The organism is Pseudooceanicola endophyticus (assembly GCF_018760365.1).
Lineage (GTDB): Bacteria > Pseudomonadota > Alphaproteobacteria > Rhodobacterales > Rhodobacteraceae > Pseudooceanicola > Pseudooceanicola endophyticus.
The window spans coordinates 472,322-527,102 of record NZ_JAHIAB010000001.1; the positions used below are offsets into that span (position 1 = coordinate 472,322).

The 54,781-nt window shown below is 67.9% G+C and carries 55 protein-coding genes (2 of these 55 cut by a window edge); 19 read left to right on the forward strand and 36 right to left on the reverse strand.

Going from position 1 to position 54,781, the window contains the following annotated elements; genetic code table 11:
* A protein-coding gene (locus tag KM176_RS02255; protein ID WP_160892272.1) for an FAD-binding oxidoreductase crosses the window boundary here: on the forward strand, positions 1-416 show its end. Its footprint begins 1,000 nt before the window's first position; the window shows 416 of its 1,416 coding nt (coding positions 1,001-1,416); the start codon falls outside the window, past its left edge; its stop codon occupies positions 414-416.
* Between the two features lie 160 nt (positions 417-576).
* On the opposite strand, the gene KM176_RS02260 is transcribed toward KM176_RS02255, so the two are convergent.
* Together KM176_RS02260 and KM176_RS02265 are read right to left on the reverse strand one after the other, a co-directional pair.
* A complete protein-coding gene (locus KM176_RS02260; protein WP_160892274.1) occupies positions 577-1,107 on the reverse strand; it encodes an adenine phosphoribosyltransferase in 531 nt (176 codons plus the stop codon).
* A 70-nt stretch (positions 1,108-1,177) separates the two neighbouring features.
* Positions 1,178-2,050: an S-methyl-5'-thioadenosine phosphorylase gene (locus KM176_RS02265; protein WP_160892276.1), complete on the reverse strand. Its 873-nt coding sequence runs from the start codon at positions 2,048-2,050 to the stop codon at positions 1,178-1,180.
* A gap of 185 nt (positions 2,051-2,235) precedes the next feature.
* On the opposite strand from KM176_RS02265, the gene KM176_RS02270 reads away from it, so the two are divergent.
* Positions 2,236-3,840, forward strand: coding sequence for a SulP family inorganic anion transporter (locus tag KM176_RS02270; RefSeq protein WP_160892278.1), 1,605 nt, complete (start codon positions 2,236-2,238; stop codon positions 3,838-3,840).
* A gap of 48 nt (positions 3,841-3,888) precedes the next feature.
* Here KM176_RS02270 and KM176_RS02275 read toward each other — a convergent pair whose 3' ends face one another.
* A complete protein-coding gene (locus KM176_RS02275) occupies positions 3,889-4,494 on the reverse strand; it encodes a flavin reductase family protein (protein WP_160892280.1) in 606 nt (201 codons plus the stop codon).
* An 80-nt stretch (positions 4,495-4,574) separates the two neighbouring features.
* Here KM176_RS02275 and KM176_RS02280 point away from each other — a divergent pair, with 80 nt between their 5' ends.
* Both KM176_RS02280 and KM176_RS02285 read left to right on the forward strand, forming a co-directional pair.
* The gene (locus KM176_RS02280) at positions 4,575-5,060 is read left to right on the forward strand and encodes a GNAT family N-acetyltransferase (protein WP_160892282.1); all 486 of its coding nucleotides are present in this window, start codon (positions 4,575-4,577) and stop codon (positions 5,058-5,060) included.
* A 105-nt stretch (positions 5,061-5,165) separates the two neighbouring features.
* A complete protein-coding gene (locus KM176_RS02285; RefSeq protein WP_160892284.1) occupies positions 5,166-5,963 on the forward strand; it encodes an EcsC family protein in 798 nt (265 codons plus the stop codon).
* An 81-nt stretch (positions 5,964-6,044) separates the two neighbouring features.
* Here KM176_RS02285 and KM176_RS02290 read toward each other — a convergent pair whose 3' ends face one another.
* From KM176_RS02290 to coxB, 10 genes are all read right to left on the reverse strand, one after another.
* The gene (locus KM176_RS02290) at positions 6,045-6,872 is read right to left on the reverse strand and encodes an MBL fold metallo-hydrolase (protein ID WP_160892286.1); all 828 of its coding nucleotides are present in this window, start codon (positions 6,870-6,872) and stop codon (positions 6,045-6,047) included.
* A 113-nt stretch (positions 6,873-6,985) separates the two neighbouring features.
* A complete protein-coding gene (locus KM176_RS02295) occupies positions 6,986-7,576 on the reverse strand; it encodes a GNAT family N-acetyltransferase (RefSeq protein WP_160892288.1) in 591 nt (196 codons plus the stop codon).
* Positions 7,576-8,838 (reverse strand): M16 family metallopeptidase, encoded by a 1,263-nt coding sequence (locus KM176_RS02300; RefSeq protein ID WP_160892290.1) that lies wholly within the window; start codon positions 8,836-8,838, stop codon positions 7,576-7,578. The genes KM176_RS02295 and KM176_RS02300 overlap by 1 nt, the downstream gene beginning before the upstream one ends.
* The gene (gene thrC, locus KM176_RS02305) at positions 8,835-10,223 is read right to left on the reverse strand and encodes a threonine synthase (protein ID WP_160892292.1); all 1,389 of its coding nucleotides are present in this window, start codon (positions 10,221-10,223) and stop codon (positions 8,835-8,837) included. Before thrC ends, KM176_RS02300 begins: the two co-directional genes overlap by 4 nt.
* Positions 10,220-10,894, reverse strand: coding sequence for an SURF1 family protein (locus KM176_RS02310; RefSeq protein WP_160892294.1), 675 nt, complete (start codon positions 10,892-10,894; stop codon positions 10,220-10,222). Before KM176_RS02310 ends, thrC begins: the two co-directional genes overlap by 4 nt.
* A gap of 114 nt (positions 10,895-11,008) precedes the next feature.
* On the reverse strand, positions 11,009-11,809 hold the full coding sequence (locus tag KM176_RS02315; protein WP_160892296.1) for a cytochrome c oxidase subunit 3: 801 nt from the start codon (positions 11,807-11,809) through the stop codon (positions 11,009-11,011).
* 25 nt (positions 11,810-11,834) lie between these two features.
* Positions 11,835-12,401, reverse strand: coding sequence for a cytochrome c oxidase assembly protein (locus KM176_RS02320; protein ID WP_160892298.1), 567 nt, complete (start codon positions 12,399-12,401; stop codon positions 11,835-11,837).
* Position 12,402: 1 nt separating this feature from the next.
* Positions 12,403-12,576: a hypothetical protein gene (locus KM176_RS02325; protein ID WP_202397714.1), complete on the reverse strand. Its 174-nt coding sequence runs from the start codon at positions 12,574-12,576 to the stop codon at positions 12,403-12,405.
* Complete coding sequence (cyoE, locus tag KM176_RS02330) at positions 12,577-13,515, reverse strand: heme o synthase (RefSeq protein WP_160892300.1); 939 nt, start codon at positions 13,513-13,515, stop codon at positions 12,577-12,579.
* Positions 13,516-13,597: 82 nt separating this feature from the next.
* Positions 13,598-14,440 carry a cytochrome c oxidase subunit II gene (gene coxB, locus KM176_RS02335; RefSeq protein WP_160892302.1) on the reverse strand — a complete coding sequence of 281 codons (843 nt, stop codon included), beginning with the start codon at positions 14,438-14,440 and terminating at the stop codon, positions 13,598-13,600.
* A gap of 222 nt (positions 14,441-14,662) precedes the next feature.
* Between coxB and tldD the strand changes: the two genes are divergently transcribed.
* The 5 genes from tldD (at position 14,663) to KM176_RS02360 (ending at position 21,603) form a co-directional block, all read left to right on the forward strand.
* Positions 14,663-16,096 carry a metalloprotease TldD gene (gene tldD / locus KM176_RS02340; protein ID WP_160892304.1) on the forward strand — a complete coding sequence of 478 codons (1,434 nt, stop codon included), beginning with the start codon at positions 14,663-14,665 and terminating at the stop codon, positions 16,094-16,096.
* Positions 16,097-16,226: 130 nt separating this feature from the next.
* Positions 16,227-17,369, forward strand: a complete 1,143-nt coding sequence (gene dprA / locus KM176_RS02345) for a DNA-processing protein DprA (RefSeq protein WP_160892550.1) — start codon at positions 16,227-16,229, stop codon at positions 17,367-17,369.
* Positions 17,370-17,506: 137 nt separating this feature from the next.
* Positions 17,507-20,131, forward strand: a complete 2,625-nt coding sequence (gene topA, locus KM176_RS02350; RefSeq protein ID WP_160892306.1) for a type I DNA topoisomerase — start codon at positions 17,507-17,509, stop codon at positions 20,129-20,131.
* Between the two features lie 144 nt (positions 20,132-20,275).
* Positions 20,276-20,980 (forward strand): CoA transferase subunit A, encoded by a 705-nt coding sequence (locus KM176_RS02355; RefSeq protein WP_160892308.1) that lies wholly within the window; start codon positions 20,276-20,278, stop codon positions 20,978-20,980.
* Entirely contained in the window at positions 20,980-21,603 is a 624-nt protein-coding gene (locus KM176_RS02360; RefSeq protein ID WP_160892310.1) for a 3-oxoacid CoA-transferase subunit B, read from the forward strand. The genes KM176_RS02355 and KM176_RS02360 overlap by 1 nt, the downstream gene beginning before the upstream one ends.
* Before the next feature lie 69 nt (positions 21,604-21,672).
* On the opposite strand, the gene KM176_RS02365 is transcribed toward KM176_RS02360, so the two are convergent.
* Positions 21,673-23,229 (reverse strand): MDR family MFS transporter, encoded by a 1,557-nt coding sequence (locus KM176_RS02365; RefSeq protein ID WP_236045131.1) that lies wholly within the window; start codon positions 23,227-23,229, stop codon positions 21,673-21,675.
* 155 nt (positions 23,230-23,384) lie between these two features.
* Between KM176_RS02365 and KM176_RS02370 the strand changes: the two genes are divergently transcribed.
* The 3 genes from KM176_RS02370 to pdeM are packed head-to-tail and all read left to right on the forward strand — an operon-like array spanning position 23,385 to position 27,106.
* Complete coding sequence (locus KM176_RS02370; RefSeq protein WP_160892312.1) at positions 23,385-23,981, forward strand: MarR family winged helix-turn-helix transcriptional regulator; 597 nt, start codon at positions 23,385-23,387, stop codon at positions 23,979-23,981.
* Positions 23,982-24,018: 37 nt separating this feature from the next.
* Positions 24,019-26,415 (forward strand): ligase-associated DNA damage response DEXH box helicase, encoded by a 2,397-nt coding sequence (locus tag KM176_RS02375; RefSeq protein ID WP_160892314.1) that lies wholly within the window; start codon positions 24,019-24,021, stop codon positions 26,413-26,415.
* Positions 26,416-26,455: 40 nt separating this feature from the next.
* Positions 26,456-27,106, forward strand: a complete 651-nt coding sequence (pdeM, locus tag KM176_RS02380) for a ligase-associated DNA damage response endonuclease PdeM (RefSeq protein ID WP_160892554.1) — start codon at positions 26,456-26,458, stop codon at positions 27,104-27,106.
* A gap of 324 nt (positions 27,107-27,430) precedes the next feature.
* On the opposite strand, the gene KM176_RS02385 is transcribed toward pdeM, so the two are convergent.
* The 14 genes from KM176_RS02385 to ruvC form a co-directional block, all read right to left on the reverse strand.
* Positions 27,431-28,021 carry an MOSC domain-containing protein gene (locus KM176_RS02385; RefSeq protein ID WP_160892316.1) on the reverse strand — a complete coding sequence of 197 codons (591 nt, stop codon included), beginning with the start codon at positions 28,019-28,021 and terminating at the stop codon, positions 27,431-27,433.
* A gap of 138 nt (positions 28,022-28,159) precedes the next feature.
* Positions 28,160-30,073: an ATP-dependent zinc metalloprotease FtsH gene (ftsH, locus tag KM176_RS02390; RefSeq protein ID WP_160892318.1), complete on the reverse strand. Its 1,914-nt coding sequence runs from the start codon at positions 30,071-30,073 to the stop codon at positions 28,160-28,162.
* A gap of 80 nt (positions 30,074-30,153) precedes the next feature.
* Positions 30,154-31,416, reverse strand: coding sequence for a tRNA lysidine(34) synthetase TilS (gene tilS, locus KM176_RS02395; RefSeq protein ID WP_311136136.1), 1,263 nt, complete (start codon positions 31,414-31,416; stop codon positions 30,154-30,156).
* The gene (gene ybgF, locus KM176_RS02400; protein WP_160892320.1) at positions 31,413-32,306 is read right to left on the reverse strand and encodes a tol-pal system protein YbgF; all 894 of its coding nucleotides are present in this window, start codon (positions 32,304-32,306) and stop codon (positions 31,413-31,415) included. The genes tilS and ybgF overlap by 4 nt, the downstream gene beginning before the upstream one ends.
* A gap of 61 nt (positions 32,307-32,367) precedes the next feature.
* Positions 32,368-32,910 carry a peptidoglycan-associated lipoprotein Pal gene (gene pal, locus KM176_RS02405; RefSeq protein WP_160892322.1) on the reverse strand — a complete coding sequence of 181 codons (543 nt, stop codon included), beginning with the start codon at positions 32,908-32,910 and terminating at the stop codon, positions 32,368-32,370.
* Positions 32,911-33,015: 105 nt separating this feature from the next.
* A complete protein-coding gene (tolB, locus tag KM176_RS02410; protein ID WP_375372114.1) occupies positions 33,016-34,362 on the reverse strand; it encodes a Tol-Pal system beta propeller repeat protein TolB in 1,347 nt (448 codons plus the stop codon).
* Positions 34,359-35,759, reverse strand: coding sequence for a hypothetical protein (locus tag KM176_RS02415; RefSeq protein WP_160892324.1), 1,401 nt, complete (start codon positions 35,757-35,759; stop codon positions 34,359-34,361). Before KM176_RS02415 ends, tolB begins: the two co-directional genes overlap by 4 nt.
* Before the next feature lie 7 nt (positions 35,760-35,766).
* Complete coding sequence (tolR, locus tag KM176_RS02420; RefSeq protein ID WP_160892326.1) at positions 35,767-36,249, reverse strand: protein TolR; 483 nt, start codon at positions 36,247-36,249, stop codon at positions 35,767-35,769.
* A 1-nt stretch (position 36,250) separates the two neighbouring features.
* Positions 36,251-36,946, reverse strand: a complete 696-nt coding sequence (gene tolQ / locus KM176_RS02425; protein ID WP_160892328.1) for a protein TolQ — start codon at positions 36,944-36,946, stop codon at positions 36,251-36,253.
* Positions 36,947-37,071: 125 nt separating this feature from the next.
* Entirely contained in the window at positions 37,072-37,461 is a 390-nt protein-coding gene (gene ybgC / locus KM176_RS02430; protein ID WP_160892330.1) for a tol-pal system-associated acyl-CoA thioesterase, read from the reverse strand.
* A 179-nt stretch (positions 37,462-37,640) separates the two neighbouring features.
* Complete coding sequence (locus tag KM176_RS02435) at positions 37,641-38,288, reverse strand: hypothetical protein (RefSeq protein ID WP_160892332.1); 648 nt, start codon at positions 38,286-38,288, stop codon at positions 37,641-37,643.
* A gap of 103 nt (positions 38,289-38,391) precedes the next feature.
* Positions 38,392-39,435, reverse strand: a complete 1,044-nt coding sequence (gene ruvB, locus KM176_RS02440; RefSeq protein WP_160892334.1) for a Holliday junction branch migration DNA helicase RuvB — start codon at positions 39,433-39,435, stop codon at positions 38,392-38,394.
* A 46-nt stretch (positions 39,436-39,481) separates the two neighbouring features.
* Positions 39,482-40,168 carry a Holliday junction branch migration protein RuvA gene (gene ruvA / locus KM176_RS02445; protein WP_160892336.1) on the reverse strand — a complete coding sequence of 229 codons (687 nt, stop codon included), beginning with the start codon at positions 40,166-40,168 and terminating at the stop codon, positions 39,482-39,484.
* The gene (gene ruvC, locus KM176_RS02450; RefSeq protein ID WP_160892338.1) at positions 40,165-40,662 is read right to left on the reverse strand and encodes a crossover junction endodeoxyribonuclease RuvC; all 498 of its coding nucleotides are present in this window, start codon (positions 40,660-40,662) and stop codon (positions 40,165-40,167) included. Before ruvC ends, ruvA begins: the two co-directional genes overlap by 4 nt.
* A gap of 330 nt (positions 40,663-40,992) precedes the next feature.
* Between ruvC and KM176_RS02455 the strand changes: the two genes are divergently transcribed.
* Positions 40,993-41,190 carry a DUF1127 domain-containing protein gene (locus KM176_RS02455; protein ID WP_160892340.1) on the forward strand — a complete coding sequence of 66 codons (198 nt, stop codon included), beginning with the start codon at positions 40,993-40,995 and terminating at the stop codon, positions 41,188-41,190.
* 175 nt (positions 41,191-41,365) lie between these two features.
* On the opposite strand, the gene KM176_RS02460 is transcribed toward KM176_RS02455, so the two are convergent.
* From KM176_RS02460 to KM176_RS02470, 3 genes are all read right to left on the reverse strand, one after another.
* The gene (locus KM176_RS02460) at positions 41,366-42,241 is read right to left on the reverse strand and encodes a 50S ribosomal protein L11 methyltransferase (protein ID WP_160892342.1); all 876 of its coding nucleotides are present in this window, start codon (positions 42,239-42,241) and stop codon (positions 41,366-41,368) included.
* A gap of 100 nt (positions 42,242-42,341) precedes the next feature.
* On the reverse strand, positions 42,342-42,620 hold the full coding sequence (locus KM176_RS02465) for a putative quinol monooxygenase (RefSeq protein ID WP_160892344.1): 279 nt from the start codon (positions 42,618-42,620) through the stop codon (positions 42,342-42,344).
* Positions 42,621-42,630: 10 nt separating this feature from the next.
* Complete coding sequence (locus tag KM176_RS02470; RefSeq protein ID WP_202397716.1) at positions 42,631-44,829, reverse strand: primosomal protein N'; 2,199 nt, start codon at positions 44,827-44,829, stop codon at positions 42,631-42,633.
* Positions 44,830-44,926: 97 nt separating this feature from the next.
* On the opposite strand from KM176_RS02470, the gene fsa reads away from it, so the two are divergent.
* From fsa to KM176_RS02490, 4 genes are all read left to right on the forward strand, one after another.
* Positions 44,927-45,580, forward strand: a complete 654-nt coding sequence (fsa, locus tag KM176_RS02475) for a fructose-6-phosphate aldolase (RefSeq protein WP_160892346.1) — start codon at positions 44,927-44,929, stop codon at positions 45,578-45,580.
* Positions 45,581-45,719: 139 nt separating this feature from the next.
* Complete coding sequence (locus tag KM176_RS02480) at positions 45,720-46,421, forward strand: DUF484 family protein (RefSeq protein ID WP_160892348.1); 702 nt, start codon at positions 45,720-45,722, stop codon at positions 46,419-46,421.
* Entirely contained in the window at positions 46,418-47,341 is a 924-nt protein-coding gene (locus KM176_RS02485; protein WP_160892350.1) for a tyrosine recombinase XerC, read from the forward strand. Before KM176_RS02480 ends, KM176_RS02485 begins: the two co-directional genes overlap by 4 nt.
* A 49-nt stretch (positions 47,342-47,390) precedes the next feature.
* Complete coding sequence (locus KM176_RS02490; protein ID WP_160892352.1) at positions 47,391-48,098, forward strand: CDP-alcohol phosphatidyltransferase family protein; 708 nt, start codon at positions 47,391-47,393, stop codon at positions 48,096-48,098.
* A gap of 66 nt (positions 48,099-48,164) precedes the next feature.
* On the opposite strand, the gene KM176_RS02495 is transcribed toward KM176_RS02490, so the two are convergent.
* Entirely contained in the window at positions 48,165-48,920 is a 756-nt protein-coding gene (locus tag KM176_RS02495; protein WP_160892354.1) for an alpha/beta hydrolase, read from the reverse strand.
* 58 nt (positions 48,921-48,978) lie between these two features.
* On the reverse strand, positions 48,979-50,262 hold the full coding sequence (locus tag KM176_RS02500; RefSeq protein WP_160892356.1) for an MFS transporter: 1,284 nt from the start codon (positions 50,260-50,262) through the stop codon (positions 48,979-48,981).
* Between the two features lie 103 nt (positions 50,263-50,365).
* On the opposite strand from KM176_RS02500, the gene thrS reads away from it, so the two are divergent.
* Together thrS and KM176_RS02510 are read left to right on the forward strand one after the other, a co-directional pair.
* Positions 50,366-52,312, forward strand: a complete 1,947-nt coding sequence (thrS, locus tag KM176_RS02505; protein WP_160892358.1) for a threonine--tRNA ligase — start codon at positions 50,366-50,368, stop codon at positions 52,310-52,312.
* A 58-nt stretch (positions 52,313-52,370) separates the two neighbouring features.
* Positions 52,371-53,234: a DUF429 domain-containing protein gene (locus KM176_RS02510; protein ID WP_236045132.1), complete on the forward strand. Its 864-nt coding sequence runs from the start codon at positions 52,371-52,373 to the stop codon at positions 53,232-53,234.
* On the opposite strand, the gene KM176_RS02515 is transcribed toward KM176_RS02510, so the two are convergent.
* From KM176_RS02515 to KM176_RS02525, 3 genes are all read right to left on the reverse strand, one after another.
* Complete coding sequence (locus tag KM176_RS02515) at positions 53,231-53,665, reverse strand: EamA family transporter (protein WP_160892362.1); 435 nt, start codon at positions 53,663-53,665, stop codon at positions 53,231-53,233. The genes KM176_RS02510 and KM176_RS02515 overlap by 4 nt on opposite strands.
* 93 nt (positions 53,666-53,758) lie before the next feature.
* Positions 53,759-54,409, reverse strand: coding sequence for an NrsF family protein (locus KM176_RS02520; RefSeq protein WP_236045133.1), 651 nt, complete (start codon positions 54,407-54,409; stop codon positions 53,759-53,761).
* Positions 54,402-54,781 carry the 3' portion of a sigma-70 family RNA polymerase sigma factor gene (locus KM176_RS02525; protein WP_160892364.1) on the reverse strand. It continues 184 nt past the right edge of the window, so 380 of the gene's 564 nt are visible here — the last part of the coding sequence; the start codon falls outside the window, past its right edge — the gene reads right to left on this strand; the stop codon is at positions 54,402-54,404. Before KM176_RS02525 ends, KM176_RS02520 begins: the two co-directional genes overlap by 8 nt.

Genomic DNA, 54,781 nt, shown 5'->3' on the forward strand with positions numbered 1-54,781 from the left:
AAACGATCCCGGAGGGAAACCGCCTGACCGGCGCGATCTCCTCCCACGATGTCTCGCTGCCGCTCTCGGAGATCCCCGCCTTCATCGAGGAGGGCCGCGCAAAGCTTGCCGAACTCGGGCCGTTCCGGCTGAACTGCTTCGGCCACCTGGGCGATGGCAACCTGCATTACAACGTCTTCCCGCCCCGGGGCGAGAAGCGCGATGCCTACATGCCCCGCAAGGCCGAGTTCATGCGCCTGATCCACGACCTGGTCCAGGCCCATGGCGGCGCCTTCAGCGCCGAACACGGCGTCGGTCGCCTGAAGGTCGATGACCTCGCCCGCTACGCGGATCCGCTGAAGCTGGAGATGATGCGCGGCATCAAGGCGCTTTTCGATCCGCGGGGCATCCTCAACCCCGGCGCCCTGATGGACTGAAATCGCGGCAAGGGGGCGCTGCCCCCGTCTCCTTCGGAGACTCCCCCGGGATATTTTCGGCCAGATGACAGGAAGCGCGTGGCTCTTTCATCTGGCCGAAAATATCCCCGCCGGAGGCCGTGGCCGCCGCCTCCGCAGGGGGCGGCGGCCACGTCATTGCTCAGGCGCCTTCGAAGGCGCAGAGGGCGTGGACGTTCATGCCCATGTCCGCCAGGCGCTTGCGGCCACCGAGCTCTGGCAGGTCGATGACGAAGGCGCAGCCGGCGATTTCGCCCCCCAGACGCCGCACCAGCTTGATGCCGGCCTCTGCCGTGCCGCCGGTGGCCAGAAGGTCATCGACGATCAGCACGCGCTCGCCCGGGGCGATGGCATCGTCGTGGATCTCGACCTCGGCGGCGCCATATTCCAGCGTGTAGCTCTCACCGATCACCGCACCCGGCAGCTTGCCCTTCTTGCGCACCGGCACGAATCCGATGGACAGCTGGTGCGCGATCGCGCCGCCCAGGATGAAGCCGCGCGCCTCAAGTCCCACCACCTTGTCGATGCGCTGCCCGACGAAGGGATCGAGCAGCTGGTCGATGGCCAGCCGCAGCCCGCGCGGATCGGCGAACAGGGTCGTCACGTCACGGAACTGGATCCCCGCATGCGGGAAATCCGGAATGGTGCGAATGTAGTCCTTGACGGTCTTCATGAGACGCTCCTTGAGGCAAAACCCGGCCCTGATGCCGCAAGCGCGGCGTCAAGGCAAGCGCACCCCCGGGTCAGCGCAGAACCCGCCCCGCCACCGCGTCGAGCCGGGCCAGAAGCGCGGGGTCGCGCCGCTCGGGGGCCGTCATGATCGCGTGATCAAGCGCATGGTCGCAGCCCGCCTTGCAGGCCCCTGCCCGGGGCAGCAGCCTGGCCAGATTGGCGACCGTGGTGCGGGCATGATCGCCGTTCGCGCGCAGCACCTGGCCGATCACCTTGATGTCCACTGCCCCGTGGTCGGGATGCCAGCTGTCGTAATCAGTGACCATGGCGACGGTGGCATAGTGCAGCTCGGCCTCACGGGCGAGCTTGGCCTCGGGCATGTTGGTCATGCCGATCACGTCCGCCCCCCAGCTTTCGCGGTACATCCGGCTTTCCGCGAGGCTGGAGAACTGCGGCCCCTCCATCGCCAGATAGGTGCCGCCCTCGTGCACGGTGACGCCCGCCTGCCGCGCCGCCTGCGCCGCCAGCACCGCCAGCACGTCGCAGACCGGATGCGCCATCGAGACATGCGCCACGCAGCCCGAGGAGAAGAAGCTTTTCTCACGGTTCACGGTGCGGTCGATGAACTGGTCGACAAGGACGAAATCCCCCGGCGCCATCTCTTCCCGGAATGATCCGCAGGCCGAGAGCGAGACCACATGCGTCGCCCCCAGCCGTTTCAGCGCGTCGATATTGGCGCGGTAGGGGATGTCGGTCGGGGCATGGACATGGCCGCGACCATGGCGCGGCAGGAAGGCGATGGGTCGCCCCTCGAAGCGCCCTGTCAGCACCGCATCCGAGGGCGCGCCCCAGGGCGTGTCGACCTCCTGCCACCGGGCCTCTTCCAGACCGTCGATCCCGTAGAGGCCCGAGCCCCCGATCACCGCCAGCATCGCCTCTGCCATGCGCCATCCCCTGTGTGCGTCTCATTGCGCGCCATCCTGCCCCCTGCCGCAGAGCGCTGCAAGCGCAGCCCCGGGCCCGCCTTTGGGGCCCCGCAGGCGCCCGCAAGCTTGTCGCAGGGGGCCAAAGCCGCTAACCGGGGCGCTGACACATTCGAAACTGACGACAGAACCGGGAAGAGAGCCATATGCCGAAGAACGAATTCGGAGCATTCGCCAAGCGCATCACCCTGCCCGACCTGCGGATCTCTCCGACCGAGGGGATGTCGCTTGACCGGCTGCGGATCGAGTTCCTGGCCGGGCTGACCACCTCGCTCGCGCTGGTGCCCGAGGTGGTGGCCTTCGCCTTCGTGCTGGGGGTGAACCCGGTGAACGGCCTCTACGGCGCGGTTTTCCTGTGCCTGATCACCGCGATCCTGGGCGGGCGGCCCGGCGTGATCTCGGGGGCGGCGGGATCGACCGCCGTGGTGCTGGTGTCGCTGGTGGCAAAATACGGTATCGAATACCTCTTTGCCACGGTGATCCTGGCCGGGATCATTCAGATCTTCGTCGGGCTGATGCGATGGGGCAAGTTCATCAGGCTGGTGCCCCATCCGGTGATGCTGGGCTTCGTCAACGGCCTGGCGATCATCATCCTGATGGCCCAGCTGGAGCAGTTCCACCTGCCCGGCACCGCCCATGATCCGGGCCCGACGCAATGGATCACCGGCCCGACGCTGTGGATCATGATCGGCCTCGTGGTGCTGACCATGGGGGTGACCCACCTGATGCCGCGCCTGACCAAGCTGGTGCCGGCGCCGCTGGCCGCGATCATCGTCACCGCCGCCCTGGTGCTGATCTTCGGGCTGAACGTGCCCGATGTGGGCGACATGGCGCATCTGAAGGGCGTGCTGCCCTCCTTCCACGTGCCGATGGTGCCCTTCACCTTCGAGACGCTGAAGATCATCCTGCCCTATGCCGTCATCATGGCCGCCGTCGGCCTGATCGAAAGCCTGCTGACCCTCAACCTGGTCGGAGAGATCACCGGCCAGCGCGGCGGCGCCAGCCAGGACTGCGTCGCCCAGGGCACCGCCAACATCTTCGCCGGCGCCTTCACCGGCATGGGCGGCTGCGCCATGATCGGCCAGTCGATGATCAACATCCGCTCCGGCGGGCGCACCCGGATTGCCGGGGTGGTCGCGGCGCTCTTCGTGCTGTCCTACATCCTCGTGGCCTCGCAGCTGATCGAGCTGATCCCCCTGGCCGCCCTGGTCGGCGTCATGCTGATCGTGGTGATCGAGACCTTCGCCTGGAACTCGTTCAAGATCATGGCCAAGGCGCCGCGCATGGACGCCGCCGTGATCGTCATCGTCACCGTGGTGACGGTGCTGACGGACCTGGCCACTGCCGTGGTCATCGGGGTGATCATCTCGGCGCTGGCCTATGCCTGGAACAACGCCCGCCGCATCCATGCCTCGACCGAGACGGACGAGAGCGGCGCGAAGATCTACAAGATCCACGGGCCGCTGTTCTTCGGCTCCACCGATGGCTTCGCCGAGCTGTTCCGCGTGAACGAGGACCCCGAGCGCGTGATCGTCGATTTCGACGACAGCCGGGTGGTCGATCAGTCGGCGCTGCAGGCGATCGAGAGCCTGGCAGAGAAATACCAGGCCGCCGGCAAGGAGCTGCAGCTGCGCCACCTCAGCCCCGACTGCCACCGCCTGCTGACCCGGGCCGGCAGCCTGGTGGTCGAAAGCGACAACGATCCGGGCTACGGCCTGGCGGTGGACTACAAGGTGCGCACCGGCAGCTGAGCCGGGCACGGACCGGCCCCCGGGGCCGGTCCTTTCCTGCTGACGCGCTTACGTCTGACCCGGGCGCAGCAGTTCGAAGACCTCGGTCACGGCGGCATAGTCGCGATAGCCCAGCCGCGACATCGCCTGCACCTTCGTGACGTCATAGCGCCCATCGACCAGCATGTCGGGATGGATATGCACCCCCACCACCTCGCCGATGATCATGTGGTTGTTCTCTCCCGCAAGGCTCAGCACATGCAGCACCCGGCACTCCAGACTGGCCGGCGCTGCGGCCACCCGCGGACAGTCGATCTCCTGGCATTCGGCCTTTTCCAGCCCGGCGGCGACGAATTCGTCCTCGCCCGCCGGCAGGGCCCCGGTGGATATGTTCATCTCCTTCAGCAGCGACCGCGACACCAGGTTGGCACAGAAGACGCCGCTTTCCCGCGCCTGGGAAAAACTGTCCTTCGACACCGCCCGGTCGGGCTTCGCTCCCATGGAGGCGAACATCACCTGGGGCGGCGTGTCGGCCACCATGTTGAAGAAGGAATAGGGCGCCAGGTTGTCGCCCAGCCGTCCCCGGGTCGAAATCCAGCCGATCGGCCGCGGAGACACGATGGCCTTCAGCGGATTATGCGGCAGCGGATGGCCTTCGGCCGGACGATAGTACATGACTTGCCTCCTTCGGTTTGAAGCTTGGGTAAACCCGTGCTACCTGCCTTTCCAGCACTGAAAGAGAGACGACGCCAGAGATGTTCACCCTTGCGCCGGAAACGAAAGAGGATCTGTGGGAAGTCGAAGCCCTCTATGACCTCTGTTTCGCCCCCGGGCGCACCGCCCTCAGCTCCTACAGGCTGCGCGACGGTGTCGAGCCGGTCCGTGGTCTCTGCCTGGTGGCGCGCAACCAGGACGGCTCCATTGCCGGGGCGATCCGCTACTGGCCGGTGCTGGTCGGTCGCCACCGCACGCTGCTTCTGGGGCCCGTGGCCGTGCACCCGACCCACCAGGGCGAGGGGCTGGGCGCCCTGCTGATCCATTCCTCCCTCGACGAGGCCGCCGCCCAGGGCTGGACCCGGGCGCTGCTGGTGGGCGACTACCCCTACTATTCGCGCTTCGGCTTCGAACATCTCGACGGCGTCGAGATGCCCCCCCCCACCAACCCCGACCGGATCCTCGGTCGCGCACTGATCCTTGATGGCTGGCACGGCATCCGCGGCCAGGTCACCCGCGCCGACTGATCCCCATTTTCTTGTTCCAAATACCTCGGGGGTGAATTGCGCCTCCGGCGCAAGAGGGGGCAGAGCCCCCTTCCCTTCGCCCCTTCCCGGCCCCATCTTTGCCCCATGGCAGAGATCGACATCCGGGTCTTCCCCCCCGCCCGCATCACCCCGCTGACCGACACCGAGGTCGCCGCCGAAATCGCCGCCCTGGCCACCCGCTACCGGGAGGCCTCCGGGGCCGGCATCCGCGTCCTCAACATGCTGGGCAACCGCGCCGAGGGGCTGCTGGAGCGGCTGCCGCCGAAGGTGCGCAACCGGCTGGGCCAGGCCACCGAACAGGCCCTGCTGAGCGCGGTGCGGGCCGCCGAACGCTCCCGCGACATGGTGAAGGACCAGCCGGGCTGGGTGGACCGGGTGGTGACCACCGGGCTCGGCGCCGCCGGCGGGCTGGGCGGCCTGCCCTCGGCGCTGGCCGAGCTGCCGGTCACCACGACGATGCTGCTGCGCAGCGTGCAGGGGGTGGCGGCAGAATACGGCTTCGACCCGAAGGCCGCGAACGTGCAGTTCGATTCGATCCAGGTGCTGGCCGCCGCCGGGCCGCTCTCGGGGGACGACGGCGCCGACACCGGCTTCCTGACCGCCCGGATGACGCTGACCGGGCCGGCGCTGAACGCCATGCTGGGCAGCGTCGCGCCGAAGCTGGCCGCCGCGCTTGGCCGCAAGCTGGCGACCCAGATGGTGCCGCTGCTGGGGGCCGCCGCCGGCGCGGCCACAAACTTTGCCTATGCCCGCTACTACCGCGAAATGGCCCATGTGCAGTTCGGGTTGCGCCGGCTGGCCATCGATGCCGGCCAACCGCACGAGGACCTGGTCGATGCCCTGAGGGCCGAGCTGACCCGACAGCCGCGGGTCGAGGGATAGGCCCGGGGCATGGGGGCTCTGCCCCCTCTTGCGCCGGAGGCGCAATTCACCCCCGAGGTATTTCAAACAAGAAAATGAGGCTCAGTCAGGATCCGACAGGGTCCGGGGCTCCAGCACCAGGATGGTCGGGCGCGCGGGCAGGTCGCGCAGCGACAGCGTGACCTCGCTGAGGCCCGGGCGGGAGATTGCGAAACTGTCGGAGACCCGTTCCAGGAAGGCCTGGAGGCTGGCCCCCGAGAACCAGTGCATCGGCAGTACCAGCGAACTGCGCAGCCGCTCCACCACCCGCACCATCGAGTCGGTGTCGAGGGTCATGCCGCCATCCACCGGCACCATCACCACATCGAGCCGCCCGATGGCGGCATATTGCGCGTCATTGGGTTCGTGATGCAGGTGGCCAAGGTGGCCGATGCAGAGGCCTTCGACCTCGAAGATGAAGATCGAATTGCCGTTTTCCTCTACCCCGCCGCCCGCGCGGATGTCGGTCGAAACATTGCGCACCAGCATGTCGCCGACCTGGCGCAGGTGATCTGCGGGCTGACCGAAGGTTTCGGACCAGCCGCGCAGCACATGGGGGATCGCGGGATCGGGATGGGCGGTGAAATGGGTGCCATGGGCGTGGTTCATCGTCACGATGTCGGGCAGGAAGGCGGCACTGCCGAGATAGCCCGGATAATCCGTGACCGCAGAGACGCCGCCGGCGCTCTGGATCAGGTAGGCGGAATGGGTCAGGTAGCGCAGTCGCACGCTGTAATCGGGCACCGGATCGCTGTAGGCCGCCCTGTGGACGAGGCTGGCCCCCGGCAGCGCCTGGGCAATGGCGATGCAGTGGCTGACCGGGGCCCCTGTCTGCGCCTGAAGCGGGATCGGCAGCAGGGCGGCAAGGGCAAGGCAGGCGGAACGGATCATGGGGCACCTCCGCCGTCAGCCTAGCACGTCAGGCGGGCGCCCGGCGGCGCAGTGCCGCCTTCGGCGGGCCGAAACCGGACCCCTGCCCGAAAATTGACCCAAGGGCAGCTCTCTCAGCTGATCCCGGCGTCGGTGCGCCCGCGCCGATCCAGGCGCAGCGCCGCATAGAGCACATGGGTGCGCCAGCGGCCATTGATCTGGAGATAGCTCTGGGCCACGCCCTCGTACTTGAAGCCGCAGCTTTCCAGCAGCCGGCGCGAGGGGGTGTTTTCCGGCAGGCAGGCGGCCTCGATGCGCGAGAGGTCCATGCGGTGGAAGGCGTGGTGCACCACCGCCTCGATCGCCTCGCGCATGTAGCCCTGGCGGGCGTAGCGTTCGCCGATCCAGTAGCCCAGCGTCCCCGAGAGCGAGGGGCCGCGGCGGATATTGTCGAGGGTGATCGCCCCCAGCAGGATCTGGTCCTCGCGCCGGATCAGGAACAGCGGCAGTGCCGTGCCCCCGGAGATCGAGCGCTGTGCCCAGTAGACGCGGTTGGTGAAGCTGCGCCGCGTGAGGTGGTCTGACGCCCAGGTGGGTTCCCAGGGCGTCAGGAAATCGCGGCTGTCATCGCGCAGGCCGGTCCAGGGCCGGAAATCCGAATGGCTCGGCGGACGCAGGGTCAGCCGTTCGGTCTCGATCTGGACCTTGCGCCTGCCGCGCAGCATCAGGCAGCCCGGCGCGCCTGAAGGCCGGCATAGGCGGGGGCGCCCTTCACCGGTCCGTAGAGGGCCAGGGCCATCTTGGCCTGCACCGCCATTGCCTCGGCGTGGCGGCGCAGATCCTCGGGGGTCACCGCGTCGATCCGCTCGACCACCTCGGAGAGGTCGGGCACACGGCCCCAGATCTCGATCATGCGGGCCAGGCGTTCGGCGCGGGCCGAGCAACCCTCGAGGCCCATCAGCATCCCGGCCTTCATCTGGGCCCGGGCGCGGTCGGTCTCGGCCTGGGTCAGGCCATCGGCGGCGCGCTTCATCTCGTCCAGCACCAGCTCGGAGAGCTCGGCGACCTTGTCGCCGGAGGTGCCGGCATAGATCGTGGTCATGCCGCTGTCGGCATAGGCCCCGGCCTGGGCAAAGATCGTGTAGCACAGGCCGCGCTTTTCCCGCGCCTCCTGGAACAGCCGCGAGGACATGCCCCCGCCCAGCACCCCGGCATAGATCTGCGCCGCATAGGCATCGGGGTGGCGGTAGTCGGGGCTTTCGAAGCCGAAGGTCACATGGGCCTGTTCCAGCTTCTTCACCTTGCGCAGGTCGCCGCCGACGAAGCGGGCGGGCACCAGATCGGGCTGGCCGCGCGCCACCATGTCCCCGAACAGCTTTTCGGCCAGCGCGACGATCTGGTCGTGATCAACCGCCCCTGCCGCCGAGAGGATCATCTGGCCGGGGCCGTAATGTTCGGCCACGAAGCCCGAGAGATCCTCGCGGGTGAAGGCGCGCACGCGTTCTTCCGGGCCCAGGATGGTGCGGCCCAGGGGCTGACCCGGGTAGGCCTGCTCCTGCAGCCAGTCGAAGATGATGTCGTCGGGCGTATCCAGCGCCTGGCCGATTTCGGACAGGATCACGCCGCGCTCCATCTCGATCTCGCGGGCATCGAAGATGCTGTCGCGCAGGATGTCGGCGATGACCTCGAGCGCCAGCGGCACATCGGCCTGCAGCACGCGGGCGTAATAGGCCGTCACCTCGCGCGAGGTATAGGCGTTGATGTAGCCGCCCACGTCCTCGATCACCTCGGCGATCTGGAGCGCATTGCGAGTGTTGGTGCCCTTGAACGCCATGTGTTCAAGGAAGTGGGCAATGCCGTTCTGCTCGGGGCGTTCGTGGCGGCCACCGGCGCCCACCCAGATCCCGATCGAGGCCGATTGCAGCCCCGGCATGGTTTCCGAAACGATGCGGAAGCCGTTCTTCAGGGTCGTCAGCTGAACACTCATGCGCGCCTCCGGTCACGGACCAGCGCCTCGATGGCGGCAAGGTCATCGGCGACGCGGGTCACGCGTTCCTCCTTGTCGAACAGATCCGCCATGCGCGGCGGCAGGCCCGGACGGATGCCGCTGGCCGCTTCCACCGCATCGGGGAACTTCGCCGGATGGGCGGTGGCCAGGGTGATCATCGGGGTGGCGGGATCGCGCAGCTCTTCCGCGACCTTCACGGCCACGGCGGAATGCGGGCAGAGCAGCTCTCCGGTGGTCTCGCGCAGCCGGGCGATGGTGGCCCGGGTTTCCTCTTCCGAGCAGCGCCCCGAGGTGAACAGCTCCTGCAGCGCCTGAAGCGCGCCCTGGGGCACGGTGAAACCGCCCGCCTTCAGCTCGTCCATCAGCTGGGCCACGGCCTTGCCGTCCCGGCCCAGAGCATCGAACAGCGCGCGTTCGAAGTTGGAGCTGACCTGGATGTCCATCGACGGGCTGATCGAGGGGACGACGCCGTCGGGCTTGTATTCGCCGGTGGTCAGGCAGCGGTGCAGGATGTCGTTCTGGTTGGTCGCGACCACCAGCTTGCCGATCGGCAGGCCCATCTTCTTTGCGATGTAGCCCGCGAAGATGTCGCCGAAGTTGCCGGTGGGCACGGTAAAGCTGATCTCGCGGTCCGGCGCGCCAAGCGACACGGCAGAGGTGAAGTAGTAGACGACCTGAGCCAGCACCCGCGCCCAGTTGATCGAGTTGACGCCGGCAAGACCGACCTCATCGCGGAAGGCGAAATCGTTGAACATGTCCTTCACGCGGGCCTGGCAGGTGTCGAAATCGCCATCGACGGCCAGGGCGTGCACGTTCGCATCCTCGGGCGTGGTCATCTGGCGGCGCTGCACGTCGCTGACCCGGCCATGGGGGAACAGGATGAACACATCGACATTGTCGAGGCCCCGGAACGCCTCGATCGCGGCCGAGCCGGTGTCGCCCGAGGTGGCGCCGACGATGGTGATCTTCTGGCCGGTCTTGGACAGGGCGCACTGGAACAGCTGGCCGATCAGCTGCATGGCGAAGTCCTTGAAGGCCAGGGTCGGGCCGTGGAACAGCTCCAGCAGGAAATGGTTCGGGGCCAGCTGCACGAGGGGCGCGCGGGCGGCATGGCCGAAGCCCGCATAGGCGCGCGCGATGCAGCCGCGGAATTCCTCTTCAGTGAAGGTGCCGCCCAGGAAGGGCCACATCACGCGAAAGCAGGTTTCCTCGTAGGAGAGGCCGCCCAGGGCGCGGATTTCCTCCGCCGACAGCGTGGGGATCTCGGCAGGCACATAAAGGCCACCGTCCCGCGCCAGGCCCGTCAGCATGGCATCCTGGAAGGTCAGTTCGGGGGCCGTCCCCCGGGTGGAAATGTACTTCACGACGTCTCGCCTTTTTCCTGTTTCCGCATCCGATAAAACAGATAGGCGGTCATGACCAGCCAAACCGCCGCAAGGGCGAACCAGGTCACGGCATATTCCTTGTGATCGTTGCGGATTCCCCCCGTTCCGACCGGCGCGGCGCGCAGCACGCCGCCGCCCCCCGCCCCGTCCCGGCGCACCAGCAGAACCGGCTCGGTCGCCAGCACGTCGGCCATGCCCGACACGTCGCGCCCGTAGAACAACCGGTCCTCCAGATCGGGGCGCGGGGTCATGGCATCCACCTCGTCGGGCCAGAGCAGATTGCCCGTGACCCGCCCCGCGCCGCCTTCCGGGATCTCGGCGCCCTGCGGCACGAAGCCCCGGTCTACCATGATCCGCCGCCCGGCGGTGTCGAAGCGCTGCACGATGCGCCAGCCGGCGCCCTGCCCGTCGCGTGCCGATTGCACCCGCAGCGGCGCGCCCGTGAAATGCCCCTCGGCGGAAACCGCCAGGTAACGGTCGCGCTCCGGGTCGGGCGCGCGCGGCAGCGCGACCGGCGCGGCGGCGATCCGGGTCTCGATCCGCGCCAGCAGATCCTCCTTCCAGGCCAGCCGCCGCAGCTGCCAGCTCCCCAGGCTCAGCAGGATCGCCGCCCCGCCCAGCCCCAGCACCAGGACGCTCCAGATCCGCATTCCCCCTCCCTTCGCAAAAGGGGGCCCGGCCTCCTCCTGCCGCGCCCCCGTTTCATCTTTCCCCAAATATGCCCGCCGGAGGCTGCCGCGCCAGGGCGCGGCATTCCCCCGCGCCTACTGCCCCCAGATGTAGATCGAGGCGAAGAGGAACAGCCAGACGACATCCACGAAGTGCCAGTACCAGGCCGCGGCCTCAAAGCCGGTGTGGTTCTCGGGGGTGAAATGCCCGGCCCGGGCGCGCAGCAGGCAGACCAGCAGGAAGATCGTCCCGATGATCACATGCGCCCCGTGAAAGCCCGTCGCCATGAAGAAGGTGGCGCCGTAGATGTTGCCGCCGAAACCGAAGGCGGCATGGCTGTATTCATAGGCCTGGAAGGCGGTGAACAGCAGACCCAGCACGATGGCGATCAGCAGCCCGGCCTGAAGATCCTTGCGGTTGTTCTCGTGCACCAGGGCATGGTGCGCCCAGGTCGCCGCCGCGCCCGAGCACAGCAGGATCAGCGTGTTGATCAGCGGCAGGTGCCAGGGATCGAAGGTCTCGATCCCGGCGGGCGGCCACTGCCCGTCCACGGCGGGGCTGTCCGGCCCCATCGGATAGAGCGCATGTTTGAAGAAGGTCCAGAACCAGGCGCCGAAGAACATCACCTCGGACATGATGAACAGGATGAAACCGTAGCGCAGGCCGATCTTGACCACCGGCGTGTGGTCCCCGGCGGCGTTTTCCAGCACCGTGTCGCGCCACCAGCCGAACATCGTGTAGATCACGATCACCAGCCCGACGAGGAAGATCCAGAAGCGGCCCTCCGTCATCAGCTGCACCGCCCCGAAGAGCAGCAGGAAGGTCCCTACCGCCGTCAGGAACGGAAAGACCGAGGGGGTCAGGATGTGGTAGTCGTGGTTCTTCTCATGCGCCATCTGCGTGGCCCTCCCTCATGAGCATTCAGTTCAGCCCGCCCGACGCGCCCGGGGCCGAAGCTTCGGGCAGGTCGATCTCGTAGAATGTGTATCCCAGCGTGATGGACGAAATGTACTTCGCGTCGCGATCCTCGACCATCGCCGGATCGACGTAGAAGGTCACCGGCATCTGCACCGTCTCGCCGGGTTGCAGCACCTGCTCGGTAAAGCAGAAACATTCGATCTTGGTGAAAAAGCCCCCCGCCTCGTAGGGCGCCACGTTGTAGCTGGCCTGGCCGGCGATCACGCGGTCGGTGGGGTTGTGGGCCTCGTAGAAGGCCAGCCCCGTCTCGCCCACGTGCAGCGCCATCTCGCGCTGGACCGGCCGGAAGCTCCAGGCCATGTCGCGATCCGTCGCCGCCTCGAAGCGGATCTTGATCATCCGCTCCAGCATGTGATCGGGCGCGGCCTCGGCCCGCTGGGTGACGCCGCCAAAGCCGGTGACCGCGCAGAAATAACTGTAGGCCGGGACCGCCGCCCAGGCGAGAGACCCCATGACGACGATCACCGCGATCATCTGCCAGACGGTCCTCGTCTTGCGGTCCATGGCCATGTCAGTTTCCCCCGGTCTCCGTGGCAGCCCCCGCCGGCAGGCGGATGTCCTGGGTCTCGACCTTGACGAAGGTCAGGATGAAGATCAGCAGGCAGAACCCGGCCAGCACCCCGCCCAGGCCGATGTTGCGGCTTTTGCGGCGGCGGTGCAGCTCGTGTTCATGCGCCAGACCCATTCACCACCCCCCGAGGCCGTAAGGTTTCAGCAGGGCCTCCGCCATGATCGCGGCGAAATGCAGGAAGGTGTAGAACAGCGACAGCTTGAAGAACCAGCGCTCCACCTTGTAGTTGTCCGCCTCCGAAGCGGCCTCGTCGCGTTTCCAGATGCGCACGGCGCCCCAGAGGAACATCGCGTTCAGCACCACGGCGACGGTCAGGTAAATCGGCCCGCCGATCGAGGTGAAGGCCGCGCCCACCGCGACCGGCACCAGCAGCACCGTATAGGCCAGGATGTGGCGGCGGGTGGCCGGGCGGCCATGGGTGACCGTCAGCATCGGCACGCCGGCCTTGTCGTAATCGCCGCGCATGAACAGCGCCAGCGCCCAGAAATGCGGCGGCGTCCACATGAAGATCAGCAGGAACATCAGCACCGATTCCAGGCTGACGCTCCCGGTCACCACGGCCCAGCCGATCATCGGAGGGAAGGCGCCCGCCGCACCGCCGATGACGATGTTCTGCGGCGTCCAGCGCTTCAGCCACATGGTGTAGACGACGACGTAGAAGAAGATCGTGAAGGCCAGGAACAGCCCCGAGAACAGGTTCGTCGCCAGCGCCAGCATCACGCAGGAGAACCCCGAGAGCGCCAGCCCCAGCCCCAGCGCCTCTTCGGCCGAGACCTTGCCCGCCGGGATCGGCCGCTTGGCGGTGCGTTTCATCACCGCGTCGATATCCGCATCGTACCACATGTTGAGGGCGCCCGAGGCGCCACCCCCCACGGCGATGAACAGGATGGCGCAGAAGGCGATGAAGGGATGCACGGAGCCCGGGGCCGCCACCAGCCCCACAAGGGCGGTGAAGACCACGAGGGACATCACCCGCGGCTTCAGAAGAGCGAGGTAATCGCCGAAGCTGGCGTCGCCCTCCCGGACCTGCGGATCAATGCTTGCGTCGGTCATGTCTCGTCTCTTTCACATGCCACGGTCCGCCCCTCCCGGCGAAGCCGCGTCTATCCGCCCCGGCGGGGGCGCGGGAACTGCCCTAGGCTTCGGGCAGTTCCGAGAGCGGCACGAACCGTCCTGCTTCCCTGCTCGCCGCCAGCCAGGCGTCGTAGGTCTCCTGGGCGACCACCTTGACGGTGACCGGCATGTAGGCGTGATCCTTGCCGCAAAGCTCCGAGCACTGGCCGAAATAGATCCCCTCGCGCTCCGGGGTGAACCAGAGCTGGGCGAAACGGCCAGGCACGGCATCCTGCTTCACGCCGAAGGCCGGCACCGTCCAGGAATGGATCACATCGGCGCCGGTCACGGTCATGACCACGGTCTTGCCGACCGGCACCACCAGGGCGGTATCGGTCGCCAGAAGATATTCATCGTCGTTGTAACCGTAGGAAGCGAGTTCCTCCCGGGGTAACAGGAACCCCTCATACGCCAATCCGTCGGCCTGCGCATCCGTATATTCATATCCCCAGTACCATTGGTAGCCGGTGACCTTGATGTGGATGTCGCCTTCCGGAATGACCTGCTGCTTGAACAGCACCGGCAGGGAAAACGCCCCGATGAACAGCAGGATCAGCACCGGCACCAGGGTCCAGGTGACCTCAAGCGGGGCGTTGTGGGTAAAGCTTCGCGGCGTCGGGTTCGCGCGGCGATTGAAGCGCAGGATGCAGATCAGCAACAGGGCGCAGACCAGGATCACCACCGCCACGATGATCCACAGGATCATCCCCTCAAGCCAGTGCAGATCGCGGGCGATCTCGGTCGCGGCGGGCTGAAAGCCGATCCCGCCCGGGACGGGCTTGCCGATGACCTCCAGGTCCTGCGCCCGGGCGGGAATCGCCAGAAAGGCCGGCCCCAGCCCGGCCAGTTTCGTCAGGTGTCGCATGTCTTCTCCCGATCGGTTACGGCCGGCGCGCCTCCTGACGGGATGGCTCCCGTTGTTTCCTCCCGCGCGAGCCCCTATCCTCTGATGGACGACAACAATCGCTATGGTGGCATGACAGCCGCTTTTTTCGGCGCAAATCAAGAGAATCCTCTCTTCAGCGTTGAAAAAATTGAACTTTCACCTTCGGGTAGAACACGCATAGCGGGAAAGGATGGCTGCTAAATGACCGGAAACGCTCCTGAAACCCCGTTCCGCCCCTTCGAGACGATGCTGGACGAGGGCCGTGCCCTCGCCCTGCTGCGCGAGGCCGTGGCCGGGGCCGACGACGGGGAACTCTTCCTTGAACGCCAGCGCGGCGAGGTGCTGCATTTCGACGACGGGCGGGTGCGCACCGCCTCCTACGACACCTCCGAGGGCTTCGGCCTGCGCGCCGTGAAGGGCGAGGTCGCGGGCTATGCCCATTCGACCGAGATCTCCGAATCCTCGCTGAAGCGCGCGGTGGGCACCGCGCGGCTGGCGGTGGGCGACGGCGGCGGCATCATGGCCCCCGCGCCGCGCGCCACCAACCGCCACCTCTATGCAGAGCTGGACCCGATCGCGGGCCATTCCTTCCCGGTGAAGGTCGAGACGCTGCGCGAGATCGACGCCTTCTGCCGCGATCTGGATCCCCGGGTGGTGCAAGTCAGCGCCACCATCGCCGCCTCCTGCCAGGAGATCGAGATCCTGCGCCCCGAGGGCGGCATCGTGCGCGACGTGCGTCCGATGACGCGGGTCAACGTCTCGGTCATCGTCGAGGACAAGGGCCAGCGCCAGACCGGCACCGCCGGGGGGGGCGGGCGAATCGCCCTGGACGGGCTGCTGGAGGCCGCCGACTGGCAGGCCAAGGCCCGCGAGGCGCTGCGCGTCGCGCTGGTGAACCTGGAGGCGATTCCCGCCCCCGCAGGCATCATGGACGTGGTGCTGGGCAACGGCTGGCCGGGCGTCATGCTGCACGAGGCCGTCGGCCATGGCCTTGAAGGCGACTTCAACCGCAAGGGCACCTCGGCGTTCTCCGGGCTGATCGGCCAGCAGGTCGCCGCGAAGGGCGTCACCGTGCTGGATGACGGCACGATCCCCGACCGGCGCGGCTCGATCACCATCGACGACGAGGGCACGCCCTCGCAGCGCAACGTGCTGATCGAGGACGGCATCCTGGTGGGCTACATGCAGGACCGCCAGAACGCGCGGCTGATGGGCGTGGCGCCCACCGGCAACGGGCGGCGCGAAAGCTATGCCCATGCGCCGATGCCGCGGATGACCAACACCTACATGCTGGGCGGCGATGCCTCCCCCGAGGATATCGTGGCCGAGATGAAGGACGGCATCCACGCGGTCGGCTTCGGCGGCGGCCAGGTCGACATCACCAACGGCAAGTTCGTCTTCTCCTGCACCGAGGCCTATCTGGTGAAGAACGGCAAGCGCGTTGCCCCGGTGAAGGGCGCCACCCTGATCGGCGACGGCCCGACGGCGATGAAGAAGATCCGCGCGCTTGGCAACGACATGGCGCTGGATCCGGGCATGGGCAACTGCGGCAAGGCCGGCCAGTGGGTGCCGGTGGGCGTCGGCCAGCCCACGGTGCTGATCGGCGGGCTGACCGTCGGCGGTTCGGCCGCCTGACATCCTGGGCGGGCAGTCGCACAGCCCTGGCGCGACTGCCCGCCCATTTATTAAGATGTTATTAAGAATGATATTTACGGTTAATTAACCGCCCCGACCTAGGGTCGATTCTGCAAGAGACGGAGTCATGATGGTCGTGGGAACACATCCTTCCACTCACCCCCCACTCCCACCCACCACGGAAGATGCTCGGCTGGCATGCCTTCGGCTCTTGCGCTCCCGACGTGTCGGGACGGCGACCTTTTTCAGGTTAATCAGTGAACATGGTACTGCGGCAGAGGCCCTTGCGGCCCTGCCGCAGGTCGCCCGGGCCGCCGGCCTTGACAGTTACAGCCCCTGCCCCGCCGCCGTGGCGGAGAAGGAGATGCGCGATGGCCAGCGTCTGGGCGCGCGGCTTCTGGTACACGGGGCCCCCGATTATCCCAAATCGTTAATGGATCTCGACGATCCGCCGCCCCTGCTCTGGGCGCTTGGCGACCTTACGCTGCTAGGGCGCCCCGCCATCGGACTGGTGGGCGCGCGCAATGCCTCCTCCCTGGCGCTGCGCATGGCGCGCCGGCTGGCCGCCGACCTGGGCGCGGCCGGGCATGTCACCGTCTCGGGGCTGGCGCGCGGCATCGACGCCGCCGTCCACGAGGCCAGCCTGGAAACCGGCACGATCGCCGTCCAGGCGGGCGGAGTGGACACGGTTTATCCCCTTGAAAACGCGGATCTTGCCGCCGGGATCGCCGCGCGCGGCCTGCGCCTGTCGGAACAGCCCATCGGCCAGCCCCCCGCCGCCCGCCACTTCCCGTTGCGCAACCGCATCATCTCGGGGCTGGCCCGTGCCGTGGTGGTGGTGGAGGCGGCGGCGAAGTCGGGCTCTCTCATCACCGCGCGCAATGCCCTGGACCAGGGGCGGGAGGTGATGGCGGTGCCCGGCCACCCGTTCGATGCCCGCGCCTCGGGCTGCAACCTGTTGCTGCGCGACGGCGCCACGCTGGTGCGGGGCGCCTCCGACGTGCTTGAGGCGCTTGGCCAGCCCGCCCCCCCGGCCCCCGCCCAGTCCGCGCTGCCCCTGCCCGATCCGACCCCGCCGCGCCGCAGCCTGAATGAAACCGCCCTGCTGCACCGGCAGATCCTCGACCGGCTCGGCCCCTCCCCGATGGAGGAGGATCGCTTGATCCGCGACATCGAGGCCCCGGCCCAGGACGTCGGCCCCGCCCTGACCGAACTGGAGCTGGAAGGCCTGATTGAAAGGCAACCCGGGGGGCGGATCCTGCGCTTGCCATGATTTTCCTGCCCGTAGGGCAGTTGCCGCATTGCGGCGCGCCCGATCCTGCCCTCCATTGACAACTGGGCCAGAGTGCCCACATCTTCCGCCGCCAAGGCACGACCTCAGAGTCGGGCCCAGTCGCGAAAGGAATCCTTATGCCCGTCGTCGTTGTCGAATCCCCGGCCAAGGCCAAGACAATCAACAAATACCTGGGTTCCGACTACACCGTTCTGGCCTCTTACGGGCATGTCCGCGACCTGCCGCCGAAGGACGGATCGGTCGATCCGGACCACGATTTCGACATGAAATGGGAAATCGCCAGCGACAGTAAGAAACATGTGAAGGCCATCGCCGACGCGCTGAAGGACGACAATGCGCTGATCCTCGCCACCGACCCCGATCGCGAGGGAGAGGCGATTTCCTGGCACCTCGAGGAAGCGCTGCGCAATCGCAAGGCGATCAAGAAGGACACCCCCGTGTCCCGCGTGGTCTTCAACGCGATCACCAAATCCGCCGTCACCGAGGCGATGAAGAACCCGCGTCAGGTCGACGCACCGCTGGTCGAGGCCTATCTGGCGCGCCGCGCGCTGGACTACCTGGTGGGCTTCAACCTGTCGCCCGTCCTGTGGCGCAAACTGCCCGGTGCGAAATCGGCAGGCCGCGTGCAATCGGTCTGCCTGCGCCTGATCGTCGAGCGCGAGATGGAGATCGAGGTCTTCAAGGCCCGCGAATACTGGAGCGTGAAGGCCATCCTGACGACACCGCGCGGCCAGGAATACGAAGCGCGCCTGACGCTGCTGGCGGGCAAGAAGCTCGACAAGTTCTCGATCGAGAACGCCACCCAGGCGGAAATGGCCGTGCAGGCCATCACCTCGCGCGATCTGACTGTGAAATCGGTCGAGGCCAAGCCCGCCTCCCGCAACCCCTCGCCGCCCTTCATGACCTCGACGCTGCAGCAGGAGGCGTCGCGCAAGTTCTCCATGGGGGCGCGGGCGACGATGAACACCGCGCAGCGCCTCTATGAAGCGGGTCACATCACCTACATGCGGACCGACGGCATCGACATGGCCCCCGAGGCCGTGACTGCCTGCCGTGACGCGATCGCGGACCGCTTCGGCAAGGAATACGTGCCCTCCGCCCCCCGCACCTACAAGAACAAGGCCAAGAACGCCCAGGAAGCGCACGAATGCATCCGGCCCACCGACATGACCAAGGATGCCGCCGCGCTGAAGCTGACCGATGATCAGGCCAAGCTGTACGACCTGATCTGGAAGCGCACCCTGGCCTGCCAGATGGAGGGCGCCCGGATGGAGCGCACCACCGTCGACGTCGGCAGCCAGGACGGCCAGGTCGAGCTGCGCGCGACCGGCCAGGTCGTGCTGTTCGACGGCTTCCTGCGGGTCTACGAAGAGGGCCGCGACGATGTCGTCGATGATGACGACAAGCGCCTGCCGCAGATCCACCAGGGCGAAAAGGCCGCCAAGAAGGGCATCACGCCCGAGCAGCACTTCACCCAGCCGCCGCCGCGCTACACCGAGGCGACTCTGGTCAAGCGCATGGAAGAGCTGGGCATCGGCCGCCCCTCGACCTATGCGTCGATCGTCACCACGATCCAGGACCGCGGCTATGTCCGCAAGGACAAGAACCGGCTGATCCCCGAAGACAAGGGCCGCCTGGTCACCGCCTTCCTTGAGAACTACTTCAAGCGCTACGTGGAATACGATTTCACCGCCGGGCTGGAAGAGGAACTGGATGACGTCTCCGCCGGCGAGCGTGACTACAAGGACGTGCTGATGCGTTTCTGGCGCGATTTCCACGCCGCCGTGGAAGAGACGTCCGAGCTGCGCATCACCGACGTCCTCGACAAGATCAACGAGGTGCTGGAACCCCACCTGTTCCCGCCGACCGGCGATGGTACCGATCCGCGGCTTTGCCCGAACTGCGGCGAGGGGCGGCTTTCGATGCGCACCGCGCGCTCGGGTGGCGCCTTCATCGGCTGCTCGAACTACCCCGAATGCCGCTACACCCGTCCCTTCGGCCCGCCCGATCCGGAGGCCGAGGCCAGCGCCATCCCCCCCGACGGCAAGCTGCTGGGCGAGGATGCAGGCGATCAGATCCGCGTCTTCAAGGGCCGCTTCGGCCCCTATGTCCAGCGCGGCGAGGCGACGGCGGAAAATCCCAAGCCCCCGCGCCAGTCGGTGCCCGAGGCCTGGGCCCCCGAGGAGCTGACGCTGGAACAGGGCGTGAAGCTGCTGGAGCTGCCGCGCCTGCTGGGCCCCCACCCCGAGGATGGCGTCAACGTCTGGGCCAATATCGGGCGCTACGGGCCCTACCTGAAGCACGCCGACACCACCTCGAACCGGGGCGGCACCAACGCGAACCTGCCCGGTCTTGAAGACGTCTGGACCGTCGGCATGAACCACGCGGTGCAGCTGCTGGCGGAAAAGGTCGCCTCGCGCAAGGGACGCGGCGCCGCCAAGGCGCTGAAGGAGCTGGGCGAACATCCCCAGGCCGGCGGTGCGGTCTCGGTCATGGAGGGCAAGTACGGCCCCTACGTGAAATGGGAAAAGATCAACGCCACCCTGGGCGAGAACGACTCTCCCGAAACGCTGAGCATGGAACGTGCGGTCGAGCTGATCGCGGAGCGCGCCGCCAAGACCGGCAAGAAGGTCGCGCCCAAGAAAGCCGCCGCGAAAAAAGCCCCGGCGAAGAAGGCCACCGCCAAGAAGGCTCCGGCCAAGAAGGCGACCGCAAAGACGAAATCCGAAAAGACCGAGTGATCGGATTCCGCAGACTGGATTTCAGGCGGCGCCCTCCGGGGCGCCGTTTTGCATTGCGGCAAGGGCGCCGCGACGCAGCGGGAAATTGACTCTCATCCTTCCCCGGGGTCATCTGTCCCCCGAGATACCACGAGGAGGGATTTCATGAAGAAGGTTTACGCCTCGGCCGCCGAGGCGCTGGACGGGCTGCTTTTCGACGGCATGCTGATTGCAGCCGGGGGCTTCGGGCTGTGCGGCATTCCCGAGCTGCTGATCGAAGCCATCAAGGAAGCAGGGACGAAGGATCTGACGTTCGCGTCCAACAACGCGGGGGTGGACGACTTCGGCATCGGCAAGCTGCTGACCACGCGCCAGGTGAAGAAGATGATCTCGTCCTATGTCGGCGAGAACAAGGAATTCATGCGCCAGTACCTTGGCGGCGAGCTGGAGCTTGAGTTCAACCCCCAGGGCACGCTGGCCGAACGGATGCGCGCCGGCGGCTGCGGCATCCCGGGGTTCTACACCAAGACCGGTGTGGGCACCGTCATCGCGGATGGCAAGGAACACAAGGACTTCGACGGAGAGACCTACATCATGGAGAAGGGCATTTTCGCCGACCTCTCCATCGTGAAGGCGTGGAAGGCCGATACCACCGGCAACGCGATCTTCCGCAAGACCGCGCGCAACTTCAACCCGCCCGCCGCCATGTGCGGCAAGGTCTGCGTCATGGAAGTGGAAGAGATCGTCGAGCCCGGCGAACTGGATCCCGATCACATCCACCTGCCCGGCATCTACGTGCACCGCATCATCAAGGGCGACCACGAGAAGCGGATCGAGCAGCGCACCACCCGTCAGAAGGAGGACGTCTGATGCCCTGGGATCGCAATCAGATGGCCGCCCGCGCCGCGGCCGAGCTTGAAGACGGCATGTATGTGAACCTCGGCATCGGGATCCCGACGCTGGTGGCCAACTACGTCGGCGACAAGGACATCACGCTCCAGTCCGAGAACGGCATGCTGGGCATGGGCCCCTTCCCCTATGAGGGCGAAGAGGATCCCGACCTGATCAACGCCGGCAAGCAGACCATCACCGAACTGCCCAAGACCGCCTATTTCGACAGTGCGACCTCCTTCGGGATGATCCGTGGCGGCAAGATCGCGGCAGCGGTCCTGGGCGCCATGGAAGTGGCCGAGAACGGCGATCTGGCGAACTGGATGATCCCGGGCAAGCTGGTCAAGGGCATGGGCGGCGCCATGGACCTGGTGGCGGGCGTGGGCCGCGTCATCGTGGTCATGGACCACACCAACAAGCACGGCGAATCGAAGGTCCTGAAGGAATGCACCCTGCCGCTGACCGGCAAGGGCGTGGTCGATCTGATCATCACTAACCTTGGCGTGCTGAAGGTGGCCGAGGGCGGTCTTGAGATCGTCGAACTGGCCCCCGAGGTCAGCGAGGCCGAGATGCGCGCCGCGACCGAGGCGACCATCGTCTGATCCCGGCCCCCGAAGGCCCGAAACCGAAAGGCCCCGCAGGACGGCGGGGCCTTTTCCGTTTGCCCGGCGCTATTCCGCGGGCGCGCGCAGCTTGCCCGGCGTGCCGTCCAGCGAGGTCTCGATCAGGCGCAGCGACACCAGGCAGGCCAGCCCCGTGCCGCAGGCGCCCGCCAGGAACAGCGGATGCAGCGCCGCCGAGAACCCCTCCAGCACGCGCAGTTGCAAGGCGGGCTCAAGCCGGGCCACCACGTCGGTCGTCAGCTCCCGGATATTGGCAAGGTCGGGCAGCAGCGGCGCCACGTGGCGCGCCATGCCGAGGTTGAAGATCGCCCCGAAGATCGAGGTCCCGATGGAGCCGCCGATCAGGCGGAACATGTTGGCCGAGGCGGTGCCCACCCCCAGATGTTCGCGCGGGATCGAGGTCTGGATCGACACGACGCCGACGCTCAGGTTCGGGCCGATGCCAAGGCCCACAAGGAAAAGGTTGCCGGCGACACGCCAGAGCGGCGTGTCCGGGCCGATGGTGGTCAGCGCCAGCAGCGCCAGGGTCAGCAGCCCCGTCGCCAGCGGCGGCAGCAGCCGGTAGCGCCCGGTCGCCGTCATGAAGCGCCCGGCGCTGAACGAGCCGCCGATCAGCCCCGCCATCATCGCGATCAGGTAGATGCCGCTCTCGGCGGGTGCCACGCCCTTCACCACCTGAAGATACATCGGCATGAAGGAGATGGTGCCGAACATCGCCATGCCGACCAGCAGGTTGACCCCGTTGGCGACCTGGAAGTTGCGCACCCGGAACAGCGGCAGCGGCAGCACCGGCTCGGCGGCGCGGGCCTCGGTGCGGATGAAGCCTGCCAGCGCCACCAGGATCACCGCGACCAGCGCCAGCACCGGCGGCGCGGCCCAGGGCAGCACCGTGCCCGCCAGGTTCGCCACCAGCACCAGCGCGCTGATCAGCAGCATCAGCAGCGTCGCCCCAAGGTAGTCCATCCGGTGCGGCACCGGGTTCTCGGGGCGTTTCAGGCTGCGCGTCAGCACCACGAAGGCGGCCAGGCCGAAGGGCATGTTGACGAAGAAGATCCAGTGCCAGCCGGCGGTCTGCACCAGCAGCCCGCCCACCAGCGGCCCCACCACGGTCGAGATCCCGAAAACCCCCGAGAGCGCGCCCTGCGCCTTCGCCCGTTCGCGCGGGGGCAGCACGTCGGCCACCACCGCCATCGACACCACGATCAGCGCGCCGCCCCCGAAGCCCTGCACGATCCGTCCCAGGATCAGCACCGGCATCGACCAGGCCACCCCGGCGATGCAGCCGCCCAGCAGGAAGATCCCGATGCCGAATTGCAGCACGATCTTGCGCCCGTACATGTCCCCCAGCTTGCCCGCGATCGGCGCCGAGATGGTCGAGGCCACCAGATAGGCCGTCACAACCCAGGTGATGTAGGACAGCCCGCCCAGATCGCTGACGATCTGCGGCAGCGCGGTCGAGACGATGGATTGCCCGGTCGAGGCCAGGAACAGCGTCAGGCAGACGGTGATCAGGATCACCCGCACCAGGGCCGGATCCGGCATCCGGGCAGCCGCAGCCTCTCCGGGGGGCGTGCCGGCGGCGGCCCCGGGGTCATGTTCGCGCATGTGGTTCTGCTTCCTCTCGGTCCATTCCGCGACGGAACCGCGGCAAGGCTTGCCAAGCCGCCTCCCGATGGCTTGACTGGGCCAAATATGTGCAATCAAAAAAAGCATGTCAACGACATGCATATGCCGGTGGCATAGAAAAGGGTGGAACAGGCATGGCGAAGAAGGACGAGCAGATGACGGCCTTCCTGTCCGAAGCGGGCATTCCCGATCAGGTCACCCGTCAGGCGCTGGCGGTGGATGCGGTCCTTCAGGGCTGGCGGCGGCGCTTTTCCAAGCGCGAGCTGGGCCGCATGGCCCTGCAGGAGCTGGGGCTGGATCTGGATCTGCCCAAGCTCGACGTGCTGATCGCCGCCTGGGCCCCGGCCAACGAATTCGGCGATCCCCAGGAAGAGACCATGGTCTCGACCATCGCCGCGCGGCTCAACATCGACCCCTCCCGCGCCTCCCGCCTGGTGAGCGAGCTGATCACCCAGGGCCTGGTGCAGCGCGGCGTCTCGCAGCAGGATGCCCGGCGCACCATCGTCGAGGTGACGCCCCAGGGCGCCGCCGTGGTGGAGGCCGTGCGCACCATCAAGTTCCTGATCCTGGGCGATTTCCTGAAAGGCTGGCCCGCCGAGGAAGTGGAAACCTTCCTGCCGCTGCTGGAACGTTTCTCGACCTGGTCGGAAGAGGCCTACGACAAGGGCACGACCTCCTACGCGCCCACCATCAAGGCGCTGCGCGAAAAGCTGGACGTGCCGGCGCAATAGGCTCGAAACCGGGGCGCCGGGCGCCTATCTCTGGGCCATGAGCCCCCTTCCCGCCCCCTTCGCTGACTGGTTCGCCGCCCGTGGCTGGCAGGTCCATCCCCACCAGGCCCAGATGCTGGCGCGCCGGGACGAAAAGGCCCTGCTGCTGATCGCGCCCACGGGGGGCGGCAAGACGCTGGCGGGGTTCCTGCCCTCTCTGGTGGAACTGGCCGATGGCCACGAAGGGCTGCACACGCTCTATGTCTCCCCCCTGAAGGCGCTGGCCGCCGACATCCGCCGCAACCTGCGCACCCCGGTCGAGGAGATGGGCCTGCCGATCCGGGTCGAGGACCGCACCGGCGATACCTCCTACACCCAGAAGCGCCGCCAGCGCGCCGACCCGCCGCAGATCCTGCTGACCACCCCCGAAAGCCTCGCACTGCTGACCAGCTACGAGGACGCGCCGCGCATCTTCGCCGGGCTGAAACGCGTCGTGGTGGACGAGATCCACGCCCTGGCCGAAAGCAAGCGGGGCGACCAGCTGATGCTGGCGCTGGCCCGGCTGGAAACGCTTTGCCCGGGGCTGCGCCGCGTCGGCCTGTCCGCCACGGTCGAGGACCCGCCGGCGCTGGCCCGCTTCCTGGCGCCCCATCCCGATCCCTGCACCGTCCTTCAGGCCGATCCCGGCCCGCCCCCCGACATCGCCATGCTGCGCACCAAGGCCCCGCCACCCTGGTCCGGCGGCGGCGGCACCTATGCCATGGCCGAGGTGCTGGACCAGATCCGCCGGCACCGCATTACGCTGATCTTCCACAACACCCGCGCCCAGGCCGAGATCTTCTTTCACGCCCTCTGGATGGCGAACGAGGACGACCTGCCGATCGGCATCCACCACGGCTCTCTCGACCGGGCGCAGCGCGAACGGGTCGAACAGGCCATGGTCGAGGGGCGCCTGCGCGCCGTGGTCTGCACCGGCAGCCTCGATCTGGGGATCGACTGGGGCGACGTGGACCTGGTGATCCAGGTGGGCGCGCCGAAGAACGTCAAGCGCCTGGTGCAGCGGATCGGGCGCGCCAACCACCGCTACAACGCGCCCTCCAAGGCGCTGCTGGTGCCCGCCAACCGTTTCGAGGTGGTGGAATGCGAGGCCGCGCTGGAGGCCGTCCGCGATCACGACCTGGACGGAGAGCCCCGCGGCCCCGGCCCCCGCGACGTGCTGTGCCAGCAGATCCTGATCGCCGCCTGTGCCGGCCCCTTCCACGCCGATACCCTGTTCACCGAGGTCCGCCGCGCCGGTCCCTACGCGGCACTGACCCGCGACGCCTTCGACGCCTGTCTCGATTTCGCCGCCACAGGGGGCTACGCGCTGCGCGCCTACGACCAGTGGCAGCGGCTGAAACAGGCGCCCGACGGGCGCTGGCAGCTGCGCGATCCCCGCGCCAGCCAGCTGATCCGGATGAACATCGGCACGATCCAGGACAGCGACATGCTGAAGGTGCGGATGCGCGGCGCCGGCAAGCCCCTGGGCGAGGTCGAGGAAAGCTTTGCCGCCTCGCTCACCCCCGGCGACACCTTCCTGATGGGCGGGCGCATCGTGCGCTACGAGGGCCTGCGCGAAATGACGGTCGAGGTCTCGCGCGATCCCGGCCGCAAGCCCAAGGTCGCGGTCTTCTCGGGCACCAAATTCGCCACCTCGACCCAGCTTTCGGCCCGCATCCTGCGCATGTTCCGGCAAGCCGACTGGCCCGAGCTGCCCGATCACACCGCGCAATGGCTGGCCCTGCAACGGCAGGTCTCGCGCCTGCCGGAACCCGGGCGCCTGCTGGTTGAAAGCTTTCCCCATGACGGCCGCGAACACCTCTGCGTCTACGGCTTTGCCGGGCGCAACGCCATGCAGACGCTGGGCCTGCTGCTGACCAAGCGGATGGAGGAAACCGGCCTTGCACCGCTGGGCTTCGTCGCCACCGATTACGCCACGCTGGTCTGGGGGCTGGACCGGGTGCCCGATCCCGCGCCCCTCTTCGCCCCCGAGGCCCTGCGCGAGGGGCTGGAGGGCTGGCTGGCCGGCAATGCGGTGATGAAGCGCACCTTCCGCGCCTCGGCCACCATCGCCGGGCTGATCCTGCGCAACACGCCGCAGGCCCGCAAGACCGGGCGGCAGGCGACCTTTTCCTCGGATATCCTCTACGACACGCTGCTGCGCTACGACCCCGGCCACCTGCTGCTGGACATCACGCGCGAGGAAGCCATGCGCGGCCTGATCGATTTCGCCCGGCTGGAAGAGATGACGGCCCGCATCGCCGGGCGCATCGACCACCTGCGGCTCTCCCGCGTGTCCCCCCTTGCCGCCCCGCTGTTCCTTGAGGTCGGCAAGGTGCCCGTCGACGGCGCCGCCCGCGCCCGGCTGGAGGCCGAGGAAGCCACCCGCCTGATGCAGGCCGCTGGCCTTGCCTGAGCGCTTGCAAATCCGCCACCCCTGCGCGACCACGGGCGCCATGCGGCATCACGATTTCACCTTCCACGGCGCCCGGTTGCGCGCCCTTGCCTCGGGCGCGCTGCACTGGCCCGAGCAGGGGCTGCTCTGCGTCTCGGACCTGCATCTGGGCAAGGCGGAGCGCCAGGCCCGGCGCGGCGGATCGGTCCTGCCCCCCTACGAGGTCACCGATACCCTCACCCGTCTGCAGGACGTGATCGAGGCGACGCGGCCTGAAACCGTGCTCTGCCTCGGGGACAGTTTCGACGATGCCGCCGCCGCGCAGGCGCTGTCGCAGGATCATCGGCTCTGGCTGACCCGGCTTCAGGCCGGGCGCCGCTGGATCTGGATCGAGGGCAACCACGATCCCGGCCCGCTGGACCTGGGCGGCAGCCACCTCTCCAGCCTCGGCCTCGGGCCGCTCACCTTCCGCCACATCGCCGAGCCCGAAGCCTTGGCCGAGGTGTCGGGCCATTACCACCCGAAGGCCCCCCTGCGCGGCCGTGCCCGCCCCGCCTTCCTGCTGGACGGGGCGCGGCTGATCCTGCCGGCCTTCGGCACCTATACCGGCGGGCTGCGCAGCCGTGATCCGGCCCTGCGCCGGCTGATGCAACCGGGGGCACTGGCGCTGCTCACCGGGCCGGCGCTGCACGTCATTCCGATGCCACGCTAGGCCCGCCCGCGCGCCCCGCAATGGCGTGGATGCCCCCCGCCACCGCCCCCCGCGATTGGCCCGCCAGAAAATATGACATATGAATACATCATATCGCCGATGACCGGCCCGGAGGGACCCCTCGGAACCAATCCGCAGGATGTTTCGTTGATATGGCAAGAGAGTTCATTGCCTGTCGGAGGAATCATCATGAGTGCTGCCGCCATCGTGTTCCATGCCAGCTTTGCAGCCACGCTCGCCCTAGCCTGCCTTGTGCTGGCGTGACCTGGTAAGTGGTAACGAGTATCCGGGCCCGTCGCTTGCGGCGGGCCCTTTTCCTGCCCCCTAAAGGGCCAGCCCCGGCGCCCAGCCACGCTGCGCCGGCACGAACAGCCTCAACTCTGCCCCCAGCTCCAGCGCCCCGGGCCGTTCGACCCAGGCGGTGATGCCGCGCCGGCCCCTGGCCGCGCTCCGGAAGGCCTTGCCGCGCCCCGGTGCCACCGCCTCGATCTCCCGTGCGGGCAGCTGGCAGGGCAGGTTCTCCATGTCGACCACCAGCGTGGTGCCATTGCCCGCCTGCAACCGCGACGAGGGCGGCAGATGGCTGAAATCGCCGATCCCCTCGACCACCACCGTCGCCCCCAGCAGCGCCGGATCCAGCTGCTCCAGCCCCGTCCGCACCGCGATCTCGCGCAGCTCCTCGGCCGAAACCAGGCTCAGCTGGCGGACATTGCGGATCTCGGTTCCCCGCGGATGCAGCGCCGCCACCCGGCTGCAGGCGCCCCGCGTCAGCCCGCCATGGGCCTCCCCCGAGGGTCCGTCAAAGCCCAGCTCCAGCCGCGCCACCGGAACCGAGGCCAGCCGCGCCGCCCGGTCCGCGACGCGCCCCAGCCAGACCACCCGCCCGACATGCTGCGTTTCCACCAGCGCCGCCATGCCCGCCCTTTCCGGCCCCTCAGGCCATTCATCTTTCCCCAAATATGGCGGGGAAGTCGCCGCAGGCGACGGGGGCAGAGCCCCCGCACCGGCCCGCCAAAGAAAAACCGGGGCCGCTGGGGCCCCGGTTTCAAGAACTCAGGCAGAGGGTTCCGGCTCCATCCCGCCGGGCTTGCTGCGCGGCTTGGTCTTCGGGATCGAGGTGACCGAGGCGGCACTGCCCGAATCGGGCTTGTCGTCCTCGTCCGGGCCGGGCTGCGGCGGCTCGCCCCGGATCACGCGCTCGATCTCCGCGCCGGTCAGGGTCTCGTATTCAAGCAGGCCCTGGGCCAGGCGTTCCCATTCCTCTTCGCGCTCTTCCAGGATGCGGCGGGCTTCCTGGTAGCCTTCGTCGATGATGCGCTTCACCTCGGTCTCGATCTGCTCCTTGGTCTGGGCAGAGATCGAGAACCCGCCGGCACCGCCGCCCCGGAAGGCCTCGGCGGCCTCCTGGTAATCGATGTTGCCGACCAGATCGGACATGCCCCACCGCATCACCATGGCCCGCGCCAGGTTCGAGGCCTGCATGATATCGCCGGACGGACCGTTGGAAACGTGGCTTTCGCCCCATTTCTTGATCTCGGCGGCCTTGCCGGCCATCGTCATCGCGATCTTTTCTTCCAGCTCGTCCTTGAAGTAGTTCAGCTGGTCCATTTCCGGCAGCGACATCACCATGCCCAAGGCCTGGCCGCGGGGGATGATCGTCGCCTTGTAGACCGGATCGCATTTCGGCAGCGACAGGCCGACGATGGCGTGCCCGGCCTCGTGATAGGCGGTCATTTCCTTCTGCGCCGGGGTCATCACCATGGAGCGGCGTTCCGCGCCCATCATGATCTTGTCCTTGGCGTTCTCGAAATCGACCATGGTCACGAAGCGGCGACCAACGCGCGCGGCCATCAGCGCGGCCTCGTTCACCAGGTTCGCCAGGTCGGCACCCGAGAAGCCGGGCGTGCCGCGGGCAATGATGCGCAGGTCCACGTCGGGACCCAGCGGCGTCTTGCGGGCATGGACGTTCAGGATCTTCTCGCGGCCCTTCACGTCGGGGTTGGGGACGGTCACCTGACGGTCGAAACGGCCCGGGCGCAGCAGCGCGGGGTCCAGAACATCGCGGCGGTTGGTGGCCGCGACGATGATCACGCCCTCGTTGGCCTCGAAGCCGTCCATCTCGACCAGCAGCTGGTTGAGGGTCTGTTCGCGCTCGTCATTGCCGCCGCCGTAACCGGCGCCACGATGGCGGCCCACGGCGTCGATCTCGTCGATGAAGACGATGCAGGGGGCGTTCTTCTTGGCCTGTTCGAACATGTCGCGCACGCGGGAGGCACCGACACCGACGAACATCTCGACAAAGTCGGAGCCCGAGATGGTGAAGAAGGGCACGCCCGCCTCGCCCGCGATGGCGCGCGCCAGCAGCGTCTTACCGGTACCCGGAGGGCCGACCAGCAGCGCGCCTTTCGGGATCTTGCCGCCCAGGCGGCTGAATTTCTGCGGGTTGCGCAGGAATTCGACGATCTCTTCCAGTTCTTCCTTGGCCTCGTCGATGCCGGCCACGTCATCGAAGGTCACGCGGCCATGCTTTTCCGTCAGCAGCTTGGCGCGCGATTTGCCAAAGCCCATCGCGCCGCCTTTGCCCCCGCCCTGCATGCGGTTCATGAAGTAGATCCACACGCCGATCAGCAACAGGATCGGCAGCAGCGAGATGATGAAGGCCTGGAACCCGCTCTCCTCCTGGCTTTTCGCCGAAACGGGGATGTTCTTGGACAGCAGCAGCTGGGTGACTTCGGCATCCTGCGGCTTGATGGCCATGTAGTCTTTGCCGTCAGAGCCACGGTACAGAACCTTTTCGCCATCCAGGGTGACGGACTGCACGAAGCCGTCGTTCACCTCCTGGACGAACTGCGAATAGGGGCGGTTGGTGCTTTGAAGCGTGTTCCCGGACCCGCTGAACAGGTTGAACAGCGCCACGATCAGCAGCAGCAGCACGGCCCAGAAAGCGAGGTTTTTTGCGGTGCCCACAAGAGCTCTCCCAATCAATCTTGTGCCAATGCGGGTAACACAGTGGCGTCCGGGATAAAATAAGCTTCCTCGCCGAGCATTCAATCCGAAAGCAGCGCGGAATGAAACGCATCTTCCCCACGAAGCAGGGTCAGTGTCCAGCCTGCGCCAAGTCCCGCCAGTGGCGCGGCCACCAGATCGGCCCCGCGCCAGGCCGCCGGGCTGGCCGCCAGGCTGCGCGCCGGAAGCCCGCCCGGAAGGCGCGGGGGGCACAGGCGCAGGCCGTCGCTGCCCAGGGCGCGGATCTCGCAGCCCTGCGCCGCCGGGCCGTCCAGGCACCAGCGGCCATCCCAGGGGGTGCCCGGGCGGGCGCGGCACTTGGCCACGGCGGCGGCCTCGCGGGTGATGCGGATGCGGGCGGGGCCGCCCGCAAGGGTGCAGCCGTGCAGCGTCATGCCCTGCCCCGCGCGCGCCGCCTCAAGCGCCTGCGACAGCGGGCGGCGACGCGGGGCGTATTCCGCCCCCGCCAGCCAGACCAACGCGCCCGACAGGATGCGACGGGCGATCTCGGGTGGCAGGGCGGCAAAACCTGCCCGTTCGATCAGCAGATCGCCACGGTCCGCTGTCACCAGGCGGCGCGCCTCAAGGGCAGCGTAATGGCCAAGCGCCTGTCGGGCGGCGGCCAGGTTCTGCGCCGCCTCGCCGATGGCGCGTGCCGAAACACCCGCCGGCGCCAGGGCCGAAAGCGCATCGCGCGCCCGCACCCTTGCATAGCCGCGATCCTCGTTCGAGGGATCCTCGGCCCAGACCAGATCGCGCGCCCCAAGCCAGTGGCGCAGCTCGGCCCGGCCGATCTCAAGCATGGGGCGCAGATAGGTGATGCCATCGCGCGCGACATGGCCCGACATCGCCGAAAGCCCGTCGATCCCGGCGGCGCGGGCCAGCCGCATCAGGAAGGTTTCCGCCAGATCGTCGGCGGTATGGCCAAGCGCGATCTGCGAAAGGCCCTGCCCCCGCGCCCAGTCCGCCATCAGCGCGTAGCGCGCGCGCCGGGCCTGATCCTGAAGATTGCCCTGCCCGTCCCAGTCCTGCCAGGTCAGGATGGCATGGGGCAGCCCCAGCTGCGCGCAGCTTCGTCCCACCGCCTCGGCCTCTGCGCGCGCCTCGGGGCGCAGGCCATGATCCACGGTGACCGCCTGCAGCGCCAGCCCCAGATCGGGGGCAAGCCCGGCCAGAAGATGCAGAAGGGCGAGGGAATCTCCCCCGCCCGAAACCGCCACGCCCAGGCGGCGGACCTGTCCGTTCCCGGCCCCCAGCCGCGCCGCGATGCGCGCCTGCGGGGTGCCGGCCATGATCCTGCTCACTGGCAGCTCATCGTCTTCATTTCCTTCGAGGCCTGAATCGCCGCATCGGATTCCGGGAAGCGGCGGCCAACCTCGTTCAGGGTGGTGCAGGCTTCCTGCTTCTGGCCAAGCTGGTTCAGCAGCCGGCCCAGACGATAAAGCGCAACCGGCGCGGTCTTGGCCTTGGGCGCCGCCGAGAAACTGTCGAGATAGGCGCGCGCGGCAGTCTTGATGTCGCCCTGCTGTTCCAGGGCGCGGCCCTTGCCCAGATCGGCGGCAGGCGCCAGCGGGCTGCCGGGATAGTTGGCCTTGAAGCTGTCGAAGGCGGTCACGGCGCCGGCATAGTCCTTGCCGTCCAGCTTCTTCTGGGCGGCTTCGAAATCGCCCTGCTCGCTGACCGCAAGCTGGGGATCGTTGGCATCTGCGGGGGGCGCGGTGACGGCATCGGCCGTCTTGTCGGCCTGCGCATCGTTGCCGCCCGGGTCCTTCTCGCCCAGGGTGGTGGTGTTGCCCAGCTTGGAGACATCGCCGCCCTCAAGCTCCACCAGGCGGAACTCCAGGTCGCCGATGCGCTGCGTGCCGTCCTTCACCACCTCGCCGATGTGGTGGTTCATCTCTTCGGTCTGGTCGGTCAGCCGGCGCACTTCCTGCTCCAGCGCGTCGATCCGGTCCAGCTGGGAGCCGTTGGTATTGAGGTCACCGGAGGCGCCGGTGGTCGACATCTCGCGCTTGAGCTTCTGGATCTCGACATAGACGACGGTCAGCTGCTGGCGGATGTCGGCCAGCGTCTCCTTGTCGGGGGCGCTCTGGGCCTGGGCGGCGGGAACCGCGACGGGCACCAGCGGCAGGGCGGTGGCCAGCATCAGCGCCAGGGCGACACGGCGGGGGGCGGCGGTCAGGGAAACGCGCATCGGCTTTCTCCTTGGGTGGGGCGCCACGGGGGCGCCCCGGTCAGGTCAGGGGGTGACGGGCTTACATGCCCGGGGCGCGCAGCACGGTCACCGCACGGCGGTTCTGTGCGTAGCAGCTTTCATCCGAGCACAGCGCGATCGGACGTTCCTTGCCGTAGCTGATGGTCTGCAGACGGTTCGGACGCACGCCACCGGCGACCAGGTAATCCTTGACGGCCGCGGCACGGCGGGCGCCGAGCGCAAGGTTGTATTCCCGGGTGCCCTGTTCGTCGGCATGGCCTTCGATGGTGGCGTTGAAGTCGGGGTTGGCGTTCAGCCAGCGGATCTGGCCATCCAGGATCTGGCGCGCTTCGGGGTTCAGCGACGACTGGTCGACGATGAAATGCACCCGGTCGCCGACCGTCTGCTGGAAGTAGGCCGGAGAGGTCGGGTCGTTCAGCCCGCCCGAGGTGATGCCATTGGCGCCATAGCCGTTCGCGCCATAGGCGCCGTTCGCCCCGTTGGCGCCATAGCCGCCGCCAAGTTTGCCAAAGCGGTCGCCGTTGGTGCAGGCCGCGAGGCCGAGCACGGCGAAGACAAGCGCCGCCTTTGCCAGATAGGTCATGTTCAGTGCCCCTTTTGATCTCGAAAATCTACAGTTTTGCCCGGCCTGCGGCAAGCGTGCCTCCCGGGCGTGGCCCGGCCCCCTGCATGGGGACCGGGCGCACGGTCATTTCTGCAGCGGGCCCCAGCTGGGGTCCGAGGCGCCCGTGGGCGTCGGCACGCGCTGAAGGTTGCGGCCCGTCACGTCCACCGAGTAGAGCGAGGCGGTGCCCGACGCGCCCGGCGTCTCGCGAGAGAACATCACGACGCGGCCGTTCGGCGACCAGGTCGGGCTTTCATCCAGGAACGAGGCCGTCAGCAGCCGCTCGCCCGAACCGTCGGTGCGCATCACGCCGATGTGGAAACGGCCCTTGGTCTGCTTGGTGAAGGCGATCATGTCGCCGCGCGGCGACCAGACCGGGGTGGAATAGCGCCCCTCCCCGAAGGAGATCCGCTGCGGCTCTCCGCCCGAAACCGGCATGATGTAAAGCTGCTGGGTGCCCGAGCGGTCGCTTTCGAAGACGATCTTCGATCCGTCCGGAGAGAAGCTGGGCCCGGTCTCGATCGAGGAGGCCGAGGTCAGCCGCTGCGAGGTGCCCGAGCCGAGGTTCATCAGGTAGATGTCGGTGTTGCCGCCCTGGGTCAGCGAATAGAGGATCGAGTTGCCATCAGGCGAGAAGCGCGGCGAAAACGCCATGTCGCCGGCGCCCGTGCTGATCTCGCGCAGGCTGACCGAGCCGACGTCCAGCATGTAGATGCGCGGGCTTCCGGTAGCATAGCTGGTGAACAGCACCCGGTTCCCCGAGGGCGAGAAACGCGGCGCCAGCACCAGGCTGGAGCTGTCGGTCAGGTACTGGGTGTTGGCCCCGTCGTAATCCATGATCGCCAGGCGCTTCAGGCGCTTGTCCTTCGGCCCCGTCTCGGAGACGAAGACGACGCGGCTGTCGAAATAGGGTTTCTCGCCGGTGATGCGGGCATAGACCTGATCGGCGACCTTGTGGGCCATGCGGCGCCAGCCGTCGGTGGTGCCGTTGAACTGCATCCCCTGCCCCAGCTCCTGGCCAGCGAAGACGTCATGCAGGCGGAACTTCACGTTCAGCTGGTTGCCCTGCACCGTCACCGCGCCGGTGATCAGCGCGGCGGCATTGATCGCCTTCCAGTCGGCATATTGCACCGGGCTGGTGAACGAGGTGATCTTGGCGATCTGCGCGCTCTGCGGGATCTCGCGGAACAGGCCCGTGCCCACCAGGTCCGACACCACCACCCGGGTCAGCTTGTTCGCCATGTCGGCGGACTGGCCGTTCTCGGCGACGAAGGTGGGGGCGGCGAAGGGCATCGGTTCGACCACGCCCTCGGTGATGGTCAGCTTCAGCGGCCCGGACTGCGCCAGGGCCGGTCCGGGACCCGCGAACAGGGTGCCAAGCGCGGCCAGCGCGCCGGCAAGAAGGGTGAGCCTTTGGACATGTCTCATCATAGGTTCCGCATCTTCTCCGGATTGAAGGTCATTTCGACGTCGCGCCACTGGTCGTACTTTTCAGCGGGCATGCTGTAGCCGCCCTGCTGGCAGCGCAGGATGGCCCGGCGGGCGGCTTCGAAGGCGGTGCTCTGGGAGGCCTTGTCGCCCCCCGTCGCGGATTTCAGTTTCACCGAGCTGCCGATCACCTTGCCGCTCTGGTCCATCGAGAAGCCGACGACCACGGTCACCTGCGCGGCAGCCGAGCCGGGATCGACGACCCAGCACTGCGCCACCGCAAGACGCAGCGCGTCCTGTTCGCCGGCGGTCAGCGGCGCGCCGCGCGGCGCGGCCTTCTGGGCCGGGGCGGCGGGCGCAGAGCCGGCGCCGCTCAGGGCCTCGGCCAGAGCCTGGTCGATCAGCGCCTTGTCGCTCTTGGAATCGCTCTTGGAGCTGTCAGGCTTCGGTTTCGGCGCCGGTTTCGGCGTCTCTTTCTCGGCCGTCTTGGTGTCGGGTTTCGGCTCGGGCTTGGGCTCGGGTTTCGGCGGCGCCTTGGGCTTTTCGGCGACTTTCGGCGCCTCGGGCTTGGGCTTGGGCTCGGGTTTCGGCTCCGGCTTGGGGGCGGGCTTGGGCTCCGGCTTCGGCTCCGGCTTGGCCTCGGGCTTGGGCGGCTCGGGCGGCTTGGGGGCCGCCTCGGGGGCCGGCGGGGCCTCGGCCAGCTGCTGCGGGCGCGGCTGCGGGCGCACCGCCTGGCTGGGCGCCAGGGGCTTGGGTTTCTCGGCCTCGGTCACGATCTGGGTCGTGCTGTCCTCGGGCGCGGTTTCCTTCTGCTCTTCCAGCGGCACCTCGGCGGGTTTCGGGCTGGGCGCGACCTGGGGCCGCTTGCTGACGTCCACGGGCACGTCCTTGTCGGGACGCTCCACCGGCTCGGGGGCGATGCGGGGCGCCTGTTTCGGCACCGCGTCGGGCTTCGGCGTGACCGGAGTTTCCGGCAGCAGCGCGGCGACGTCGTTCTGTTCCTCCGGCTGGGAGGCCTCGGGCGGGGCCGGCGCCTTGCTGGCCACCTCGGCAGGCGGGCGCACCGGCTGGGCCGGCGGCGTCGGGGCGCTGTCGGCGGTCTCGGGGGCCGGTTCGGGGCGCGAGGGCACCGACGGCGGCCGGCTGGACGACGTGGGCGCGCTCTGCGGCGCCTCGGGGGCGGCTTCGGCGGGCGCGGGCGGGCTGTCGGGGGTGTCCACCTCGGTGGTCACGCCCGGCGGCTGGGCCTGGGCCTGCAGCTGCTCGAACTGTTCCTCGGTCACCACGGAGACCGGCGTCACCTCGACCTCGGGCGGATCGGGTTCCAGCAGGTTGCCGAACAGCAGCCAGGCGATCAGTGCCACATGGCCCGCGCCGGATATGACATGGCCCTTGTTCATGACGGACCTATTTCGTCCCGCCCGCAGCATCGCGGCCCTTGCCGCCGCTGTCGGTCACAAGACTGATGTTGCTGAACCCGCCCGCGCTCATCATGCCCATGACCTTGACCACGGTATCGTAGGGCACGGTGCCGTCGGCGCGCAGATAGACACGGTCCGACTTCCGTTCGGAGGCGATGGCGCGCAGCTTGTCCAGCAGCTCGTCCTCGGCCACCACGGTGTCCTGGATCGAGATCTGCCCCTTGGCGTCCACGGTGACGGCCAGCGGTTCCTCCTGCTCGGAGGGCAGCGCGCTGGCCTGGGTCTTGGGCAGCTCCACGGGAATGCCCACCACCATCATCGGCGAGGCCACCATGAAGATGATCAGCAGCACCAGCATCACGTCCACGAAGGGCGTGACGTTGATTTCGGCCATGGGGCGGGCGCGCCCGCCCCGGCGGCGGTTGCGACGTCCGCCGCCACTGCCCTTCTGGATCACACCCGCGCCCATCTCAGCTCTCCAGCTGCCGGCTCAGGATGGTCGAGAATTCGTCCGCGAAGGCTTCGTAGCCGCTGACGATCTGTTCGCTGTCCGAGGAAAGCTTGTTGTAGAAAATCACCGCCGGAATGGCCGCGACCAGGCCCAGCGCGGTGGCAAACAGCGCCTCCGCGATGCCCGGCGCCACGACGGCCAGGTTGGTGTTCTGCTGCTGGGCGATGCCGATGAAGGAATGCATGATCCCCCAGACCGTGCCGAACAGGCCCACGAAGGGCGCGGTCGAACCGACGGTGGCCAGCACCTGAAGCCCCGATTGCAGCGAATCCGATCCCTTGGCGATGGCCACGTCCATCGCCCGGTCGATACGCGCCTGCGCCCCCGGGATCAGCGCCCCGTCGGTGCGGTGCGAGCGACGCCATTCCGTCATGCCCGCCGAGAAGACGCGGCTGGCACGGCCACGGGGTTCCGGGCCGACCTCTTCGTAAAGTTCATCCAGCGGATCGCCCGACCAGAAGGCGCGATCGAACTGCGCGGCCTCGCGGCGCGCCGATTTGAAGGCGATGTGCTTCTGGATGATGATCGACCAGCTCCAGAAGGAAGCCAGCACGAGGATGATGATCACCAGCTTCACGGTAAGGGATGCATGGGCGAACAGCCCGAGCATGGAGAAATCGATCCCCTGCGCCGCTGCGAGCGTTTCTGATTCCATAGGTCTGCTCTCTATGCCTGTCTTGTGACGAGGACCGTCTCTTTGGCGGCCTGCTTGGCTTTTAAAATAGCGCATATCAAGGGCCGTGACCAATGATACGGCGTGAAACCGCGCAGGCTGACGGGTTAGTGAAGCTGCAGGCGCAGTTTGTGCGGAAGCCGCACCGGATGGCCCGTGTCCGAGAGCGTCACCAGCACCACGCGGGCGGTGAACAGCACCTCCGCGCCGCGCCGGACCTCCTGTTTCAGGGTCAGCCGGGCGCCGGTCACGGCTTCGGTCCGGGTCTCGACCGTCAGCTCGTCATCGAAGCGGCCGGGGGTCAGGAAGTCGATCTCCATCTGCCGCACCGCGAAGGCCAGCCCCTCGTCACGCTTCATCGCGACCTGGTCGATGCCGAGGGATTTCACCCATTCAGAACGCGCGCGCTCGATGAATTTAAGGTAGTTGGCGTGGTAGACGATGCCGGCAAGATCCGTGTCCTCGTAGTAGACGCGGCAGGTGAAGATGTGGGCCATCGGGGTCTCCGTTCTGTCCGGGGCGCACAGAGATGAACACCCCGCCCCGCCGGGCGCAAGGTGTCGGCCCGCCCCGGCCCGCGATATTGCCCGCCGGGCACGCATTTCGGCCCCGCGCCTCCCGTGCGATCACGGGGCTGACACGGACTGAAACAGCGCCCACACGCGGCGGTTGCAATTCAGTTGAAATACTGTCCGGCCCGCGCCATCAGCCGCAGCGACAGGGTCTCCTCTTCGGAGAAATCGGGCAGAACCGGGTCGTAGGCCGCACTTAGCAGCGCCGAGATGTCGGGCCGCAGCACGGTTTCGCCGCCCTCTCCCACCCGCGCCATGGGCGAACGCTCGCGGAAGGCGCGCGGCGACCACAGCAGCATGGTCTTCACCATCTGCTCGATGCCAAGGTCCGTCGCCGGCATCGTCGCCAGCGGCCCGCGCATCCGCAGGAAGATGAAGGCGGCCCGGATCGAGTTGTCGCGCTCGAAGCGGAAGAAACGGTACTGGTCGGCCTGCGCGGCCTGCAGGCGGGGCAGCAGCTCGGGCAGCTCGGGGACCAGCTGGTCCATGTTCTCGACCTCGGAAAGCTCCTTCCAGTCGTTCAGGAAGAAGATCATCAGGTTCGCGCCCAGCTCCGGATCCATGTCCGACAGCTTGTGCCCGGCGGTCAGCACCACGGATTCGATGGCGCCCTTCAGCGGCGGCAGGGAGTCTTCGGAGACGCCGAAGATCACCGGCACGATGGGCCGGGACCAGCGCGCGAAGCGGAACCGCCCTTCCTCGTCGGTGAAAAGGCGGGTGATTTCGGCCATATCGGGCGCATGGCTGGTCATGGCTGGCCCCTCCTGCGGGCGGACGGTTGCGATCAGGACCCGTCCTTTTTCAACTCTGGGCCCGGATGGCAAGCCCCGGATGCCCGCCCGGCGGGCGCGGCGGTCACTCGCCGAAGAGGTCCGGCATCTCTCCGGGGCCCCGGCGCGGCGGATTGAGGCCAAGGTGATCCCAGGCCCGCTGGGTCAGCATCCGGCCCCGCGGCGTGCGCTGGATCAGGGTCTGTTGCAGCAGGTAGGGCTCGATCACCTCTTCCAGCGCGTCGCGGCTTTCCGAAAGCGCGGCGGCCATGGTCTCGATCCCCACGGGGCCGCCGCCATAGCCTTCACCGATCAGCTGCATGTAGCGGCGGTCGGCGGAATCAAGGCCGATGGAATCGACGCCCAGTCGGGTCAGCGCATTGTCGGCCAGTTCCCGGGTGATCCGCCCGTCGCCCTCGACCACGGCGAAATCGACGACCCGGCGCAGCAGCCGCCCGGCGATCCGGGGCGTGCCCCGGGCGCGGCGGGCGATCTCCATCGCGCCCTCGGGATCGGCGGGCGCGCCCATCAGGCGGGCGTTGCGGGTGACGATCTCGTTCAGCTCCTCGACGGTGTAGAACTGCAACCGGGTGGGGATGCCGAAGCGATCCCGCAGCGGCGTCGTCAGCAGGCCAAGCCGCGTGGTGGCGCCGACCAGGGTGAAGGGCTGAAGCTCGATCCGCACGGTGCGCGCGGCGGGGCCTTCGCCGATCACCAGATCCAGCTCGAAATCCTCCATCGCCGGATAAAGCACTTCTTCCACGGCCGGGTTCAGGCGGTGGATCTCGTCGATGAAAAGGACATCGCGGGCCTCAAGATTGGTCAGGATCGCGGCCAGATCCCCGGCCTTGGCCAGCACCGGCCCGGAGGTCATGCGGAAGTTCACCCCCAGCTCGCGCGCCATGATCTGCGCCAGCGTGGTCTTGCCGAGGCCCGGCGGGCCGTGGAACAGCGTGTGGTCCATCGCCTCTCCCCGCTGGCGGGCGGACTGGATGAAGACCTTGAGGTTGGCGCGCGCCTCGGCCTGGCCGATGAAGGCGTCTAGGACCTGCGGACGCAGGGCGCGGGTATCCTCGGCCACGTCCTCGGGAAGGGGATCGGGGCGAAGCGTCGGATCGGGGCTGGTCATGGGGGGCTCCTTGGCGGGCCGGAAGTCTCAGGTAAGGATGCGCGGCCTAGTCCTTGGGGGCAAGCCTGCGCAGGGCGGCGCGGATCAGCGCCGAGGTATTGGCATCGGGCGTTTCGTCCAGCGCCTGGGCGACGGCCTGCATCGCCTCCGAGGGCTGGTAGCCGAGGTTGGTCAGCGCCGAAAGCGCATCGGCGCGCGCCGCCGCATCGATCTTGGGCCCGGGATCGGCCTTGGCACGGCTGTTGCGCACCGGGGCGGGCGCGGGGGTGGCCTCTTCGATCAGCGCATCCGGATCGGGGCGCGCGGCGGGCTGGGCGCCCATGGCCATGACAGTGGGGGCCTTGTCCTTCAGTTCGTTCACCACGCGCTGCGCGGTCTTCGGGCCGACGCCCTTCGCGGCCTTCACCGCGTTCCAGTCGCCAAGCGCGATGGCGCGCCCCACCCCGTCGGGGCCAAGCGCCGAAAGGATCGCCAGGGCGGCCTTCGCGCCGACCCCCTGCACGCTCAGCAGCAGGCGGTACCACTCTTTCTCTTCCAGGGTGGTGAAGCCGAAAAGCTGCAACAGGTCCTCGCGCACCAGCATGTCGGTATAAAGCGCCACCGCCTCTCCGGGGCCGGGCAGCACCGCCAGGGTCCGGTCGGAACAGTAGACCAGGTAGCCGACGCCCCGCACATCCACCAGGACGTGATCCAGAGCCTTGTAGTCGACCCGTCCGGAAATCTTGCCGATCATGCGCTTCTCCGCATCGCGCGGGCCAGGCCCGAGCTTCTGTAATGGGCGTGGCACAGCGCCACCGCCAGGGCATCCGCCGCATCCGGCCCCGCCAGCTGCACGCCGGGCAGTTGCAGCTTCACCATGTGCTGGACCTGATGCTTTTCCGCATGGCCGACGCCGACGACGGTCTTCTTGATCTTGTTGGGGGCATATTCGCCGACCTCAAGGCCGAACTGCGCCGGCACCAGCATGGCGATGCCGCGGGCCTGGCCCAGCTTCAGCGTGCCGGCGCCGTCGCGGTTGACGAAGACATGTTCGACAGCGGCCTCGTCGGGCGCATGGCTGCGCACCACCGACGTCAGCCCCTCGTGCAGGGCCAGCAGCCGCTGGGCCAGCCCGGTCCCCTCGCCATGGATGATGCCGTTTGCGACATGGGCGATCTTGTTGCCCTCGACGCGAATCACGCCCCATCCGAGGTTCTGAAGCCCCGGGTCGATCCCCAGAATTAGCATTTTCCGCCCCTCGCACCTCTGTTTCGCCCCTTTTCGACCGGGGCTTTCCCCATGGCTAGCACGAAAGGGGAACATGCGCAAAGGGCGCCGCGCGGCAGATCCTGCCGCCGAATGACGTTTTCGCGGCAGAAAAGCGACGTCCGGCCTGTCGAAATCGACACCTTCCAAGAGAAAAATTCACCTGCTCTTCATTTTTTGACCAAAGCCGCAGAGCCATGCAATCGCCGCATACATTCCATGCTGAAATGGTGATTGTTTGGGCGGTTTGAAAACTCTACCTGCGCTTCAGAACAACGGGCCTGTCCCGCTACGCCAATAAGGATAGAGATCATGAACAGCTACGACGCACGTCACAACTCCGCCCCCCACATGCCCGCCTTCGCATGGGCCATCACCCACCTGCTGACCGCCATCACCGACTGGAACGACGCCCGCGCAACGCGCCGCGCCCTGTCGCGTCTGGATGACCGCGAGCTGGCCGACATCGGCCTGAACCGCGGTGACATCGAGGCCGTGGCCCGCCGCTAAGACTTTCGCCCGCGGCCAACCGCGGCTTCTGGCGAAGCGAGACAGGCGTCCCCGTTCGGGGGCGCCTTTTTCGTTTCCGGGGTCCCTGCCCCGCGCCCCCGGTCAGGACATGAAAAAGCCGAGGTGCGGCGGCACCCCGGCTTTCTGCTTTTCGCGCGTTTGCCGTTCCGGCGGATCAGGCGGGCTTTTGCAACGTCAGCGTGGTCCATTCGCGGATCTGCTCCGCGTAATGCAGGGTCAGGCCCTGGGCCTCGTAGGCCTTGCGGACATCGTCGGCCTGCTCGTTCAGCAGACCCGACAGGATGGTGTAGCCGCCGGGCGCCAGGTGGGCGGCCACGTCGGGCGCCAGTGCGATCAGCGGCCCCATCAGGATGTTGGCGAAGATCAGCCCGTAGGGCGCGCCCGCGTTCAGGGCCGGGTGGTCAAAGCCGGTGGCCTCAAGGCAGGTGACGCGGCCCGCCATGTCGTTGGCGGCCAGGTTGGCAATGGCGACGTCCACCGCGACCGGATCGATGTCCGAAGCGATCGGCGTGCCCGGCCAGATCCGCGCGGCAGCCATCGCCAGAACGGCGGTGCCGCAGCCGATATCGGCGGTGCGGTCGGTGCTGAAGCCCTCGTTGTCCAGACGGTCCAGCGCCTTGAGGCAGCCCGAGGTGGTGCCGTGGTGGCCGGTGCCGAAGGCCATGGCGGCCTCGATCAGCAGCGGCACGACGCCTTCGGAGGGCACCTTGTCGGCATCATGGGAGCCATATAGGAAGAAGCGACCGGCCTCGACGGGGGCCAGTTCGCGCTTCACATGGGCAACCCAGTCGGTCTCGGGCAGCTCGGAGACGGCGAAGGGCTTGGCCTTGTGGATCTTGGCCAGCAGTTCGAGACCCGCGATATCGGGCTTCTCCTCGAAATAGCCGCCGACCTCGTACAGGCCGGAGCCATCTTCCATCTCGAACACGCCGACGCCGGTGGGCTCGGGCAGCAGCTCTTCCATGGCGGCGCCAAGCGCCTCTGCGTCGGACTTGGTGGAAAGAGTGGTCAGGGCGGTCCAGGTGGCCATGGTGTCCTCGCGTTTCAGGTTGCAGCGGGGCGTAAGGCCTTCCCCCCGCCCCGTCAAGCGCAGCCCCTGTTTGCCGGTGTTTGCCGGGGGCAGCGGCGGCTCAGCTCTCCGTGTCGGAGATCTCGTAATCGCGGGTGATATCCGCCGTTACCTCGGCCCAGCGCGAGGCGCCGGTGCGCGCCTGATGGGCGTCGAAGGCGGCGCGGTCGGTGAACTTCTCTTCGACCCGCCAGACCAGAGGATCGACCGTCGGCGTCACCTCGAAGGACAGGCAGCCGGGTTCGGCGCGGGTCAGGGCGGTATGTTCGGGCAGGTGGCGGTTCAGCCGGCCCACCGCCTCGGGGGTGGGGCAGATCAGGCGTCCGGACAGGCGGATCATGAGGGCGCTCCTAGAAGAAGGTCTGGGGGTCGATGTCGATGGACAGGCGCAGGCCCCGGGGCAGGTTCACCCCGGCAACCCAGTCAGCCACCGCCCTTTGCAACATGACGCCCTTGGGCGCCTTGACCAGCATCCGCACCCGGTGCCAGCCGCGAATGCGCGCGATCGGCGCCTGGGCGGGCCCGTAGACCATGGCCCCGGCGGCCCGCAGCGGCCCGTCGGCACGCGCCAGCGCATTGCCCGCCGCCATGGCATCGCCCTCCCGCTCGGAGGACAGGATGATCCCTGCCATGCGTCCGAAGGGCGGCATCCCGGCCTGTTCGCGCGCCGCCGCCTCGGCATTCCAGAACTCTTCCTCATCGCCCGACAGGATGGCGCGGATCACCGGGTGCTCGGGCTGGTAGGTCTGCATCAGGGCCTCGCCGGGCTTGTCGGCGCGCCCTGCCCGCCCCGCCACCTGCCGCATCAGCTGAAAGGTCTTTTCCGCCGCGCGCATGTCGGACCCGTGCAGCCCGAGGTCGGAGTCGATCACCCCCACCAGCGTCAGTAGCGGAAAGTTGTGCCCCTTGGCGACCAGCTGGGTACCGATGATAATGTCGGCGCCCCCCGTCGCAATCGTCTCGACCGCCTGTTTCAGCGCCCGGGCAGAGCTGAAAAGATCCGAGGACAGCGTGGCGATGCGGGCCTCGGGGAAGACCGCCTGCGCCTCTTCCGTCAGACGTTCCACCCCCGGACCGATGGCGGCCAGCTGGCCCTCGGCGCCGCAATGGGGGCAGACCTCGGGCACGGGTTCCTCGTGGCCGCACTGGTGGCAGACCAGGCGCTTCATGAAGCGGTGCTCGACCAGGCGGGCATCGCAATGTTCGCATTCCAGCTGCTTGCCGCAGGCCCGGCACAGGGTCACCGGGGCATAGCCGCGCCGGTTCAGGAACAGCAGTGCCTGTTCGCCCGCCTCGACCCGGGCCCGCACCGCCGATTGCAGCGTCGGAGAGATCCAGGTGCCCGAGGCCAGATCCTCGCCGCGCATGTCGATCGCGCGCATCTCGGGCAGGACGGCGGTGCCGAAGCGCTCCACCAGATCAAGGCGCTTGTACTTGCCGGCCTGGGCATTCACCCAGCTCTCAAGGCTGGGCGTGGCCGAGGCCAGCACCACCTGCGCCCCGGCGACAGAGGCGCGCAGCACCGTCATGTCGCGGGCGTTGTAAAGGACGCCATCCTCCTGCTTGTAGGAGCTGTCGTGTTCCTCATCCACGACGATCAGGCCCAGGTCGCGGAACGGCAGGAACAGCGCCGAGCGCGCGCCGACCACCAGTTGCGCCTCGCCCGTGGCGATCATCTTCCAGGTGCGGCGCCGTTCGGTCATCGTCACGCCCGAGTGCCATTCGGCAGGCCGGGCGCCAAAGCGCTTCTGCACCCGGGTCAGGAATTCCGCCGACAGCGCGATCTCGGGCAGCAGCACCATGGCCTGACGACCCTGGCGCAGGCATTCCGCCACCGCCTCCAGATAGACCTCGGTCTTGCCCGATCCGGTGATGCCGCGCAGCAGCGTGGTGCCGTAGCCATGCGACCGGATGCCTTCGCGCAGGCTTGCGGCAGCGGCGATCTGCCCCCCCGCCAGCGGCTTGCCGGGCAGGTCCGGGTCCAGATGCGGGAAAGGCAGATCGCGCGGCGTGTTCTCTTCCAGCACGACGTTCTGCGCCACCAGCCCCTTGATCACCGAAGACGACACCCCGGCGGCCTCGGAGAGCTCCTTCAGGGTGAAGGCCAGGCCGCCGTATTCCTCAAGCACCGCGATGACGCGGGTGCGCGCATCGGTCATGCGGTCGGGCTCGGCCTCGCCCAGGCGGTAGATCTTGCGCATCGACGGCGGATCCGAGAGCCCGGGCACCCGCGTCGCCAGCCGCAGCATCGCATGCATCGGGGTCAGCGTGTAATCGCCGGCCTTCTTCAGGAAGATGCGCATCTCCTCGCGCATGGGGGGCACGTCGAAGGCCTTGACGATACTGCGCGCCTTCTTCAGGTCGAAGCCGCCGATCCCGGGGCCCCAGACCACGCCCAGCACCTGCCTCGGGCCCAGGGGCACCTGCACGTAGGCGCCCAGGTAACAACCGCCCTCGGGCGCGCGGTAGTCCAGCGTCGTGTCGATCGGCTGGGCGGTCTGCACCGCCACAAGGGTGCCTTCGGGATAGTATTCGGGCAGGTCGGCCAAATGCGACTCCACGTCGGAACGGGGTTTCGGAGCGCCACTCTATCGGCTAAATCGGGGCAGGAAAACGCTAACGCTACCATTCCCCCCCGGAGGCCCCATGAAATTCTTCGTCGACACCGCCGACGTCGCCGCCATTGCCGAGCTGAACGACCTCGGCATGGTTGATGGCGTGACCACCAACCCCAGCCTGATCAAGAAGTCCGGCCGCGACATCCTGGAAGTGACCAAGGAAATCTGCGCCCTGGTCGAAGGCCCGGTTTCCGCCGAAGTCGTCGCCACCGAGGCCGAGCAGATGATCGCCGAGGGCCGCAAGCTGGCCGAGATCGCCGACAACATCGCCGTCAAGGTGCCGCTGACCTGGGACGGCCTGAAGGCCTGCAAGGTGCTCTCGGACGAGGGCAAGATGGTCAACGTGACGCTGTGCTTCAGCGCCAACCAGGCGCTGCTGGCCGCCAAGGCCGGTGCGACCTTCATCAGCCCCTTCATCGGGCGCCTGGATGACATCAACCTGGACGGCATGCAGCTGATCGAGGACATCCGCACCGTCTACGACAATTACGGCTTCGAGACCGAGATCCTTGCGGCCTCGATCCGCACGGCGAACCACGTCGCCGAAAGCGCCCGCATCGGCGCCGACGTGATCACCGCCCCGCCCTCCGTGATCAAGTCTCTGGCAATGCACCCGCTGACCGACAAGGGCCTGGATGCCTTCCTGAAGGACATCGCCGACGCCGGCATCAAGATCCTCTGATCTTGCGGGCGGTTTCGCCCTGCACACAACAGGTTGGGCCCCGTATGCGGTTTTTTCTCGAAAACCCATGCGGGGCCTTTCCGTTTTCTGCTATGGTGAACAAAAACATACATATCCATACAGAGGCAGAGAGAGCAGAATGCCCGGACTGGACAGTACCCTGCGCGAGAAGATCATCGCGCAGCCCGACGTCATCCTTGAAGACAGCGCCCTGATGGAGGCCCTGATCGCCGCCAATGCCCAGGCGCTTGGCGCAAACGTGGTCGATCTGCGCGGCATCGCCATGGCCCGCCTCGAAGAACGTCTCGACCGGCTGGAGGATACCCACAAGACGGTGATTGCCACCGCCTACGACAACCTTGCCGGCACCAACCAGATCCACCGCGCCGTGCTGCGGCTGCTGGACGCCAACGATTTCGACGATTTCCTGGCCGATCTGGGCGGAGAGGTCTCGGACATCCTGGGCGTCGACCGGCTGCGGCTGGTGCTGGAAACCGCGCAGGAACAGGACGATCCGGTGCTTGACCGGTTCGGCGGGCTGCTGGCCATCGTCGATCCCGGCTCGGTCACGCATTACATGGAAGGCGGCCGCACCGGCACGCCCCGCACCGTGATCCTGCGCCAGACCGACGGCTACGCGCCGGGCTTCTTCTACGGCGACATGGCCCCGCAGATCGCCTCAGAGGCCTGCCTGCGGCTGGATTTCGGCCCCGGGCGCCTGCCCGGGATGCTGCTGCTGGGCTCCGAGACGGCGGAACAGTTCACCGCCCAGCACGCCACCGACCTTCTGGCCTTCTTCGCCGGCGTCTTCGAGCGGACCATGCGCCGCTGGCTGGCATGAGCCTGGCGCTCTCAGAGGCGGCCCGCGACGCGATGGGCCGCTGGCTGGACGGGCTGGCCAGCGTGCTGGACCGTTCCGACCGCACGATCGAGGCCTACCGGGCCGATCTGGTGGAATTCCTGACCTTCATCACGCTGCACAAGGGCGAAAGCCAGGGTCTGGGCGCCATTGCCCGGGTCGATGTCGCCGACATGCGCAGCTGGATGGCGAACCAGCGCGCGCGCGGCGTCTCGGCCCGTTCGCTGGCGCGCCGGCTGTCCTCGGTCAAAAGCTTCTACCGCTGGCTGGCCGAGCGCGAGGGCTTCGATCCGACCGCCGTGCTGTCCACCCGCAGCCCCCGTTTCCAGCGCAAGCTGCCCCGCCCCCTGTCAGAGGAAGACGCCGCGAAGATGCTGACCCAGGTCGGCGAACAGGATGCGCGCGCCTGGGTCTCGGCACGCGATACCGCCGTGGTGACACTGCTGTACGGCTGCGGGCTGCGGATCTCGGAGGCGCTCTCGATCACCGCCGACGACCTGCCGCTGGGCACCGCGCTGCGGATCCACGGCAAGGGCAAGAAGGAACGCGTGGTGCCGGTGATCGGCCCCGCCCGCCAGGCCGTCGAAGCCTACCTGGAACTGTGCCCGCACCCGATGGAGGCCGGCCAGCCGATCTTCCGCGGCATCAAGGGCGGCCCGCTGTCACCGGGCGGCATCCAGAAGGCCATGGCGGCGGCGCGCGCGCAGATGGGCCTGCCCTCTTCCGCGACGCCCCATGCGCTGCGCCACTCCTTCGCGACCCACCTGCTGAATGCCGGCGGCGACCTGCGGGCGATCCAGGAACTTCTGGGTCATGCCAGCCTCGCCACCACCCAGACCTACACCGCCGTGGACTCCGCCCGGCTGATGGAAGTCTACCGCAAGGCGCATCCGCGTGGCTGATCCTCGCGCCGGCCTTGTGCCACCCCATAACTCATGACTAGGGTACTGGATGCAAAAAGAGCGTCTCCGAGCTATCTCCGTCCACCTGCTGACCGCCACAGGCGCGATCTTCTCCATGCTGGCGATCATCGCCGCCGCCAACCAGTCCTGGGAGGTGATGTACCTCTGGCTGGTGGTCGCCTTTGCCGTTGACGGCATCGACGGCCCGCTGGCGCGGCGCTACGACGTCAAGAAATACGCCGGAGAGATCGACGGCGTGCTGCTGGACCTGATCATCGACTACCTGACCTATGTCTTCATCCCGGCCTATGCGCTGTACCAGTCGGGGCTGCTGCCGGGCTGGTGGGGCTGGTTCGGCGTGCTGCTGATCGCCTTCGCCTCCTCGATCTACTTTGCCGACACCCGCATGAAGACCGCCGACAAAAGCTTTTCGGGCTTCCCGGGCTGCTGGAACATGGTCGTGCTGGTGTTCTTCGCCGTCGATCCGGCGCCGCTGACCATGGTCACGATGATCGCCCTGCTGACCATCGCCATGTTCGTGCCGCTGAAGTTCATCCACCCGGTGCGCACCAAGCGCTGGCGCAAGCTGTCGCTGCCGATGGCCGGGGTCTGGGTGCTTCTGGCGCTCTGGGCGACGCTGACCAAGTTCAACCTGCCCGGCCCCGCCGAGGTGCTGCTGATCCTGGTCAGCCTCTACCTGCTGTTCGTGGGCATCGCCCAGCAGATCATCCCGCAGCGTGAACCGGCCACCGCCTGACCGCCCTTGCCCGGATCTTGCAAAGGCCGCCCCCGGGGGCGGCCTTCCTGCATTCGGGGGGGCGGCTTACAGCGCCGCCAGAACCTCCTGGATCGCAGTGCCGATCAGGCCCAGGCATTCGGGGGTCGAAAAGCGGTGATCGGCGCCCTTCACCAGCCGCAGCTGGATGTCGGGGCCCTCTGCCGCCTCCATCAGCCGCAGCGCGACCGAAAGCGCCACATCCGCATCCGCCGTGCCGTGCAGGAAGCGGACCGGGAAGCCCAGCGGGATCGGATCGCGCAGCAGCAGATGGTTGCGGCCATCCTCGATCAGGCGTTTCGTGATGATGTAGGGTTCGCCATAGTCCGACGGCAGGGCAACCTGGCCCAGGGCCAGCTCGGCCCGCTGGGCGGCATTGAAACCCGCCCACATGCTGTCCTCGGTGAAATCGGGAGCGGCGGCGATGGTCACGAGCCCCGCCACCTTCGCCCCCAGCCGCTGCGTCATCAGAAGCGAGATCCAGCCGCCCATGGAGGACCCCACAAGGATCTGCGGCCCCTCGGTCAGCGCGGTGATCAGCCGCTGGGCATCCTGCGCCCAGTCGCCGATGCAGCCATCGGTAAAGGCCTCGGAGCTTTCGCCGTGCCCGGAATAGTCGAAGCGCAGGAAGGCCAGACCCTGTGTCCGGCACCAGTCTTCCAGCCAGACCGCCTTGGTGCCGCCCATGTCGGACTTGAAACCGCCGAGGAAGACCACCCCGGGCCGCCCGTCGCCGGCCCCGGCGCTCTGGTGATAGGCCAGGGAACGGCCCTCGGGGGTGGCGAAACGATCGGGCTGGGTCATGCTGCGGTCCTCGGCTGATGCGGCCCCTGCTTGGCACGGGCCGCATCGGGGTGCAACATCAGGCCTCTTCTGCCAGCTGCCGCGCGGAATAGAGCGTCATCGCCAGCCCGCCGCCGATCACCGAGAGCACGGCGAAACAGGCCAGCACCAGCTCTGCCCCGACCATCGCCAGCGCGGCGCCCAGCAGGCCGCCGACCAGCAGCACGCCCCCGACGGCGGTGTTGGCGATGGCCGCGTAATTGCCGCGGAAATCCTTCGGCGACATGTCCACAAGGTAGGTAGAGCGCGCCTGACGCACGCCGTGATAGGCGATCATCAGCACGAACAGCACCAGCGGCGCCGCCCAGATCGTCGCTTTCAGCGGCGTCAGCGACAAGCCCACCATGGCCGCCATGGCAATCCCGCCGACAACGCCCGAGAGGCACAGCACCAGCCGCGCCGAACGGTCCGACAGCCGCCCCCAGACATAGGAGCTGAGCAGCGAGGCCAGCGCCGAGGCCAGCACCAGCGTGCCGAGGCTGCGCAGCACCCCCTCGCCCTGCCCGGCCGAGAGCATCACCAGATAGGGCGGCGCCAGCGCCGTCGTCACCAGCAGGGCGCGCACCACCACGAAGCGGCGCAGCAGCCAGTCCTCGCTCCAGAGGCGGGCGAATTCGGTGCCCCTGTCGTCGTCGCGGGTCTTGCTGGGGGCCTCGGGCAGGCCGGCAAAGACCACCGCCGCCGAGATCCACAGCACCCCGGCCAGCCCCACCGCCAGCACCAGCGCCAGCCGGTCCTCCAGCAGGCCCAGCATCAGCAGCACCGCGAAGACCACCACGCCCGCCGCGCCCGCCGAGGCCGCCGCCCCGGTCACCGCGCCGCGCCGCGACCGTCCGACCAGCTTGCCCTGCACCTCCTTGAAGGAGACCGAGCAACCGGCCCGCGCCACCGCCAGTACCGCCAGCGCCAGGCAGATGCCCAGCCCCGCCGGCCAGCCATCCAGCAGGAGGCCGCAGGCCGCGATGGCCAGCGCCGCCAGCCCCTGCACCGCAGAGCCCGCAACCCACATCCGCTTGCGGTATTCCAGCCGCTGAAGGCGCGCCGACAGCAGCCCCTGCGGCAGCAGCGCCCCGGCCTCCCGGATCGGCACCAGCGCGCCGATCAGAACCCCCGGCGCCCCCAGGGCATTCAGCAGCCAGCTGAGCACCAGCTTGGGATCCAGCAGCCCGTCGCTGACCTTGGTCAGCGACAGCGCCGTCACCATGCGGCGACCACTTTCATTCTCGGTATCGGAAAGGTTGTCTGCGCCGGACAGGCGTTCAAAACTCTGCCGTTTCGGCAGATGGGTATCAGCAGAAGACATGGGACCATTCAACTTGACTCGTTACACACCATTGGACAAGTAACGCATTACACTTGACCCGCAACCGGGCGTTCCGTGGGCGCCAAACCGACGAGGAGGACGTATGTCCCTGATTTCCCTCACATTCCCTGACGGCAATAAGCGAGAATTCGCCGAAGGCATTACTGCTGCCGCCGTCGCAAGTGAAATTTCCAGTTCACTTGCAAAAAAAGCGATCAGTGCAACGGTCAACGGAGCCCACTGGGATCTGCAATGGCCGATCACCGAGGATGCCTCCATCGCGATCCACACGATGAAGGATGACGAACAGGCCTATGAGCTGATCCGTCACGACCTCGCCCATATCATGGCCCGCGCCGTCCAGGAGATCTGGCCGGACGTGAAGGTCACCATCGGTCCCGTCCGCGACAAGGGCTGGTTCTACGATTTCGACCGTGCCGAGCCCTTCACCCCCGAGGATCTGGGCACCATCGAGGCGAAGATGAAAGAGATCATCAACGCCCGGGAACCCGTCCGCACCGAGGTCTGGGAACGCGCCGATGCCCTGCGCTACTACGAAGAGCGCGGCGAGCCCTACAAGATCGAGCTGGTCAACCGCATCCCCGGCGATGAGCCGCTGCGGATGTACTGGCACGGCGACTGGCAGGATCTCTGCCGCGGCCCGCACCTTCAGAACACCGGGCAGGTTCCGGCGGATGCCTTCAAGCTGACCCATGTGGCCGGCGCCTACTGGCTGGGCGACAGCACGCGCCCGATGCTGCAACGCATCTACGGCGTGGCCTTCAAGAACCGTCAGGAGCTGAAGGCCTGGGAAACCATGATGGAGGAGGCCGCCAAGCGCGACCACCGCAAGCTGGGTCGCGAGATGCAGCTTTTCCACATGCAGGAAGAGGCCCCGGGCCAGGTCTTCTGGCATCCGAACGGCTGGACCATCTACACCACGCTGCAGGACTACATGCGCCGCAAGCAGCGCGCCGGCGGCTACGTCGAGGTCAACACGCCCCAGGTGGTCAACCGCAAGCTCTGGGAGGCCTCGGGCCACTGGGGCAACTACCAGGAAAACATGTTCATCGTCGAAGTGGACGAGGATCATGCCCGCGAAAAGACCATCAACGCGCTGAAGCCGATGAACTGCCCCTGCCACGTGCAGGTGTTCAACCAGGGCCTGAAGTCCTACCGCGACCTGCCGCTGCGCATGGCCGAGTTCGGTTCGTGCAACCGCTACGAACCCTCGGGCGCGCTGCACGGCATCATGCGGGTGCGTGGCTTCACCCAGGACGACGCGCATATCTTCTGCACCGAGGCGCAGATCGAGGCCGAGACGGCAAAGTTCATCGCCTTCCTGGCCGACATCTACAAGGACCTGGGCTTTGTCGACTGGACGATCAAGCTCTCGACCCGGCCCGAAAAGCGCATCGGCACCGAGGAAAGCTGGGACCGCGTCGAGGCCGCCCTTGGCAATGCCTGCAACCACGCCGGCTACGAGTTCGAGATCCAGGAGGGCGAAGGCGCCTTCTACGGTCCCAAGCTGGAATTCACGCTGACCGATGCGATCGGGCGGGAATGGCAGTGCGGCACGCTGCAGGTGGACCCGAACCTGCCGGAACGTCTGGACGCGACCTTCATCGGCCAGGACGGCGACAAGCACCGCCCCGTGATGCTGCACCGCGCCGTGCTGGGCTCTTTCGAGCGCTTCATCGGCATCCTGATCGAGAACTCCGAAGGCAAGCTGCCGGTGTGGCTGGCGCCGCGCCAGGTGGTCGTCGCGGCCATCGTCTCGGACGCCGATGACTACTGCCTTGAGGTCGTCGAGGCGCTGAAGGCCCGGGGCGTGCGCGCCGAGGCCGACCTGCGCAACGAGAAGATCAACTACAAGGTCCGCGAGCATTCCGTCGGCAAGGTGCCCTACATCCTGGCCTGCGGCATGAAAGAGGTCGAGGAACGCACCGTCTCCACCCGCCGCCTTGGCGAGAAGCAGACGAAGACCCAGACGCTGGACGAGATCGTCGCGCAGCTGGCCCGCGAGGCCATGGCCCCCGACATGCTGTAAGATGAGGGCTCCGGTGATCGTGCATTGCGACTGGAGCCTGCATCCGAGGAAACGCTGGATGACGGCCGCCCTGCCAAGGGGCGGCCGTTACCTTTTGGGCGCCCCGGAGCCGGTGGGCGACACGGCCACCCTGCTGGCGCGGCTGCGCGGCGCCGGTCCGCTGCTGATCGGTTTCGACTTTCCCATCGGCCTGCCCGCCGCCTATGGCGCCCGCACGGGGTTCGCGGATTTCCCCACGGCGCTTGCAGGGTTCGGTACGGGCGACTGGGCCGACTGGTTCAGCGTCTCCCGGGAGCCGGGGCAGATTTCCCTGCACCGCCCCTTCTATCCCCATGCACCGGGCGGGCGGAAACGCGATCACCTGACCGCCGGTTTGGACCTGCCCGGCTTTGAGGCCCTGCTGCGGCTCTGTGATCGCAAGACCCCCACCCGCCCCGCCGCCTGCGCCCTGTTCTGGACGCTGGGCGGCAATCAGGTGGGCAAGGCCGCGATCACCGGCTGGCAGGAGGTCTTGCAGCCGAACCTGTCACGTATCGGGCTCTGGCCCTTTCAGGGACGGCTGCACGACCTGCTGGCCCGCCACGCGACCGTGGTGGCCGAAACCTACCCCGCCGAGGCCTATGGCCAGATCGGCATCACCAAGTCCGCGCAATGGAGCAAGCGGAACCAGGACCACCGCCGGGCCCATGCGGCGGCCCCGCTGCTGGACTGGATCGCCCGGCGCGGCCACGATGCCACCCCCGCGCTGCGCGCGCAGATCCGCGCGGGCTTCTCCCCCGGCCCCGAGGGCGAGGACCAGTTCGACGCCCTTGCGGGACTCTGTGCCATGCTGGACGTGGTGCAGGGCCACCTGCCCGAAGGTGCGCCCGAGCAGCCCGACATCCGCCAATGGGAAGGCTGGATCCTGGGCCAGCAGCCCTAGCCGAAGGTCATCAGCGCCGCCCCCGCGCCGACCAGCGCGACGCCGATCCAGCCGGTGGTGGACAGGTGTTCGCCAAGGAAGATGACCCCGAAGATCGCCACCAGAACGACGCTCAGCTTGTCGACCGGGGCCACCTGCGCGGCCTGCCCCATCTTCAGCGCCCGGAAGTAGCAGACCCAGGACGCCCCCGTCGCCAGCCCCGAAAGCACCAGGAACAGCGCGCTGCGCGGCGGAATGGAGCGCAGGGGTTCGAATTTGCGGGTCACAGCCAGGATCGCGCCCAGCACCACCAGCACCACGCAGGTGCGCAGGAAGGTCGCGTAATCGCTGTCGATCCGGTCGACGCCGATCTTGGCGAAGATCGCCGTCAGCGCCGCAAAGACCGCCGCCAGAATGGCCCAGAGCTGCCAGCTTGCCGCCAATGCCGTCATCCTTGCCTCCCGGATTGCCAGCCCGAGGCTAGCAGGGTGCGGTGCCACCGGGCGGGAAATCATCGCCGTCCGCATCACGCCCGCGTGATCTGCCTACCAGCGCAGCCATTTCGCCCCCGCCAGGGCCCCGATCCCGGCGCCAAGGGCGATCCCGCCGGAATACCAGACGCTGTAGAACAGCGGCGAATCCTCGGTGCAGAAGGTCGAATAGACCACCGTCGCCAGCGCCCCCGCCGCCAGCCCCGCCAGCGCGCCGGTGCGCACCGGGCGCACCGGCGCCCCCCGGCGCAGCGCCAGGATCAGCCCCGCCGTGACCGGCAGCGACAGGGTGGCGATGGCCGGCATGCAAAGCTGGATCGAATGGCCCAGGAAATAGCCCAGACGCATGTCCGCCGGGGTTTGCGCGAAGGCCAGCCCGAACAGCGCCAGCGCCGCCAGCGGCACCGCCCAGATCAGCCGCGCCGGCAGGCCCGGGCGCCGCCCCGGTCGGGCCGAGCGCCGCGCCAGCACCAGCGCCAGCCCCGCCAGCACCGCCGGCAGCAGCGTCTTGGCAACCACCAGCGGGGTTTTCAGCGCCTCCAGCAGCCCCGGACGCGGCCCCAGCGCGGCAAAGTAAAGCGCCACGCTGACCAGCAACCCGACCAGCAGGAAGGGCAGAAAGCGCGTCTCGACCCCGGCATCGGGGGCGGGCGCGGGATCCTGCGCCAGGCGGGCAATCAGCTCTTCGGTGTCCATCTCAGTCATCCTTCGCTTCGGGCTTTGCTTCGGGACCGCGCGCGATCCGGCGCAGCCGCGTCATCGCGCGGTGATAGGCCACGCGCACCGCCCCCTCGCTCAGCCCCAGCCGGGCGCCGACCTCTCCGGCGCTCTCGCCCTCGACCCCCAGCGATCGGACGATGCCGGCCGAGCGGGTGTCGATCCCCTCCAGCAGGCGGCCCAGATCGCGCGCGGCGGTCGGGTCGCCCAGGGTGTCGTCCACCAGCCCCTCGGCGTGATCCTCCAGCGGATCGGTCCGCCGCAGCCGCCGCGCCCGCAGCGCATCCGCCGCCTTGTAGCGGGCAATGGCATATAGCCAGGGGGTCACCGGCGCGTCCTCGTTCCAGGTGTGGCGCTTGG

Bases quoted from the DNA above. Each gene is read 5' to 3' on its own strand.
- ruvB (WP_160892334.1), bottom strand. From the start codon at position 39,435: ATGACCAGCCCCGATCCGACGCTTCGCCCCGATCCCCTTCCCGAGGAC.
- KM176_RS02265 (WP_160892276.1), bottom strand. From the start codon at position 2,050: ATGGCAGAGGCGATGCTGGCGGTGATCGGGGGCTCGGGCCTCTACGGG.
- KM176_RS02280 (WP_160892282.1), top strand. From the start codon at position 4,575: ATGTTCACCCTTGCGCCGGAAACGAAAGAGGATCTGTGGGAAGTCGAA.
- KM176_RS02290 (WP_160892286.1), bottom strand. From the start codon at position 6,872: ATGATCCGTTCCGCCTGCCTTGCCCTTGCCGCCCTGCTGCCGATCCCG.
- tolQ (WP_160892328.1), bottom strand. From the start codon at position 36,946: ATGGAATCAGAAACGCTCGCAGCGGCGCAGGGGATCGATTTCTCCATG.
- KM176_RS02300 (WP_160892290.1), bottom strand. From the start codon at position 8,838: ATGAGTGTTCAGCTGACGACCCTGAAGAACGGCTTCCGCATCGTTTCG.
- KM176_RS02355 (WP_160892308.1), top strand. From the start codon at position 20,276: ATGAAGAAGGTTTACGCCTCGGCCGCCGAGGCGCTGGACGGGCTGCTT.
- KM176_RS02510 (WP_236045132.1), top strand. From the start codon at position 52,371: ATGACGGCCGCCCTGCCAAGGGGCGGCCGTTACCTTTTGGGCGCCCCG.
- KM176_RS02260 (WP_160892274.1), bottom strand. From the start codon at position 1,107: ATGAAGACCGTCAAGGACTACATTCGCACCATTCCGGATTTCCCGCAT.
- KM176_RS02520 (WP_236045133.1), bottom strand. From the start codon at position 54,409: ATGACTGAGATGGACACCGAAGAGCTGATTGCCCGCCTGGCGCAGGAT.
- KM176_RS02285 (WP_160892284.1), top strand. From the start codon at position 5,166: ATGGCAGAGATCGACATCCGGGTCTTCCCCCCCGCCCGCATCACCCCG.
- KM176_RS02370 (WP_160892312.1), top strand. From the start codon at position 23,385: ATGGCGAAGAAGGACGAGCAGATGACGGCCTTCCTGTCCGAAGCGGGC.
- KM176_RS02365 (WP_236045131.1), bottom strand. From the start codon at position 23,229: ATGCGCGAACATGACCCCGGGGCCGCCGCCGGCACGCCCCCCGGAGAG.
- ybgC (WP_160892330.1), bottom strand. From the start codon at position 37,461: ATGGCCCACATCTTCACCTGCCGCGTCTACTACGAGGACACGGATCTT.
- KM176_RS02310 (WP_160892294.1), bottom strand. From the start codon at position 10,894: ATGCGGATCTGGAGCGTCCTGGTGCTGGGGCTGGGCGGGGCGGCGATC.
- cyoE (WP_160892300.1), bottom strand. From the start codon at position 13,515: ATGACCGACGCAAGCATTGATCCGCAGGTCCGGGAGGGCGACGCCAGC.
- KM176_RS02415 (WP_160892324.1), bottom strand. From the start codon at position 35,759: ATGAACAAGGGCCATGTCATATCCGGCGCGGGCCATGTGGCACTGATC.
- KM176_RS02320 (WP_160892298.1), bottom strand. From the start codon at position 12,401: ATGGCCATGGACCGCAAGACGAGGACCGTCTGGCAGATGATCGCGGTG.
- KM176_RS02315 (WP_160892296.1), bottom strand. From the start codon at position 11,809: ATGGCGCATGAGAAGAACCACGACTACCACATCCTGACCCCCTCGGTC.
- topA (WP_160892306.1), top strand. From the start codon at position 17,507: ATGCCCGTCGTCGTTGTCGAATCCCCGGCCAAGGCCAAGACAATCAAC.
- tolB (WP_375372114.1), bottom strand. From the start codon at position 34,362: ATGATGAGACATGTCCAAAGGCTCACCCTTCTTGCCGGCGCGCTGGCC.
- coxB (WP_160892302.1), bottom strand. From the start codon at position 14,440: ATGCGACACCTGACGAAACTGGCCGGGCTGGGGCCGGCCTTTCTGGCG.
- thrS (WP_160892358.1), top strand. From the start codon at position 50,366: ATGTCCCTGATTTCCCTCACATTCCCTGACGGCAATAAGCGAGAATTC.
- KM176_RS02490 (WP_160892352.1), top strand. From the start codon at position 47,391: ATGCAAAAAGAGCGTCTCCGAGCTATCTCCGTCCACCTGCTGACCGCC.
- fsa (WP_160892346.1), top strand. From the start codon at position 44,927: ATGAAATTCTTCGTCGACACCGCCGACGTCGCCGCCATTGCCGAGCTG.
- KM176_RS02500 (WP_160892356.1), bottom strand. From the start codon at position 50,262: ATGTCTTCTGCTGATACCCATCTGCCGAAACGGCAGAGTTTTGAACGC.
- KM176_RS02455 (WP_160892340.1), top strand. From the start codon at position 40,993: ATGAACAGCTACGACGCACGTCACAACTCCGCCCCCCACATGCCCGCC.
- KM176_RS02375 (WP_160892314.1), top strand. From the start codon at position 24,019: ATGAGCCCCCTTCCCGCCCCCTTCGCTGACTGGTTCGCCGCCCGTGGC.
- KM176_RS02270 (WP_160892278.1), top strand. From the start codon at position 2,236: ATGCCGAAGAACGAATTCGGAGCATTCGCCAAGCGCATCACCCTGCCC.
- ybgF (WP_160892320.1), bottom strand. From the start codon at position 32,306: ATGCGCGTTTCCCTGACCGCCGCCCCCCGCCGTGTCGCCCTGGCGCTG.
- KM176_RS02360 (WP_160892310.1), top strand. From the start codon at position 20,980: ATGCCCTGGGATCGCAATCAGATGGCCGCCCGCGCCGCGGCCGAGCTT.
- tldD (WP_160892304.1), top strand. From the start codon at position 14,663: ATGACCGGAAACGCTCCTGAAACCCCGTTCCGCCCCTTCGAGACGATG.
- pal (WP_160892322.1), bottom strand. From the start codon at position 32,910: ATGACCTATCTGGCAAAGGCGGCGCTTGTCTTCGCCGTGCTCGGCCTC.
- KM176_RS02485 (WP_160892350.1), top strand. From the start codon at position 46,418: ATGAGCCTGGCGCTCTCAGAGGCGGCCCGCGACGCGATGGGCCGCTGG.
- KM176_RS02480 (WP_160892348.1), top strand. From the start codon at position 45,720: ATGCCCGGACTGGACAGTACCCTGCGCGAGAAGATCATCGCGCAGCCC.
- KM176_RS02495 (WP_160892354.1), bottom strand. From the start codon at position 48,920: ATGACCCAGCCCGATCGTTTCGCCACCCCCGAGGGCCGTTCCCTGGCC.
- KM176_RS02460 (WP_160892342.1), bottom strand. From the start codon at position 42,241: ATGGCCACCTGGACCGCCCTGACCACTCTTTCCACCAAGTCCGACGCA.
- tolR (WP_160892326.1), bottom strand. From the start codon at position 36,249: ATGGGCGCGGGTGTGATCCAGAAGGGCAGTGGCGGCGGACGTCGCAAC.
- KM176_RS02435 (WP_160892332.1), bottom strand. From the start codon at position 38,288: ATGACCAGCCATGCGCCCGATATGGCCGAAATCACCCGCCTTTTCACC.
- ruvA (WP_160892336.1), bottom strand. From the start codon at position 40,168: ATGATCGGCAAGATTTCCGGACGGGTCGACTACAAGGCTCTGGATCAC.
- ruvC (WP_160892338.1), bottom strand. From the start codon at position 40,662: ATGCTAATTCTGGGGATCGACCCGGGGCTTCAGAACCTCGGATGGGGC.
- pdeM (WP_160892554.1), top strand. From the start codon at position 26,456: ATGCGGCATCACGATTTCACCTTCCACGGCGCCCGGTTGCGCGCCCTT.
- KM176_RS02515 (WP_160892362.1), bottom strand. From the start codon at position 53,665: ATGACGGCATTGGCGGCAAGCTGGCAGCTCTGGGCCATTCTGGCGGCG.
- KM176_RS02385 (WP_160892316.1), bottom strand. From the start codon at position 28,021: ATGGCGGCGCTGGTGGAAACGCAGCATGTCGGGCGGGTGGTCTGGCTG.
- KM176_RS02295 (WP_160892288.1), bottom strand. From the start codon at position 7,576: ATGCTGCGCGGCAGGCGCAAGGTCCAGATCGAGACCGAACGGCTGACC.
- dprA (WP_160892550.1), top strand. From the start codon at position 16,227: ATGGTCGTGGGAACACATCCTTCCACTCACCCCCCACTCCCACCCACC.
- KM176_RS02465 (WP_160892344.1), bottom strand. From the start codon at position 42,620: ATGATCCGCCTGTCCGGACGCCTGATCTGCCCCACCCCCGAGGCGGTG.
- KM176_RS02325 (WP_202397714.1), bottom strand. From the start codon at position 12,576: ATGGGTCTGGCGCATGAACACGAGCTGCACCGCCGCCGCAAAAGCCGC.
- KM176_RS02275 (WP_160892280.1), bottom strand. From the start codon at position 4,494: ATGTACTATCGTCCGGCCGAAGGCCATCCGCTGCCGCATAATCCGCTG.